Raw genomic sequence first — 55979 nt, 5'->3', positions numbered from 1 at the left:
CGTCAAAACGGGCCACAACACGCCGTCCACAGGAGGCTGGAAACTCATACGCGCCTGCGCTACACTCTGTCTGCATCGGGTTCGTTTATTGCTTATGAAAAATTCTTTTGTACAAAACAGACTTTTTCATAATCTAACCCGATGTACAACCCTTCTGTGAGATTTCCGCGTCGATGTCTACGCCAGCTACTTCGTCAACAAACACCTGAACATCACCGCCGCCTACGTCTCGCTCGGCACCATCGCCACCTTCCGCAACCAGACCGGCGCCTACGTCTCACTCCAGACCGGCTTCTGACAAACCGGGACAAAGGGACCACGTCTCTTTGCCGGACCCGGGCGAGGCACGGCGCCCCGCTCAGACATCCGGGCGCCGCCCGGACCCGGCAGAGACCGCAGGCCCCCTGCACCCCGGTTTATTTATGAGGCTGCGTCCCGCGCGACAGGAGGCGCCACCTCCCCCGAATCCAGCTCCCGCAACTGCCGCGCCACAGACCGCGTCCGCCGCCGCGCATCCTCGATCGAAGTCGACATCGCCAGCGCATTGCGCGACAGCTTCTCCAGCACCTCGTCCATCTTCAGCATCTCCTGTCGCGTCGCCCCCAGCAGACGCGCAATCGTGTCCGTCCGCTCCTCCAGCGACAGCGTCACATACCCAAGATGAATCGTCCGCAGCAGCGCCGGCATCAGAGACGGCCCCATGATCAGAACCCGGCAGGTCCGCCCGATCTCGTCAATCAGACCCGGACTGCGCGCAATCTCCGCATAAAGCCCGTCCGTCGGCAGATACAGAACCGCAAACTCAACCGTCTCCGGCGGCACAATATATTTCGAGGCAATCTTGCGCGCCTCGAACCGCAACGCATTGTCCAGCGCCTTGCGCGCATTGCGCTCCCCGTCCCGGTCATTCCGCGCGCAGGCATCCAGCAACCGCTCATAAGCCTCGGTCGGAAACTTGCTGTCGATCGCCAGAACCGGCGGCACCGTGCTGCGAACCGGCATCTTCACCGCAAACTCGACAACCTCCCGCCCCGGCCCCAGCCGACGATTCGTCTCATACGTTCCCGGCGGCAGCACATCGTCCAGAATGGTGCGTAACTGCGCCTCCCCCCAGCCACCCCGCGTCTTCACATTGCCGAAAAGCCGCTTCAGATCCCCGATCTGCGCCGTCATCGCGGACACCTCGCCCATCGCCTTCTGCATCGCGGAAAACTGCTCCAGCACGCGCTGAAACGACGTCTGCATCTGCTTCTCAACCGCCGCGTGAAGCTGCTCCGTCACCGCCCCCCGGATCGCCGCAAGCTGCTGCGCGCTCGCCTCCGCCATCGTCCGCAACGCCTCGGACTGCGCCGCCCGCGCCTCCGCCTGCTCCTTCCCGATCCCGCCCGCCAGATGCCCCAGCCGCTCCGCCAGCTCCGCCCGCATCTGCTCAACCCGCGCCACAAGCGCCCGTTCGATCTCCGTCAGCCGCAGCCGCTGCTGCTCCGTCTCGGCATGACGCAGACTGACCTCCCGCTCAACCATCACATACAGGCGCGCCAGCAGATCGGAATCCGCCATTCCGCCCCCTGAAGCCCGCCGGCTGCGAAGAAAGGCAACACCCCCCAGAACAGCGAGCAGAACGGAAACGAGAAGAACCGGCAGACCGGAAAGATCGAATGTCATCACACCCGCATCTTCCGACATTTCCCGGCTTTATTACAGAGGGCGCGGACCCCGCCCGCAGCTGACCCGAGCAGACCAGGATCTAAAGGGGCCGCGCACCTTTGCGGGCTCCAGGACAGAGCCCCAAGCCGCCACCCCGCACAAAGCAACCCCAGCAACACACTGATTTATAATGAAAAACCTGAGTTAATTACGCTCATGAATTGGCATCCCCCCGGCAGGGTGCTATCGACGCAAAGGCGGACAAAACAGTCCCGTCGTATCAGGAACAATAAGACGCCGTCAGGCGCGTAACGGTAAAAAGAGTCATGCACGGCACCCTCACGGCCCCTCCGGCAAAACGGAAACTCTGGAAAAGCCTCTATTTCCAGGTCGTCGTCGCCGTCACGCTCGGAATCCTGATCGGCCATTTCGCCCCGAATCTCGGCACCGCCATGCGCCCCCTCGGTGACGGCTTCATCAAACTCGTCAAAATGGTCATCGCCCCCGTCATCTTCCTGACCGTCTCAACCGGCATCGCCGGAATGGGCAATCTCGGCAAAGCCGGCCGCATCGGCGCCAAGGCCATGGCCTACTTCCTGTTCTTCTCCACCCTCGCCCTCATCGTCGGCATGATCGTCGCCAACGTCGTGCGCCCCGGCGGCGGCATGAACGTCGATGTCCGCTCGCTCGATGCCGCCTCCGTCAGCGGCTATGTCGAGCGCGCCAGAGAACACACCTTCTCCGACTTCCTGCTCCAGATCATCCCGAACACAACCGCCAGCGCTTTCACCTCCGGCGAAATCCTCCAGGTCCTGTTCGTCGCCATCGTCTTCGGCATCAGCCTCTCCCAGATGGGCAAACGCGGCGAACCCATCCTCGCCTTCTTTCGCCAGCTCACCGAACTCGTCTTCGGCGTGGTCCGCCTCGTCATGCTCGCCGCCCCCGTCGGCGCGTTCGGCGCCATGGCCTTCACCATCGGACGCTTCGGCATCGGCTCCGTCACCAGCCTCATCTGGCTCGTCGGCACCTTCTACCTCACCTCCATCCTGTTTATCGTCGGCGTGCTCGGCCTCGTCACCCGCGTCATGGGATTCTCCATCTTCAGACTCCTGCGCTACCTGCGGGAAGAACTGCTGATCGTCCTCGGCACCAGCTCGTCGGAATCCGCCCTGCCAACCCTGATGTCCAAGCTGGAAAACGCCGGCTGCGACCGCCCCATCGTCGGCCTCGTCGTGCCGATGGGCTACTCCTTCAATCTCGACGGCACCAACATCTACATGACCATCGCCGCCCTGTTCGTCGCCCAGGCCACCAACGTGCACCTGAGCTTCGGCGAACAGACCGCCCTGCTGCTCGTCGCCATGGTCAGTTCCAAAGGCGCCGCCGGCGTCACAGGCGCGGGCTTCGTGACACTTGCCGCCACCCTCTCCGTCGTTCCCACCATCCCCGTCTCCGGCATGGCCCTCATCCTCGGTGTCGACAAATTCATGTCCGAATGTCGCTCCCTGACCAATATCATCGGCAACGCCGTCGCAACCATCGTCATCGCCCGATGGGAAGGACAGCTCGACAGGACACGCCTGGAAGACGCCCTGGCCGGACGCCTCCCGCCACCACAGGCCGGCGATCCCCTCGCGGAAGAAGACGTCACCCCCACCCCGGTCGCGCACAGCTTTCACTGATCGGCAAACCGGCTTCCGGAGGCGCTGCTCTCATTAAGTGTGACCGCGTTTCTCAGGGCTATGCCCTGACACCCGCCAAAAGCCGATGGCCTCTGGAAACCTGCTTATTCGGGTTACGGCGGCCGTCGTGCATGGCACGCCCTCGCGTGACGCTCCCTGCCGGATGCGGGCAGAGGCCCGGAGCGGGGCTAACCTGTGGGGAAATCACACATCAACACCTGACGACAACAGAGCCTCTCCGGAGGCCGCCGCCCTTTAGCCGGTTTCAGGGCAAAGCCCTGAGAAAACCAGCAACACTTAAAAAGAACCGAACAACGATCGCCCCGGCGCAAAAGCGTTGCAGATCCGTCACGCAGAGCATGGATTTCGTCGCTCACCCGACATCCCCACATGACGCATCATGACCTTTTTCGTTATCTGACATACACCGGCCGCAAAGGCCGGCACCGGGCAAAAAGACCCGGGATAAAAGAACAGGAAAGACAGCACCCGCTATATGAACGCCCCTTCTGTGACCCCGACCCCCGGGGTGCGTCATCCAAACCGGTTCACAACCTGCTTTATCTCACCAACAATTCTCGGAAGTATCGCGTTCGTCCTCTCCGTGCCGGCCCACGCCGAAACCGCGCCCGGAACCCAGGTCAACAGCCACGCGCAAATCCCCGACGCGCACCGCTACAAAGCCCATACCAACCTGTCGCCACGCGTCATGCAGCCGGCGGTCGCCCCGGTCGAAGTGATCCCGACCGCCTCCGTCGTCAGCCGCACGAACACAAGCCAGACGAACCAGACCGGAACAAACCTGACCAGCACAAAAGGTTTCTGGGATAATACGCTCCTGCCCCCGCTCGAATCCCGCCCGGAAGCCTACGCCCAGCCACAATCCCTGGAACTGCCGCACGAACCGGCCTCCTTGCTCCATCAGGGGCCCTGGGGCATCTTCAATTCCAACACCGGCGCCGCCTCCGGCTTCGGAACCGTCGGCTACTACGCCGCCTCGCGCTGGGCGGAAGACTGGTCGAGCCTGCGCGACAGGCGCAACCGCATCGACATCATGGACCCGCTCAAATACATCCCGCTGAACGAAAGCGGCTCAATCTACCTGACACTGAGCGGCAATTTCCGGCATCACGGCTTCTACGACGAAAAACCCGTGCTCGGAACCGTAAGCAAAAGCCCCGCTTACCGGTCCGGCCTCCGCTGGAACGCCGGAGCGGATCTGCATCTCGGCGAACATGTCCGGCTCTACGGCGAACTGATGAGCGGCCAGGCGGGCGGCATAAATTACTGGGGTTACGGCAACGGCCGCTGGCGTAACAAACTCGACGCCCAGCAGGCCTTCGTCGAAGTGCGCGGCCATCTGCTCAACGCCACCATGGGCGCCATGGCCGGCCGCATGACCTTCCTCGATGCCCCGCCCTACGTCACCGCCGGCAGCGTCTATCCGACAATCCCTTATTCCTGGAACGGGATTCGCGGATACTCCTTCTGGAAAAACTTCCGCGTCGACGTGTTCGACCTGACCCTGACAAACTGGGATACCCACAACGTCCCGTTCCACAACCAGGTCGGCTACCGCACCCGCTGGTTCGGCGCCTACACCTCCTGGGCCGTGCCCGCTTTCAGATTCATGGATGTCAAAAGCCGGATTTTCGTCGATACGTTCTATTATGGTTATCTGCTGGCCAGCGCCCCCATCGCAGGAAAAACCGGCACCATCGCCGGCTCAACCCACCGCGATACCCCCGGCATGCGCGTCTGGGGCAACGCCGGCCCCATCGAATTCTCGCTCGGCGCCATGTGGCAGGGCGGATCGTTCAACGCCGCCAAAGACGGCCCGTCACGCCCCGTCAGCGCCTACTCTTTCAACACACAGATCTCCTACCGTCTCGCAAAACTATGGGGACGCCCCGCCATCGGCCTCCAGGCCGACGACATCTCCGGCGGCGACACCAGAAAAAGCCAGACCAGCACATGGGGCGGATTCCTGTCGCCCTTCGTCCCCAGCGCCTATTATCTCGATATAAGCTGCTATTTCGGCAACCAGAACCTGATCGACGTCGGCCCGATCGCAACCCTCGCACCCACCGGCAACACCACCCTGCTCCTCAAAGCTCCCGTCATGTGGCGCAACAGCGTCAACGACGCCATCTATCAGAACCCGACAGCCGCCTACACTTTCCGCCCCCACGGCGGCTATGTGGGAACCATCCCCCAGGCCAGCTTCACCTGGCGTGCAACACGTCACATCACTTTGAGTATAGACGGCGAATACATCTTCGCGGGAAAAGCACTCATCCAGAACGGTGCCTCCTCCGGCGCCTACGTCCAGAGCAACCTCGAACTGACATTCTGAACCCTTTTTCAATACGGACCCCATGACACAGAGATCTCCGGCCGACCTGACAAACTTCGAGCGCATCCGCGGAATTTTTGCAGGATCGGCCGGAAACTTTCTCGAGTATTTCGACTGGTACGTCTACTCAGCCTTCGCCCTCTACTTCGCCCACAGCTTCTTCCCCCACGGCGATCCCACAGCGGAACTCCTCCAGTCCGCCGCCGTCTTCGCTGTCGGATTCCTCATGCGCCCTGTCGGCGGATGGCTCATGGGCCTCGTCGCCGACCGTTACGGTCGCAGAAAAGCCCTCACCCTCTCCGTCGGCGCCATGTGCGGCGGTTCCCTCGCCATCGCCGCCTGCCCCGGATACGAACAGATCGGCCTCGCAGCCCCCGTCATCCTCGTCCTCGCACGCCTCGTCCAGGGCCTCAGCCTCGGCGGCGAATACGGCGCCTCCGCAACCTACATCGCCGAAATCTCAAAACCCGAAAGCCGCGGCTTCTGGTCCGGCTTCCTCTACGTCACCCTCGTCATGGGACAACTCGCCGCCATGGCCGTGCTGCTCCTCATGCAGTTCGTCTTCCTCACTCCCGCACAAATCACCGCCTGGGGCTGGCGTATCCCCTTCCTCCTCGGTGCCATCGGCGCCGTCCTCATCTTCTGGCTCCGCCGGAACATGGAAGAAAGCAGCTCTTTCAAAAAAGCCGCCAGCGAAAACAAGGAAGGCGGACTCCGCGTCATGCTCCGCCACCGCCGCGCCGTGCTCACCGTCGTCGGACTCACCGTCGGCGGAACCGTCGCCTTCTACACATACACCATCTATATGCAGAAATTCCTTGCCAATTCCCTCGGTTTTGACAAGGAACAGGCTACCCTCATCTCCGCCGCATCCCTCGCCATCTTCGCCCTGGTCCAGCCCCTCTTCGGCGCCCTCTCCGACCGCATCGGCCGTAAACCCCTGCTCATCACCTTCGGAATCCTCGGCACACTCGGCACCGTCCCCCTCATGAGCGTCCTCTCCACAACCCGCTCCGCCTGGGGGGCCTTCAGCCTCATCACCCTCGCCCTCATGATGGCCTCCGGTTACACCTCCATCAACGCCATCGTAAAAGCCGAGCTTTTCCCAACAAGAATCAGAGCCCTTGGCGTCGCTTTCCCCTACGCCGTCACCGTCTCCCTCTTCGGCGGAACCGCCGAATACATCGCCCTCTGGTGCCGTCACGCCGGACACGAAAACTACTTCGCCTGGTATGTCTCCGCCTGTGCTCTCTGCACCCTCCTCACCGCCCTCACCCTCCCCAAAGGCGACGCCAAACTCCCCGACGAGGCCTGAGTCTCAGGGCTCCGCCCCGAGCCCCGGCAGGAACCAAAGCCCCCCTGCGTCCTGATCGGTTAGATAATTCCGTCCGCTGTCGCCCTCATCGCAGTCGTTGGGTAAGTCGCGAAGAGTCAGAAAGTATGGGCTCAGGAGCCGACAGTCATTCAGAATGTTTGCAGACGGGCGCTTAATAACCCACAGCCGCGCCATCCTTGCGATGGTCGGACGCACCACGATATACGCCAGACCGGGGATCAATCATGATCGCCTGATACCCGCCCATAATCAGTCCGTTGCCTTCGATCACCTTATGCCCCATCGCTTTCAAAGATGATCCAACAGCTTGATAAAGTTCGGATTCCAATACTACGTTATTGGTTTCCTCCGAATGTGAAAAACGCGCCGCATCGGAAGCTGCCTGTGGGTTGGCCCCGAGATCGAGCATGTTCTCCAGCACCTGTAACTGCCCCTGCGCCTGCTGATCGCCGTACATCACTCCCAGACTGAGAAACGGTTTGTTATCTTTCAGGACAAATCCGGGAATAATCGTATAGAATGGCCGTTTTCCAGGGGCTATGACGTTGGGACTTTTGTCATCAAGGCTGAACTGGGCACCACGGTTATTGAGCAGAAAGCCATAGCCAGGCACGGTTATTCCCGAGCCAAACTCGTCATAAACGCTGAATATAAGCGAGACAACATTGCCAGAGCGATCGGCTGTCGTGAGGTAGACCGTGCCTCCAACCGGATCTCGATCAGCATCAATGGCAGCCGCGTGACGCGGGTTGATCTTGGCGCATTGCGAAGCTGCGTAGGCTTTACTTGTCAGTTTTGCTGTTGGCACTGAAACAAAATCAGGATCGCCGACATAGTGCCGCAAGTCCGCATAAGCGACCTTCTTCGCTTCGATCAGAAGATGCCAGTAAAGCGGGGACCGTGGTCCCTCCCTGCGTGGATCGATACCAACCTTCGGTCCACATTGCTCGACAAGATTCAAGGCTTCCAGCACGGCAACTCCCTGTGTGCTGGGCGGCATCTCATAAATATCGTATCCGCGATAGGATGTGGTCAGTGGCGTGACCCACTGAGGTTTGATTTTTTCAAAGTCCGATGGCGTGAATGTGCCGCCCAGAGCACGGGATTTCTTCACTATAGCTTCCGATACCGGACCTTTGTAGAAGACATCCACACCGCCCTGTTCAAGCAACCGGAATGTTTTGGCAAGATCCGGATTACGGAAGATACCGTAGAGAGCCGGCGGCTTGCCCTGAGGAAGATAAACCGAAGCCGTATCCGGATCTTTTCCAAGCAAGCCGGCATATTCCTGCCACTCGCCTTCAACGCGCTCTGTCACGCCAAAGCCTTCTTCCGCCAGGCGGGCCGCCGGCTCCAGCGTCTCTTTAAATGTCATGGTTCCGTAGCGGTTCTGAATGGCATCCCAGCCAGCCACAGTGCCAGGAACAACGACCGACTGAATACCTGTATAGGGCACCTGATTTAACTTATGAGCCCGAAAATACTCAGGCGTGGCACCTGATGGCGCACGCCCGGCAGAATCCAGCGCGACCAGCCGATGCTCCTTCGCCACCCAGGCGATCATGAAGAGATCGCCTCCCATGCCAGCGGACTCCGGTTCGACAACGTTGATTGCAGCCGCAGTGGCAATCGCAGCATCGAAGGCATTGCCACCATGCCTGAGAATATCAAGCCCAATGCCGGCCGCGAGAGGTTGACTGGTTGCCACCAGCCCATGTGTGCCAATGACTTCAGAACGGGTCTGTCCCGTCCATCCATACCCCCGATCTCCCCGGAAGGGATTAAAGGGCATTGCGGATGCATTCATCTCCGAACGCGGTGCGGCCTGAAGCTGTCCCGGCAACAATATCGTAAAAGCGCTCAATATTAAAAAAGCGTTTGATGGAATTCTCATGCCCGCAGCCCTGCTGAATGCTGTGTGAAACCGACCAGGTTATTCTGTGGAAAACAGAAACCATGCCATGCAGATACTGGCATTCCTTCCTCCTCGCGCTCATATAATATTCAGATAATGTAACGATCGTCTGGAAGGCTGGTGGAATATGGCGAGACCAGACATTGCCCCGGACAACTTATTGCCACTAAAGAACGAAAAAACCTCGCTTTCGTTCGAATTGCACGAAACTTCACTTGTGCATAAACTCAAGTATATGCCTGTTTTCGCCTGAGTACCGGAGGCAGGGCAGGAGGCTGTAACCGACCAGGAAAATCGTTGCCTTTTGCGACAGTCCATTAGCCTCTTTTGAATATTCATCGTCTCTGTGACGGGCAAGAAAATTTTGTCGGTCTGGCTTTTCCCTGGCAATCAGGCCACTCTCGCGCCCCCTGATGCCAAAGGAGCCCCGAGCCCATGAAAAAGCACGAACGTATCGCTCTCGACAGCCTCCTCTCCCGTTCCTCAACAGATGACCTCACCACCCCCGCGCCAAAAGGTGAGGAACTGGAAACCATCCTCTCCGCCGTCATGCGCGCGCCCGACCATGGCAAACTCCGCCCCTGGCGCCTCGCCCTCGTCCACGGCGAAGCCCGCGCGAAACTCGCCGACCGCGTCGTCGCCAGCATGAAACGCATCGACCCGAACGCACCCGAAAAGAAAATCGAAAAGCGCCATCACCGCTTCTCAAACATGCCCCTGACCATCGTGCTCGGCATGCACCTCCGCCCTGACGACAAAATCCCCCTGCTCGAACAGCAGCTCGCCGTCGGCGCCGCCGGCATGAACCTGCTCAACGCCCTCCACGCCGCAGGCTACGGCGCCGTGTGGGTCTCCGGTGACATCGCCTACGACCCCGTCTTCGCCACCGAACTCGGCTTCCCCGCCCCGCACGCCCTCGCTGGCTTCTTCTTCGTCGGAACCCCGAAAGACAGCGACCACGATGCAAAGCGCCGCCCCGTCACCCCTTATGTCGCCGAATGGAAAGGCGAGCCGGTCAGCTTTGGCGCCGACAAGGACTAACAGGGAAAGACCTCAGGGCTCTGCCCTGAAACCCGGCAACGGTCACAGACCTCTGCAAACCAGTCCGGTCAGATAAACCGGGCTGCCGGGGGGCTGTGGTCACTGCCGTAGCCGGACAGAGACCGGCCTCCCACACCCGCCAGAGCATATGAACCCTGCAACCTTTCCCACATGCCAAAGCCAGCGACCTCTGCTATAAATCGTCCCTATGACGAACACGCCCGAATACGATGTCGCGATTATCGGCGGCGGCCCCGTCGGCCTCGCCGCCGCCCTCTGCCTCGATGACGCCGGGCTGTCCGTCACCGTGCTCGAACGCGCCGACGCAGCCTCCTGGGCCGAACCCGCCTTCGACGGCCGCGAAATCGCCCTCACCTGGCACGCCCGCGCCCTGCTCGAACGCCTCGGCGCCTGGCAGCATATCCCCGAAAGCATCATCTGCCCCCTTCGTGAAGCCCGTGTCGAAACCGGCCGCGCAAATCACCCCCTGATCTTCGATGCTGACGCCTCACACACCACCCCGGGCGAACCCCTCGGCTGGCTCGTCGCCAACAACATGATCCGCCGTGCCCTGCACGCCGAAGCCGCAACCCGCCCCGGCATCACCCTGGCCCCCGACATCGCCGTCAGCACCATGCGGCAGGACGGCGACACCACCGTCATCCACCACTCTGGCGGTAAAACCCGGGCACGCCTCACCATCGGCGCCGACGGCCGCTTCTCCGCCACCCGCCGCCGCGCCGGAATCGGCGCCGTCATCCATGATTTCGAAAAAGTCATGATGGTCTGCCGCATGGCCCACGAAGCCCCGCACCACAACGTCGCCCTGCAATGGTTCGATGAAGGCCAGACCATCGCTCTCCTGCCCGTCAACGGCGGCGCCTCCTCCCTCGTCCTCACCCTCCCGGCAAACGACATCGACCGTCTGATGCACGCCGGCCAGGACGACTTCAACGCCGAAATCATGCAGCGCGTCGGCAACCGCATGGGCACAATGCGCCTCGTCAACTCCCGCCACGCCTACCCGCTCAAAGCCGTCTACGCCCACCGCTTCACCGCCCGCCGCCTCGCCCTCATCGGAGATGCCGCCGTCGGCATGCACCCCATCACCGCGCACGGTTTCAACCTCGGCCTCCGCGGCGCCGAAACCCTCGCCACCGAAGTCGGAAAAGCCTTCACCCAGGGCCAGGATTTCGCAAGCCCCGTCACCCTCCGCCGCTACGAACACCAGCACCGCGCCGCAACCGCCCCCATGTTCGCCGCCACAAATGGCATCGCCACCCTCTACACCCGCGATACCGCCCCCTTCCGCGCCCTCCGCGCCCTCGGCCTCCGCGCCGCCAGCGCCCTGCCTCCCTTCAGATCCGCCGTCACCGCCATGCTCATGGACCGCAACGCGAAAAACCCCTCCCACTAAAAGAAATTTCCGTTTCATGAAGCACCATCCGGGCTCTGCCCGGACCCGGCATAAGGTGCAGCCTCCTGCACCTCGTCTTCTTTCAGAGCATATACTCAGCAGCCCATTACAAATAAAAATCCTGAGTAACTATTTCAATACAGCGATGATTACTCTGACTCGCCATTAAGATAAGCTTCTCATATGCCTGTAATGCCAGATAATTATGTTCAGTCGGGGCGCACATTCCGCGAACTCAAAAAAGATAAACCGGTAAGCGATCTCCCTTATTTTAATCTGCCTTTCTCCACCGGCGCCTCTTTAAGCCGGGACGACCTGCTGCAAGGCCACAGAACTGTCATTCTGTCCGAAGCCGGAGTTGCCAAGCCATCGGCCAACCCACCTCACCAAAGAAACAAATTTTCCGGAACGCCCGCCTTAATTCTCCACCCGGAACATATTGTCCTCACTGGCCAGATGCCGCAGACTCCGGCCAGAACACTGACCGGGACAGGACATAAACAATGACATCCGTGAAACGTCGGACACTGCTGAACGGCATGGCAGCCGGTGCAACACTGCTGACCCTGCCCGCCATCACGCTTGCAGACACGCTGCCCGGTCCTCTGCCAGGAAAAACAACGCCCATCACAACCTCCGAGCGGGAAGCGCGCATCGAACAGGCCAGACGCCTGATGCGCGCACGAGGTATCCGGGCGCTGATCGTGGAACCGGGATCTTCGCTGATTTACTTTACAGGCATACAATGGTGGCGCAGCGAACGTGTGACAGCGGCCGTTATTCCGCTCGAAGGCGATGTCGTCATCGTCACACCGTTTTTCGAAGCTCCGTCAATCCGTCAGACGCTGAACATTCCAGCGGAAATCCGGACATGGAACGAAGACGAAAACCCGCTGGCACTTATAGCCGGCGCGCTCCGGGAGCGTGGCGCGGCCTCCGGCCCTGTGGCCATCGAAGAAACAGTCCGTTATTTTATCGTGGACGGATTGAAAAAAGCCCTCCCTTCGGTGTCGATCCTGTCCGGCGCACCAGTTGTCCGGGGATGCCGGATGCATAAATCAGCCACCGAAATCGCCCTGATGAAACGGGCAACCGACATCACCATCGCCTCGTATCGTTACGTCATCCCCCATGTAAAACCAGGAATGACACCAAAACAGATTGGCGAGATGATGGACGCCGCCACAATCGCTCTGGGCGGCAGTCCTGAATTTACCCTGATCCTGACAGGAGAAGCCGCCGCCTACCCGCACGGCTCACGCGCCCCGCAGATAGTGCGGGAAAATGACATTGTTCTGATGGATTGCGGCTGCACCGTAGAAGGCTATCAGTCCGACGTTTCGCGAACATTCGTTCCTGGCAAAGCAACCGATCGTCAGAGACAGGTGTGGAATCAGGTCCGTCAGGGACAGCAGGTCGCCTTCACCGCGGCAAAAAACGGAGCACCGGCCGGAAGCGTGGATGACGCCGTCAGGCGATATTACGAAAGCCTCGGTTACGGACCCGGATACAGGCTGCCCGGCCTTTCCCACCGCACCGGCCACGGAATCGGTCTGGACGGCCACGAACCCGTCAATCTCGTCCACGGTGAGATGACAAAGCTTGAGCCAGGCATGTGTTTTTCAGATGAACCCGGTATTTATATCCCCGGCGAATTCGGCGTGCGCCTGGAAGACTGCTTCCACATGACAGATGCAGGCCCGGCATGGTTCAGCGAGCCACCGGACTCCATCGACCATCCCGCCTGATGTTTTCGGGCATTTTCCTCATGAAAGACGCGCAGGCGCCGCGCGAAAATACCATCCGTCCGGATTATCACCTGTTCCCGGCCTCCTTCCACACCATGCACCGCCGGTAAAATGCTTCGATCCGCGCTGCCCGCCCCGCCGGATCGAACGCCGACAGATCCCACTCCCGCAGCGAAGCCCCCCGCAACCGCCGCAGCCCCGCCGCCATCGCGTCCACATCATCCGGCGGCACCATGCAGTCCGGGTACGCCCCGAGAATATCCGGCACGCCCCCGGCCTCTGTCGCCAGCACCGGCAGCCCCGCCGCCATCGCCTCCAGCAGCACCAGCCCGAACGGCTCCCGGCGCGACGGCAGAACAAACGCATCCAGCCCCGCCAGATCCAGTGGCAGAGACGTCCGGAATCCCGGAAAGAACACCCGCGCCCCGGCCCGCGCCTGCAACGCCGCACGCTCCGGCCCGTCTCCGAACAGCACCAGCGCCGTATCCGGCAGACCAGCCCGCGCAAATGCCTCCAGCAACACATCGAAGCCCTTTTCGGGAATCATCCGCCCCGCCGCCCCGATCAGAAACGTCCCGGCCCCGAGTCCCAGTTCCGCCCGCAAACGCGCCCCGGCGCCTTCCGCCGGCCTCCCCGCCCCGGTCCAGTTGGCAATCACCTCGACCGGCCCGTGAAACCCCGCCGGAATCCCCGAGCGCTGCCAGTTCGCAATACAGATCAGTCCGTCATGCCCCCCATACGCCCGCTGTGAAAAACCCCGATGCAGCGTCGCCACCACAGGCGGCCCGCCACCGCCCGGCAGCATCCGGCGCAACCGGTTCAGAAGTCCCGCCCGAAAACTCGCCGCCCCGACATGCGTGTGAATGACATCCGGTCGCCAGCGCCACTCCAGCGCGGCCAGGGCCGGCAGATAACCGGCCCGCCCCACGCGACACACCCGCACCGACGAAGCAAGATGGGGCACCAGATCCCCTCCGGTCAGCGAGTCGCGGGTATGACGGGCAACAAGCACGGCAACCTCGTGAGACTCCGCCTGCATCTGCGCCAGTTCACTGAGATGCCGCTCCGTCCCGGCAAATTCGTGGGTCAGAATGCAGTGGAGAATACGCAACGAACCCAAACCTTTCCTGAGTTCTTTGCCCCGAACGGAACTAAAGCAACCCTTTATCAATCTTTGAACGGCAGTTTGCTTCCCGGAAGGGAGCGCTCGCCGAATGGACAATACGACCTATATCGCGCTGTCACGCATGGATACCCAGATGCGCGCCATGAGCGTTCTGGCCAATAACCTCTCTAACGCGGATACGGCCGGCTACAAGGCCAGTCATGTTCTGTTTTCCGACTATCTCGTCAAACAGAAAGACGGTCACGCCGCAGACGGCACAGCGACCGAAGCCTATACCCAGGACCGGTCAACCTACCGCGATTTCGGCCAGGGGACCCTACAGCAGACCGGCAATCCGCTCGACATCGCCATCACCGGCGAAGGCTTTTTCTCCGTGATGACCGCTCAGGGCGTACGCCTGACCCGGAACGGCCGCTTCCAGCGCCTTGCGGACGGACGTATCACGGACGGCGCGGGCAATGTCCTTCTCGACCGGACAGGGCAGCCGGTGCAGCTCCGGCCACAGGACCGCACAATCAGCCTCGCCGCCGACGGTACACTCTCTACGGAAAGCGGTGTGGCCGCGGAAGTCGGGCTCGTGACTGTCGATAACGCCTATACTCTGGTCGGAGAAGGCAATCAGATCTTTCGCGCAACCACGCAGACCCGGCAGCTGAATAATAAAGAACTGCGTCAGGGCATGCTCGAAGGCAGCAATGTCAACTCCATGACGGAGACAACGCAGCTCGTGCAGTTACAGCGAGACTTCGAAATTACCTCCAATCTTGTCGAGAGCGAGGAAACACGTGAGAAAAACGCTATCGACAAGATCATACAGACCCAGTCCTGAACTGATACAGACGGAAATTCACTCATATGATGCGTTCTCTCGATATCGCCGGCACCGGCATGCAGGCCCAGCAGACGAATGTTGAGGTTATTTCGAATAATATTGCAAATATGACCACAACAGGCTTCAAACGCCGCGTTCCCGAATTTCAGGACCTGATGTATCAGGATATGCGCCGCGTCGGCACCATGAGTTCCGATAGCGGCACACTTGTTCCCGCCGGCGCTCAGGTCGGCCTGGGTGTGCGAACAGCCGGCATCTACCGCATCAATGAGCAGGGTACACTGGAGCAGACAAGCAACAGTCTTGATCTTGCCATTGAAGGCGCGGGCTATTTTCAGGTGACGCTGCCTTCCGGCGAATACGCCTATACCCGCGATGGCACATTCTCCCTGTCGGATACAGGACAGATCGTCACGGCTGACGGATATCCGGTGAGCCCCGGCATTACCGTTCCGAACAATGCAGAAACCGTCACGATCGATCAGACGGGTCAGGTACAGGTCACCATCTCCGGCCAGACAACCTCCACTGTCGTCGGGCAGTTGCAAATGGCAACATTTCAGAATGAAAATGGTCTCGCTGCAATGGGGCAGAACCTGTTTACCGAAACTCAGTCCTCCGGCAATGCGATCACCGGCACAGGCCAGAGCGTCGGCTTCGGCAGCGTTCGTCAGGGCTATGTGGAAGAATCCAACGTCAACGTCGTGACCGAAATCACCAATCTCATCACGGCCCAGCGGGCCTACGAGATGAACAGTAAGGTGATTACCGCATCCGATGAGATGTTGCAGACTCTGACCGCCTTGAAATGATCCGCCAGGCGCACCGTCTCCTTCCGGCTATCGCCATCGGCCTTTGCCTTACGGCAACGGTTTCGGACGCGGCCACGCTACGCCGGGCAACTGTCCTGCATCGGGCTCAGGTGCGCCTTTCCGATCTTTTTGCCAGCCTTGATCCCGGCCAGGACTGCGATATAGGCGCGGCTCCGGAGGCCGGACAAAGCCAGATCATCGACGGTGCGCAGCTTGAGGCAATCGCCACTCAGTTCGGTGTTGACTGGCCGGACGCATCGGTAACATCCCGAACAACACTGACCAGAGCTGCACGAACGATTTCACGTGATGACATCACACCCCTCATTACCACTGAACTGAAAAAACGTGGTGTTCCCGACAACGCCGCCATTGATATTCCCGATTTTTCGGGTCCGACAGTAGCGGACGAACCATCGATAATCCCGCAACTGGCAAATGTGGTCTATGACACATCCCATGGGCGATTTTCGGCATATTTCACGATTCCGGCCGATAGCGGCACCTCCCGGTCCTTTCGTGCGGACGGGACAGTCAGTGCCCGCATCAATGCCGTAACAACAATCCATGAACTGGCCGCCGGTCAGACGATCAGCCGTGACGATATCGATGTGCTCAGCGGAGATTCCCGCACATTGCCCGTAAAGGTGATCGGTGATCCCAACGCCGTCGTCGGACAGACCGCACGTCACGATATCGCCGCCGGCACACCGCTGACATCCGATCAGATTATTCACATTGATCTTGTCGAAAAAGGCGCGCCAGTCATTCTCGATGTCTCATCAACAGGACTTCACCTGACAGCCTCCGGCATCGCCGTCGATTCAGGAGCACTGGGAGAGCGTATCCATGTTCTCAATCCTACATCACGCATGATCGTCATCGGTCAGGTTGTCGACCGCTCACACGTGGAAGTTCTCCCCGGCAGCACGCCGCTTCCGGCAGATCAGCGGGTCCTGCGCGGGGCAGGCGTCAGATCTCAGCAAAACATCTGAATTTATACTTTCGGACGTCATAGAAGTTAATGAAGAAATATTTTATTGTTTTCAGCACACTTTTTTTATCCGGATGCAATGGCTTCGGTAGCCTGACCGAGATCGGCAGTCCGCCGAGCCTCACCCGCACACAGGATCCAACGCGCGACACCAGCTATCGTCCGGTGACGATGCCGATGCCGCCCCTTCAACCACCACCATCTGAAGCCGCCAGCCTGTGGCGCCCCGGAAGCAGAGCATTCTTTAAAGATCAGAGAGCCTCTCAGGTCGGAGACCTTATAACCGTCATTGTCGATATCACTGACAATGCAACAATCGTTGATAATACAAGCGCAACCGGTTCCGGTACTGAAGCAATGGGAATGCCCAGCCTTTTTGGTTTCCAGAGCAAAGCTATTTCACACCTGACCAGTTCAAGCGCATTATCAACGTCCAGCAGTAGCGGCAATACAGCCACAGGCCGGATAGGCCGGAGTGAAACCGTAACCATCCGCCTTGCGGGAACAATCACACAGGTCCTGCCAAATGGTAATTTTGTCGTCGTTGCAAGACAGGAAGTCCGGATTAACAGCGAACTGCGTGAACTTCTGGTAACGGGCGTCGCGCGTCCGCAGGACATCACGGCGGATAACACCGTAACGCACGATCGCCTTGCCGAAGCCAGAATTTCCTATGGCGGACGAGGACAACTCAGCATTCTTCAGACTCCACGTTATGGTCAGCAACTCCTGAATGCCGTTGCTCCGTTCTGAAGACCGGACCTCTCATCGTAAAGAAAACTGACTGCGGAATTTCAGCCAGGCCCAGCCATTGTGAATGACACAGGAGGAATCCTAAAGAGTATTATGTACTTTCCGGCATGATTTGTGCAGTAAAGATGATGATTACTGCAAGAAAACCCTATCCGTCTGATATCAGTGACGAAAAATGGTCTCTGATTATTCCCTGCCTTCTTCTGATGAAAGAGGATGCCGGACAACGTCATCATGATCTGCGGAAACTGTTTAACGGCCTTCGGTATGTGATCCGTTATGATATTGCGTGGTGTGCGATGCCGAACGACCTGCCGTCATGGTCTGCGGTTTATCAGCAGCCCCGGCGCTGGATGGAAGCGGGGTGTTTCGAGGCTCTCGTCCATGATCTGCAGACCGTGCTGCGTATTGCGGCCGGTTCGGGGACTGGAAGAATGTTCACAGACGACTGCGCCACTGGTGCGAAACCGGTGTGATCGAACGGATTTTCCGGCATCTGGCTGCCGATCGCGACAATGAATACATAATGATCGACAAATCGTCCGCGCGCACCGGCATAGCACGGTGCTCGTAAAGAGGCGCGGATCAGACCATTGACCAATCCCGTAGTGGACTGACCACGAAAATCCACGCCTGTGTCGATGCCGCAGGAAAGGCTGTGTCCCTTTCCCTGACACCCGGACAAAGGGCCGCTACCACAGAGGCTGTGGCATTGCCTGATGAAATCGATCCCGCTGCTTTTATCTCCCGCAAGTCATATGACACTGATCCGCTCATTAATGCGCCCGGAAAATGGCAGATTACTCCGGTCATTCCATCAAAAAAACCGTCGCACTTCACGGAAGATCAGCTTCTCTCTGTATAAAAACAGAACATCACCGAACGCTTCTTCGCCAGACTGAAGCCGTTCAGAGGCATCGCAACACGCTACGATAAGCTGAAATCAACCTTCCTCAGTGTCGTGCAATTTGTCTCCGCTCTCATCGGAATCAAATGACGACACGCCCTGAAAAAGCCCTCCCGGCCTTTCGAGCCTCAGGGCAAAATCCCTGAAAGCAATATCCTCCGCTCAGCACCTGTGTTTAAAAAAAACACGTATCTTCACCCTCCCCGCGGGTTTCCGAAGAACAGCCATGCCCCCGCACGCCCTTCCCGCCCGACAGCCTTTTTTGCATGGTGCTACCCGGCCGGAAAACCCGCGTGTCCCGGCCACGCCATCAAAAGGACCGTGACCCCTGCTTCACCACCTGGATAACCTCCTCCAGCATTACGGCTACGGCGTCATCACCCTGATCGTCATGGCCGAAAGCATGGGTCTCCCTGTCCCCGCCGAAGCGTGCATCATCACGGCGTCCCTCTACACGCTGAAAACGCATCACCTGGAAATCCAGTGGGTCGCCGTGGCGGCCATCGCCGGCGCCGTGATCGGCGATAATTTCGGCTACCTGATCGGACGCAAGGTCGGCCTGCCCCTGCTGGAGAAACACGGCGCAAAAATAGGCCTGACACCCAACCGCCTGATCCTCGGCCAGTATCTCTTCCACCACCACGGCAGCGCCATCGTCTTCTTCGGCCGCTTCGTTTCCGTCATGCGTGTCTTCGTGGCCCTGCTCGCCGGCGCGTGCCGGATGCACTGGCCCCGCTTCATGCTGTTCAACGCCCTGGGCGGCTCCTGCTGGGCCGGCGGCTACGCCTTCGGCGTCTACATGCTCGGTCGCAAAATCTCACAGGTCTCCGGCCCCGCCGGAATCGCCATCGGCATCGCCGCCGCCGCCTGCATGGTCGGCACCGGCCTGTTTCTGAAAAAGAACGAAAAACAACTGACCGAAAAAGCCCTCGCGGAAGCAAAAAGCGGCCAGCTCTCCGCCTCATGAAACACCCGGAACGGGCTGCCTGGCACAACATCCCCATGTGCCCTCGCCCGGCAGGCCCGGCAAAACGTCCGTCAGCCCGCACGGCTCTCCCGCCAGAAACTCATCGCGGCAATCCGCCACCAATCCGATAACCGACAGAGACCGCAACCCGGCCCGGGCAAGCGACAATCCCGATCCCGACACCACGGAAAGCACAGCCCTTTCCGGTAACAGCCGCGCCTGACCCGCCAGTTCGCCGGAGCACGGTACAGATCACAAAAAACGTAGTTTACCCGCGCCTCAAACCCGGCGGTTGCACTGGCACGCCCCGCCCTGTTCCCCCCACGAAACCCAGGCCACGCTCCGCATCATAACGCCCCGCCTCGCCGGTGCGCACACCCGTCCGACCCGCCAACAGGATAAGCCCCGCATGACCTCCACGCCGGCGCCCGCAACATCCGCCCCCGGGCGCCCCCGCTTCGGCATCTTCCGGCAGGTCTGCATCGCCACGGTCCTCGGCCTGATCCTCGGCCTCGCCGACCCCACCCTCGCCGCCGAAACCCGATGGGCCACGGATCTCTTCCTGCACCTCATCATCATGGCCGTCGGACCGCTGCTGTTCTGCATCATCGTCACCGGCATCACCGGCGCCGGCTCCCTCAGAACAGTCGGCCGCCTCGGCGTCCGCGCCCTGATCTGGTTCGAGACCATGACCACGCTGGTCCTGCTCCTCGCCGTCGGAGCCGCCCTGCTCATCCGCCCCGGCGCCGGCATGACCTTCACCGCAACAGCCGCCGACTCCCAGGCCGTCGCCTCCTATGCCGGCAACGCCCACCTCCTCCACAGCCAGGGCGCCACCGGCTTCCTGCTCGCCCTGATCCCACATTCACCCGCCTCCGCCTTCGCGGAAGGCAACGTGCTGCAAATCCTCTTCTTCGCCATCCTGTTCGGATGCTGTCTCAACCGGATCGGCCCGGCCGGCGCCCCGGTCACACGCCTCATCGAAAGCCTGTCCACCCTGTTTTCACAGATGATGAACTACATCATCGCCATCGCCCCCCTGGGCGTGTTCGGCGCCGTCGCCACCACCACCGCCCGATACGGCCTCGACGCCATCATCCGCCTCGGCGCGTTCACCCTGCTCTATTTCGCGGCGGTCGCCGTTTTCATCTTCGTCATCCTCGGAAGCTGCCTCATCGCCTGCGGCATCAGACCCCTGAAATTCCTGCGCTACTTCCGCGAAGACATTCTCATCGTCTCCGCCACCACCAGCTCGGACGCCGTCCTGCCCGCCATCATGACCAAACTCGAAACCCTCGGCGTCCCGCGAGACATCGTCGGCCTCGTCGTCCCTGCGGGATACTCCTTCAATCTCGACGCCCTTTCGATCTATCTCGGATTCGCCGTCGTCTTCCTGGCTCAGGTCACCGGAACCCACCTGACCTGGACACAGATGCTGACCATGCTGGCCACCGCCCTTATCACCTCCAAAGGCGCCCACGGCGTGCCCGGCATCGCCATCGTCGTGCTCGCCGCCACCCTGGCCGCCATCCCCTCGATTCCGGTCGCCAGCCTCGTCCTCCTGCTCGCCGTGGACTGGTTCGTCGGCATCGCCCGCTCCGTCGGCAACCTCGCGGGAAACTGCGTCGCCCCCGTCGTCGTTGCTGCGTGGGAAGGCCGGCTCGACCGCGACCGCGCGGCGGAAGTCCTCGGATACGCCCCACAACACAAGGATCAGACCGCATGAGCGAACCCGCCCGCTTCCCGGAAGCCCTCCTCCGCGAACGCTGCGAAACCCTGCTGACCCGGGCCGGCGCCAGCCCCGCCGACGCCAGCGCCATCACCCGCGCCCTCCTGCACGCCTCCCTCGTCGGCGTGGACAGCCACGGCGTCCGGCTCATCCCGCATTACACGGACATGCTGCGCTCCGGAGCCTTCAATCCCACCCCGAACCGCACGCTCCGGCAAACAGCCCCCGCCGCCGCCATGCTGGACGCCGATAACGGCCCCGGCCACCCCGCCTCTTACGAAGCCATGACCGAAGCCGTCAGACTGGCCACGAAAACCGGCATCGGTGCCGTCGGCGTCTTCCGCTCCTCGCATTTCGGAGCCGCGGGCGCCTACGCCCTCGCCGCCGCCGAACAGGGCCTGATCGGCATCGTCACCACCAATTCCGATTCCGCCGTCTGCCTGTTCGGGGGCGCCGTCCCCTTCCACGGCACCAACCCCATCGCCATGGCCGCCCCGGTCGCCGGCGCAAACCCCTGGGTGCTGGACATGGCCACCTCGTCCATCCCGTTCAACCGCGTGAAACTCTTCCGCTCACTGGGCAAACCCCTGCCCCCGGGCGTCGCCGTGGACACCGGCGGACACCCGACGCAGGACCCGGAGAAGGCCGCCTTCCTCCAGCCCCTCGGCGGCGAGGAATACGGATTCAAAGGCGCCGCCCTGGCCGGCGTGGTCGCCATCCTCTCCGCCGTGCTGACAGGCGCCGCCATCGACCCCGAAATGGCCCCGACCGACGCCGGAACAGCCCAGAACGTCGGACATTTCTTCATCGCCATCGACCCGGAGCATTTCGTCGGACGCGCCGGATACGACGCCGCCATGACCCGCTACCTCACCCGCCTGCGCGGCTCCACGCCCGTCGATCCGAACCATCCGGTCATGGCGCCGGGCGACCGCGAATGGAAAGAAGCCGCCGACCGCACGGAACACGGCATCCCGGTCGATCCCGATACCATGCGGGCACTCGGTCTCTCATCGCATTAAGTGTGGCTGCTTAACTCAGGGCTCTGCCCTGAAACCCGCCAGAGGTCGCAGACCTTTGGAAACCTTTTTATCAACAGATCGGGGTGCAGGGGCCTGCGGCCTCTGCCGGGTCCGGGCAGAGGCCGGCAATGAAGGCGCCCCCCCTCCCGCTCAGTCCCTGACCGGCTTTCGTCCGAACAGCTTCGACCGCACCAGCCCGATCTGCTCGGACGGACAGCACAGATAAGACCCCGGCTCATCCGTCAGCGGCCAGTTCACCAGCCCCATATCCGCGTAAATCGACAGAAACGTGTCGCCGGCACGCCAGAAAACCGGCTGAAGCCCTTCCTGAAACGCCAGATCCCGCAAACGCCAGATCACCGAAGCGCAGTCCCTGTCCTCACCCGCCGGATCGCCCAGCCCGACGACAAAACTGCCCCGCCTGCGAAAGGGAATCGCGGCATTGCCCCCCTCTCCCGTCAGCAGACCATCAGGCACCACACCCGGAATCACCGGCAGAGCATGATCGAGCCCATGATACCAGGCCGCCGCCTTCTCATCCCATGGCCGCACCGCAACACGCCCCGGCCGCGCCAGACGCGCAATCACGACCAGTGCCAGCACAACCGCAATCATCACAATCCACCGGGCATCATTGTCCTCGGGGACAAACAGCTCCCACCAGCCCTCGGCCCCCTCCTGATGCGTCGCGATCACCACCGCACACCCGATCAGCAGCAGCAGGGACAACAGCGTGGAAAAGGATAACGGCTCGCTCAGCAGTCGCGCATGACGATAATAACACCGCCGGAACGGCGCGATCAGAAAGGCCGACATCGCCAGCGCCAGAGGCACCAGCGGCATATTACCACGCAGAAACGTCGTGACAGCCGACAGAACCAGCAGACCAAGCGTCGCGCCCCAGGCCAGTGTCACACGCTGCGACAGACCAATCGCCAGCGCGATCAGACTGCCCCCCACGACCGTCAGCACATAATCGCCCACAACCGTCGACAGAAACGCAATGACCTTCGATGACCCGTGCGCATGAACCGGATTCACCAGCGGCAGAATCAGCAGCAGAACCCCGCAGAACGAAACCGTCCCCGTCGAAACCCCGACGGAAAAATCCGCCTCGCTCTCCCGCACAACCTGACTGGGCCGGATACGGCGCGGCTCTTCCGCCCCGGCCTGAGACGCCTTGCGCGAAAGCAGAAGCGCATCCCCGCGCAGAAACAGCTCATGCGCCGCGAACATGCCCCCCGCCAGAAACAGCGGAACGATGTAGTAAAACAGCCTGAAGACAAGAATCGTCCCCAGAATCTGCGGCGCCGGCAGATAAGGCCCCAGAGCCAGCAGCATCGCGCCGTCGAACACACCCAGACCACCCGGCACGCTCGCCACCAGCCCCGCCGTGTAAGACGCAATGTAAATGGCCAGAAACGAGCCGTAATCCAGCGTCCCCGGCGGCAGCAGCACATAGGCAATCGCCGCCGTCGCCGCCACATCCGCCGCCGCGACAACCGTCTGCGCCACAGCCATCGGCGCCGACGGCAGCTCGATCTGCCGCCCCCGGATCGTCAGCTCCCGCCATTTCAGCGTCGCGCCGATATAGGCCAGAACCCCGAGCCACAGCAGAACACCCGCCGCCCGCAGCACCGGAACCGGCACCCGGTCGCCAATCACCGGAACCACCGCCGGCTCGATCAGCAGCACACTGCCGATCAGAACCGCCGCGCCCAGCAGATAGGTCGCCGAACAGAACGCAATGATCTGCGCAATGGCAAACGGCGGCAAACCCCAGTTCCGGTAAAGCCGGAACCGTACCGCCGCGCCCGACACCGCCGAAAACCCGAGATTATGAGACAGCACATAGGAGCAGAACGCCGCAAAGGCCGTCCGGAAAAACGAAATCTGCTTATGCCCGACCTGAATCACGGCCAGACGATCGTAAAACGACAGAATGAAATAGGAGAGGAACGTACACCCCACCCCGGCCATCATCGCCCGCCCGGAAATCCCGCGCAGCGCCGTCCGGATATCCGCCATGCTGAGCGTATGAAGCTCACGCCGCACCACCAGGATCGCGGCAATCATCAGCACCAGACCCAGAACATGCGGCGCATGGCGCAGCCAGCGCTTCCAGCCGGTCCGATGACCATGATCCCGGACAGAGTCCTCCCCCGTCCCGTCACGGCCCGGCGGCGGCCCGGAAGCCCCCGTGTCAGACGCCCCGGTCACGCACGCATCCTCCGACGATCCGCGACCGGACAGATGAACATCATCGGCCATGGCCAGACCCTCAGGCCTCGGCGCTCCGGACCAGCGCCGCCTCGATCAGCGCAACCGTGCCCCGGATACCATATAATGCAACAAATCCGCCGAAACGCGGCCCCTCGCTCTGCCCCAGCAATACCTCGTAAAGGCAGGTAAACCACGACCGCAGCGGCTCGAACTGATGGCGTTTGCCTATCTCGAAAACCAGGTTCTGAAGCACCTCCGCCGAGACCTCCTCGCCCTCATACATCTTCAGCGACTCCGCCAGATCGGCCAGCGCCCGCTGCTCGCGCTCATCCGGCAGACGATAGCTCTTCGCCGGCCGCACGAAATCCGCATAAAATACGATCGCCCGGTCCACAAGCGTCGCCAGCATCGGATGCGTCTCCGGCGACACCGCCGCGTCATAGCGCCGCAGAAACCCCCACAGCACGTCCGGCGTCTCCGCGTTCGCCACACTGGCCAGATTCAGCAGCATGCTGAACGAAACCGGGCTCCCCGCATGATCCGGAATATGCCCCGCATGAATGAACCAGGCCGGATTCGCGGCCAGCGTCACCCGGTCCGCCTCAGCCTCGGCAGGCAGCACGTCCGCGCAACGCGCCTGAAGCGCCGAAGCCTTGTCCACATGCGCCAGATACTCATCCGTCGCCTTCGGAATCACATCGAAAAACAGCCGCTTGGCCCGCTCCGGATGATTGAACATGAACTGCCCGAGACTCTCCGGCGGCGCATAACGCAGCCATTCCTCCACCGAAAGACCATTGCCCTTCGACTTGGAAATCTTCTGCCCGGTCTCATCCAGAAACAGCTCATAGGTCAGACCCGCCGGCGGCGGCGCGCCCAGAATCCTGCAGATCTTCCCCGACAGACGCACGCTGTCGATCAGATCCTTGCCCGACATTTCATAATCGACGCCCAGCGCGTACCAGCGCATCGCCCAGTCGGCCTTCCACTGCATCTTCGCAGCGCCACCCGTCACCGGCGTCTCAAACCGCTCGCCATCCTCATCGGTCCAGAACACCGTGCCCGCAACCGGGTCCACCCGGTCCATGCGAACCTGCATCACCTGCCCGGTCCTCGGATGCAGCGGCAGAACCGGCGAATAGGTCTCCCGCCGCTCCGCCCCCAGCGTGGGCCGGATCACCGCGACAATCTCGTCATGAACCTCAAGAACCCGGCGCAGCGCCGCATCGAACCGCCCGGACGTGTAATACTCCGTCGAGGACGCAAAATCATATTCAAACCCGAACCCATCGAGAAACGACCGCAGCCGCGCATTGTTATGCGCCGCGAAGGAATCGAACGTCCCGAACGGATCGGGCACCTTCGTCAGCGGCATCCCGATGAACCGCGTCAGCATCTCCCGGTTCGGCACATTGTCCGGAACCTTCCGCAGCGCGTCCATGTCGTCGGAAAACGCCAGCAGCCGCGTCGGACGACCCGTGATCGCCGTATAGGCCTGACGCACCCAGCTCGTCCGCGCCACCTCGCCAAACGTGCCGATATGCGGCAGCCCGGACGGACCGTAGCCGGTCTCCAGCAACGCCGGCCCCTCATTGCCTTTCGAGGCAACATGCTCCGCAAGTTTTCGCGCCTCTTCAAACGGCCACGCCTTAGGCATGGCACCGGAGGAAAGAAGAGGGCGGCGATCCGCCGAAGATGCGCTGTGCTCGGACATGGGGGCGGAAGCTAGAAACTGACCGCCCTCCGGTCAATCCAAATCGTGCACCGCAAAATCTCACAGCCTGACCGCTCCGGACTGTGCGACAGGGATTCACTGGTCTAATGTCACCGATCTTCCGCTGGTTCAGATAATAAAGAGCACCGCCTTTCATGCGCCTCCCAGGCTTCCAGGCTCCCCGTTCCGTCCTCGCCCTCACCCTCGGCGTCACCAGCGCGCTCTGGATCACAGCACCGTTCCGGGTCGCACCCGGCCTGATACCGGAAGCCCGCGCGGCGCAGGACACGCCCCCCGCCATCGCCACCGGCGCACACGGCGTCCCCGACAGCTTCGCGGACCTCGCCGACCGCCTGCTCCCCGCCGTGGTCAACGTCTCAACCACCCAGACACTCAAAGCCAGCTCCGACGACGAGGACGGCGAGGAAGAACAGGGACCGCAGATCCCCGATTTCCCGCGTGGCTCCCCGTTCGAAAAATTCTTCCACGATTTCATGAACCGGCAGAACGCGCCCAACTCGCCACCCCGGAAAATGCAGGCGCTCGGCTCCGGCTTCATCGTCTCGGCGGACGGCTACATCGTCACCAACAACCACGTCATCCGTCACGCGGACAAAATCACCGTCACCCTCCAGGACAACACAACCCTGCCGGCAAAACTCATCGGTCACGATGACCGCACCGATCTCGCCCTCCTGAAAGTCGCCGCCCCGCAGCCCCTGCCCTTCGTCACTTTCGGCGACAGCGACACCGCCCGCGTCGGCAACTGGGTGCTCGCCATCGGCAACCCGTTCGGCCTGTCCGGCACCGTCACCGCCGGTATTGTCTCCTCCCGCAGCCGCAATATCGACCAGGGCCCGTACGACGATTTCATCCAGACCGACGCCTCCATCAACAAAGGCAACTCCGGCGGCCCGCTCTTCGACATGCACGGCGCCGTCATCGGCGTGAACACCGCCATCTATTCCCCCTCCGGCGGCTCCGTCGGCATCGGATTCTCAATCCCGTCCAACGAAGCAAAAGGCATCATCGAACAGCTCCGTAAAACCGGAAAAGTCTCCCGGGGCTGGATCGGCGTCCGCATCCAGGACGTCACCCAGGAAATCGCCGACGGCCTCAACCTGAAACCGGCCAGGGGCGCCCTCCTCGCCGGCGTGGAACCCAAAGGCCCGGCGGCAAAAGCACAGCTCGCCACCGGCGACGTCATCCAGCAACTCAACGGCAAAACCATCGAAGGCCGCGCCCTGCCCCGCCTGATCGCCGATCTGCCCGTCGGCTCCCAGGCGCATCTGACCGTCTGGCGCAAAGGCAAAACCATCGACGTGCCCGTCACCATCGGCACCCTCCCGGAAACGGACACCGATTCCGGGTCCGATGAAAAACCGAAAAAACCCGGCGCACCGAAACAGGACAAAACACTCGACCTCGGCGCGCTCGGCTTCAGCGCCGGCGCCATCACCGAAGACACCCGGAAGCAATACCAGCTCTCCGACAGCCAGAAAGGCGTCGTCGTCACCGGCGTCACCGATGGCGGCCCCGCTTCCGAACGCGGCCTCAAACCCGGAGACGTCGTCACCGAAGTGCAGCAGACAGCCGTGAACAGTCCGGCGGAACTGCGAAAAGGCATCGAAGCCGCGCAGAAGGAAAAACGCCGCTCCGTCCTGCTGCTCGTGCACGATTCCGACGGCCTCCGCTGGGTGCCCTTCCCGCTCGACGGCAACGCCCGCTAACCCCGCATGCCCGTCCCCGCAGACCACCGGCCAGCCCCCGGCGAAAGCCGGGACAAAACCTCCGCATGACAGCAACCTCCTGAATGCCCGTCAGCATCCCCGAACGGTCCACCAGCACCATCGTCCGCCAGGCCATCCGCGTGCTGGTCGCCATCGGTGCATCGGAACTGCTCAGCAACCTCATGCACCTGCAGGATCCCGCCTGGGCGCTCATCACCGCCGCCGTCGTCACACAGACCACCATCGGAGAAACCGTCTCCAATGGCCAGAGCCAGCTCCTCGGCGCCCTCATAGGCGGCGGCGCCAGCATGATCGCCATCAGCCTGCACGAACTCGGCCTGCCGCAGGAAGCCGCCCTCTGGTCAGCCCTCATCCCCCTTGCCGCCCTCGCCGCCTGGCGCCCGCAAACCCGGCTCGGCCTCGTCACCGTGCTGATCGCCATGCTGTTCCCGTCCGATAACTCCCCGTTCTTCGTGCCGATCCAGCGCGTCATCTGCGTGCTCGCCGGCGTCCTCGTCTCCATGGTCGTCTCCTTCGCCGTCCTGCACGACCAGACCCGCCGCGACGCCTTCCGCCTCGCCGCCGCCATGGTCAGAGGCATCGGCGCCATCCTCGACGGCGCCGCCCATCACGATATCGGCTGGCATGACATCCAGTCCCTCGACGACACCTGCGCCACCTGCCTGCGCCGCATCAGCGCCAATGTCGCCGAAGCCCGGAGAGAACGGTTCCGAAGCCTCGAAAAACGCGACCCCATGCTGGCCGCCCTCCCCCAGGCCCTCCAGCAGCTCCAGACCGACGCCATGGTGTTCGCCCGCGCCGCCCTCGCCAGCCCGGTGCACGACGCAAAAGACGCGCAGACCCTGGTGCGCGGCCTCGTCTCCTCGCTGGAACAGATCGCCAGAGGCTGCGACGAGCAGGCCCACGGCCGCTCCCCCGGAGACGAACATACCCGCAACGCCCTCGCCGCCATCCCGCACGATGACATCACCGAGGCGCCGGAATGGCGCTTCATCCTCCGCATCCTCCGCGCGGACATGACCTCCTTCATCGGGTTTCTGTCCAACCCGGAAAACAGCAGCCCGAAAACCGGGAACGACCGGAAAACCACCCCCGAAAAATCCGGCCGGTCATGAAAAAGAAGCGCCCGGAACGCAATTCTCTCTCGACAGCCGGCCACCCGCCGCATAGCACGACCCCCGCGACATGTGACGACAGAGGCTGATACCGGATGACGCCAGCGCTACGCCTGACCCTGCGGATCGACGTGAACGGTCACCCGACCCTCGGCCACGGCAAGATCAGACTCCTGGAACACGTCGCGGCCACCGGCTCCATCTCCGCCGCCGGCCGCGCCATGGGCATGTCCTACCGCCGCGCATGGCTGCTGATCGACGCCCTGAACAACCAGTTCATCCATCCCCTCGTGGAAACAAAACCCGGCGGCGGCGGCGGCGCGAAACTGTCCGAAACCGGCCACGCCGTCGTGGACGGCTACCGCGCCGCCGAAAAAGAAGCCATGGCGGGCGCGAAATCCTCGCTGACAGCCCTCGCCGGCCTCGTGAAGCGCCCTGAAAAAGCCGCAGCCTCGTAACACAGTCACATCAGAAATATGTCGATCGACAGATTCGGGAGAACAGGAAGCGTGTCATCATCAGTTCTGCGGCGGGATCTTCTGCGCACAGCCAGCGGCGCAGCCATGGCCGTCCTCGCGTCCGACCTGCTCATCCCGTCCGCAAAAGCCGCCGACGCGCCAGCCGATGCCCCGCCCACGCCGTTCGATAACGGCACCGTGGCGCAAATCGCCCGCAAACTCGCGGCCAGCCCTTACAAAGCCCCCGATCAGTCCCTCCCGAAAGCCATCGAAAAACTTACCTTCGACCAGTTCCGCTCCATCGAATTCCGACCCGACCAGGCCCTCTGGCATGGCCAGAACCTCGCTTTCGATGTCGAGTTCTTCCCGCGCGGCTTCCTCTACCCGCCCCGCATCGAAATCTTCGAGGTCACGAACGGCACATCCGCCCCCGTCCCCTATAACCCCGACCTGTTCACCTACGGCGACCCCATGCTCCGCGTCACCGACAATCTCGGTTTCGCCGGCCTGCGCCTCCGCTACGCCATCAACACCCCCGGCGTGATGGAAGAATGTGCCGTCTTCCTCGGCGCCTCCTACTTCCGCGCCGTCGCGAAAAACCAGAATTACGGCCTCTCCGCCCGCGGCTTCGCCGACGGCACCGGCGACCCGAAAGGCGAGGAATTCGCCCTGTTCCGCTCCTTCTGGCTGGAAAAACCCCAGCCCGGCGTGGACTCCGTTGTCATCCACGCCCTGCTCGACAGCCCCTCCGTCGCCGGCGCGTTCCGCTTCACCATCCGCCCGGGTGAAACCACCGTCTTCGATGTCCAGTCCACCTTCTTCCCCCGCGTAAAAATCGAGGAATCCGGCATCGCCCCGCTGACCGGCATGTTCTATTTCGATTCCAACGACCGCAATCACATCGACGACTGGCGCCCCGCCGCCCATGACAGCGAAGCCCTGCAGATCTGGACCGGCTCCGACCAGGAACTCTACCGCCCGCTCCGCAACCCGCTCGATCTCCAGCTCTCCGCTTTCACCGATGTCTCGCCACGCGGCTTCGGCCTGATGCAGCGCCGCCGCGCCTTCCACGATTTCGAGGATCTGGCCCTCAACTACGAAAAACGCCCCTCCCTCTGGATCGAGCCGATCGGCGACTGGGGCACCGGCGCCGTCGATCTCGTCGAAATCCCGACCCCCAACGAGGTCAACGACAACATCGTTTCCTTCTGGCGCCCGAAAGATCCGCTCGAAGCCGGCCACGAATACAGCTTCACCTACCGGATGTACTGGGGCTGGGACACGCCGTTCCCGACGAAACTCGCCCGCGTCGGCGCCACCCGCGTCGGCGCCGTGACCGACCATAAGGAAGACCGCTTCTTCGCCATCGACTTCGCCGGCGGCCCCGTCGCCAACGCCGGCCCAGGCGCGAAATTCCACCTGATCCCGCAGGCCTCCGCCGGCACGATCCGCAACGTCGTCGTCGAGCCGAATCCAAATATTAACGGATGGCGCACAACATTCGAATTCGCGCCCGGCGGCGCAAAACTGGCCGAGCTGAGCGCCGTTCTCTCCAGCGACCAGGGACCCGTTTCGGAACGGTGGGTATACAGGTGGACCCCGTAACAGCAGCCTCCGGCAACAGCCCGGCTTACACAGGAGCAGAGACCACGGGACCGGACACCACGCCCCCCGCCACCACGCTCGCCCGCTTCCCGGCCCTGCCACCGGAAGCGCCGCTGCGGATGGAGCCGCAGGATCTCAGCGCCCCGCCCGACCTCCACGGCCGCGACCGGCACGCGGAAACAGAGCCGCGCCTGATCGCGCTCCGACGCCTCGCCGTGATCGGGTCCGCCCTCGCCCTGACCGGCTGGGGCACATATCAGATGCACCTGGTGCTCGACGCCAGCGGCACCTCCGTCCTCGGCGTCATCATGCAGGTGCTGTTCGTCGCCCTGTTCCTCTGGATCGCCCTCGCCTTCACCTCGTCCATCGCGGGCTTCTTCTCGATGCTCACACGCGGCGGCCTCGGCCTCGGCATCACCGCCGACGGCCCCCTGCCGCCCCTGCGCACACGCATCGCCCTGCTGATGCCCACCTATAACGAAGACCCGCACCGCGTCATGGCCGGCCTCCGCGCCATCCACGCCAGCCTGAAGGAAACCGGACAGGCCGCCGCGTTCGACCTGTTCATCCTGTCCGACACCACAAACCCGGATGTCTGGATCGCCGAAGAAGCCGCCTTCCTCGATTTCCGCCAGGAAACCGGCGACGAACGCCACATCTTCTACCGCCGCCGCAGCAAAAACACCGAGCGCAAGGCCGGCAATATCGGCGAATGGGTCCGCCGCTTCGGCCGCGCCTATCCGCTGATGGTCACGCTGGACGCCGATTCCGTCATGGACGGTCGCACCCTCGTACGCATCGCCGCCGCCATGGAACGCAATCCGGAAGTCGGCCTGATCCAGACCCTCCCCGTCATCGCCGGCGGCACCACCCTCTTCGCCCGCATGCAGCAGTTCGCCGGCCGCGTGTACGGCCCGCTGATCGCCCACGGCATCGCCTGGTGGCACGGCGCCGCCAGCAATTACTGGGGCCACAACGCCGTCATCCGCACCGCCGCCTTCGCCGAACAGGCCGGCCTGCCACACCTGCCGGGCCGTAAGCCCTTCGGCGGCCACATCCTCAGCCACGATTTCGTCGAGGCCGCCCTCATGCGCCGTGGCGGCTGGGCCATCCACATGGTCCCCGCCCTCTTCGGCTCCTACGAGGAAAGCCCGCCCTCGCTCACCGATGTCGCCATCCGCGACCGCCGCTGGTGCCAGGGCAACCTCCAGCACTACAAAGTGGTGCCGACAAAAGGCCTGCACTGGCTCAGCCGCCTGCACATGCTCATGGGCATCGGCTCCTACGTCACCTCGCCGCTCTGGCTGATCTTCCTGCTGGTCGGCATCCTCATCTCGCTCCAGGCCCGCTTCGTGCGGCCGGAATATTTCGGCGACACCAAAACCCTCTACCCGCACTGGCCCCAGGTCGATCCCGTCCAGGCGAAGTTCATGTTCATCGCCACGATGGGCATCCTCCTCGCCCCCAAGCTGTTCGCATACATCGCCCTGCTCTTCGACAGAACAACCCTCAGAGCCTGCGGCGGCCCGTTCCGCACCGCCATCTCCATCCTGGCCGAAACCCTGGTCGGCGGCCTCATCGCCCCCATCGCCATGCTGATCCAGACCAGCGGCGTCATCTCCATCTTCAGCGGCCAGGATTCCGGCTGGAACACCCAGCGCCGCGACGACGGCCGCATCCCGCTCAGCATCATCGCCCGGGGCTACTGGCGCTTCACCGTGTTCGGCCTCATCCTCGGCGCCTGCGCCTGGACCGTCTCCCTGTCCCTGTTCCTCTGGATGACCCCCGTTCTCCTCGGCCTCGTCCTCGCCATCCCGCTGGCCGCCCTCACCGCCAGCCGCGACGCAGGCCTGGCTCTCCGCCGCGCCGGTCTCCTGCTCGTCCCGGAAGAAACATCGCCCCCCGACGTGCTCGTCAAAGCCGCGCACGCCCTCGCCCTGCCGGAACCGCCCCGCCCGCAGGACGCCCTGCTCGCCCTGCGCGCCGACCCCATCCTGCTGGCCAGCCACTGCGCCATGCTGCCGCCCCCGCGCAAACCCGGCGATCCCATCGACGCCGACTGCGTCGTGGGCCTGCTCAAACTCCAGGAAGCCCGCTCGCTGTCCGACGCCGAAATCCACCTGACACCAAAAGAAAAAGCCGCCGCTCTCACGGATGTCCGCGCCGTGGAACGCCTGCTCGCCCTGCCGGGCTGATACCGCCAGCCGGATCATAAAGCCGTCACCCGCCATTTTCATGCCAGCCGGGCAGCGGTTTTTATGGCGCTCTCCCTGTTAAGTATTGCTGGTTTTCTCACGGCTTTGCCCTGAAACCCACCAAAGGTCGCAGATCTCCGGAAACCTTTTTATCAACAAATCGGGGTGCAGGGGCCGTCGTGCATGGCACGCCTTCGCGTGACGCTCCCTGCGGGTCCGGGAAGAGCCCGGTCTGACACCCGTCTGTGGACTGCAGATTAAGCCGAACAGCGCCTCCCCCCGACCGCCGCCCCGGAACCCCGGAACCCCGGCCCGGGCCTGCCGTTGTGAAATCAGACCCGCAGCAGATCGCGAAACGTAAACTCCCATAATTTCGCAGGATCTCTCGAAAATTCGCCCGATATCAGGGAGTACCCACATCTTGAGACTGAACCGTGAAACCTTATCCCGCGTGCCCGGCGCCGTTTATAAGCCCCGCTTCGACCCGGCCCTGCTGAAACCCGGGATCGTCCATCTCGGATGCGGCAATTTTCACCGCGCCCACCAGGCCACCGCCACCCAGGCCGCCATCGGCGCCGAAGGCCAGGACGGTCTGAACTGGGGCATCGTCTCCGCCACAATGCGCCACCCCGAACTGGCCATCCGCCTCCGCGAACAGGATAACCTCTACACCCTGCTCACACGAGAGCCAGGCGGCACGGTCGCGTCCATCATCGGCGCCCTCACCGAAACCGTCTTCGCCGGCGACGAACACGCCGCCCTGACCGAACGGATCGCGGACCCGCAAACCCGGATCGTCACGCTGACCGTCACCGCCACCGGCTATTACCTGACCGCGGCCGACCGGCTCGACCCCGCCGCCCCGGCCATCCGGGACGATCTCGCCGCGGACATCCCCCGCACCGCCCCCGGCATCCTCGCCACCGCCCTCGCCCTGATCCGCAAACGACGCGGCACACCCCCCGTTATCCTCTGCTGCGATAACGTCAGCCATAACGGCCAGACCCTGCGACAGGCCGTCATGGATTTCGCCGCCCTGCGCGGTGCCGACGCCCTCGCCGGCTGGATCGGTTCCACCGTCCAGTTCCCGGATACGATGGTGGACAGAATCGTCCCCGTCAGCACCGCCGACGATCCCGACGACGCCCGCCTCCTGCTCGGCGGCCTCGAAGATCAGGCGCCGATCTCGGCCGAACCCTGGTTCCAGTGGATCATCGGCCCCTTCGACGGCCCCCGCCCGCGCTGGGAAGCCCATCCCGGCACCCGGTTCGTCAGCGATGTCGGCGTCTTCGAACGCGCCAAGCTGCAAATGCTCAACGGCACGCATATGCTGCTCGCCTATACCGGCGCCCTGGCCGGCCTCGGCACCATCTCCGAAGCCGTTTGCGATCTCGCCCTGGGCCACATCGCCGCCCGCTTCATGCGCGACGAACAAACGGCGGATGTCGATCTCCCCGCAAAAATACTCGACAGCTACACACAGGATCTCATCGTCCGCTTCCGCAATCCCGGCATCGTTCACGAAGCCGACCGCGTCGGCCGCAACGGCTCCGCCAAAATGGCCACCCGGATCATCCGTCCCATGCGCAGCAATATCGAAGCCGGACGCCCCGTCCCCGGCGCCACACTCCTCATCGCCAGCTGGATACGCTGGTTCGCCCTGCACGAGCAGGAAGCCCTGGAAATCTCCCTCTCCGACCCCCGCGCCGATACCCTGCGGCAGATCTGCGCCTCCGCCCGCAACGATCATCGCGCCCAGGCCGAAGCCTTTCTCGCCATGGAAGATATCTTCGGCCCGCCCCTCCCCGATCACGACCGGCAGGTCACCGGCATCGCCCGCCTGCTGCGCGCCCTGACCGAAAAACCCGTTCCGGCGGTCCTGCGGGAACTTTCGGATCTGTAAATCTGTTTTTCACAACAGGACAAGCGGATTTCGTCAAGTGTTGCTGCCGGACTCAGGGCTCTGCCCTGAAACCCGCCAAAGATCACAGACCTTTGGAAACCTTTTTATCAACAAATCGGGGGGGCAGAAGCCGGGCGTCTGACCTGTGGACCACAAATTTAAGGCGATCAGCGCCTTCCCAAACCAGTCCCGCCCGGCCTCACAGAGCCGCAGCGTGCTCGATATAAGTCCTCACAATCGTCAGATCCTCCACCACAGCCAGCGCCTTCCCGCGAATTTCGTCGGTCGCATCAAGAAGATCCGGAACCACAATCACCCGGATACCCGCCGCATGAGCCGCCCGCGCCCCGGAATGCGAATCTTCCAGCGCCAGACAATAATCCGGCGGTATCCCGATCCTGGCCGCCGCCGTCAGATAAGGTTCCGGATCGGGCTTCCCTGCCGTCACATCATCCCGGGTCACAATCGCGTCAAAACGGTCGAACAACCCGACAAGCTTCAGATGATGGTCCGTCCGCAACCGGCTCGACGAAGTCGCAATCGCCCGCGGCAGCTCCAGCCTGTCCAGCAGATCCAGCAACGGCTCCACCCCCTTCTTCAGAGCAAGCCGCCCCGTATCGACCAGATGCCGCAGATGCACCTCCTGCAACGCGAAAAAACGATCGATCGGAAAATCCCCGCCCCAGGCCTCACGCACCAGACGACGGCACCCGTCCGCCGGCACACCGATCATCATGCGGCAGAAACTCATCGACACGTCATGGCCAAGATCAGCGCCCGCCAGAACAAGCGCCTCCATCGCCAGCGTCTCACTGTCGAGCAACAGACCATCCATGTCGAAAATCACGCCGCGAACCGGCTCCTGTCCGCTCGGAAACAGAGCGTCAGGCGATAAACATTCCGTCATCGGGGCGTCCTTCTGTCATTAAGTCTCGCAGACTCATATGAACGGGACAGCCAGAAGTTGCATAAGCAGCCCCCGTTTTCGCTGACAGACAAACCGGTTTCCAGAGACCCCCGACCTTTGGCCGGGTTCAGGGCAACCCTCCGGGAACAGCAACAATACTCAGCAGAAACAGAACCATAACAGTATTACAGCGTCAGTTCTTACAGGCCATGCTGAAGACTGATCCGCTTCCATACTGTCACTTGCGAATGCAAGTCAGTTCCTCTATTACCTTGATAAATATGCATTTTTTTAATTGCGCCCGCCGACAAAGCCGGTGTAAACGCATGGCATTCCCCATCCATACTTCCGAGGACATGGCACCATGCCGATCAAAGACCCGAAAATTATCGAACATCTCAATACGCAGCTCACCAACGAGCTGACCGCCATCAATCAGTATTTCCTCCACGCCCGCACGCTGCGCCACTGGGGCGTGACCCTGCTCGGCAAGAAAGAATACGAAGAATCAATCGAGGAAATGCGTCACGCAGATCTCCTTATCGAACGCATCCTCTACCTGGGCGGCCTGCCGAATGTACAGCGGCTGAACACCATCCTGATAGGCCAGGACGTCAAGGAAATCCTCGAATGTGATCTCAAGCTCGAGGAAAAGGCGATCGGCGACCTGCGTGAAGGCATCGCATACTGCGAAAGCGTGCGTGACTACGTATCGCGCGATCTTTTCGTAAAGATCCTTGAAAATGAAGAAGAACATGAGGATTTCCTCGACCGTCAGTTCGACCTCATCAAACAGGTCGGAATCGAACGCTACATCCACCTGAACTCCGCTCCCGCCCCGGAACAGGGCTGAAACTTTCAGGCCGGAACACCCCCCGGCTGCGGCTCCCTGTGCGGCCAGAGAACCTGGGTCAGACCCATGTCCTGATTCCGCCACCGCGCAAGCGTGCCCAGGGACGCCGCGGCAACCGGCGCCTCCTCATGCGCGCCGGCCGGTGACGCAACAGCGGCGTCCCACTGCTCCCTGAACGCCTCGAAATGCGTCACGGCCATCGGTGGCCGCTCCGCCTCCACACTCTCCCCGCTCCGCCGCAGCCAGTAGCCGGACGCCGCGAGACAGGCCCCGAGCTGAGTGACCGCCGCCGCAAACGGCGCGAGAACATGATGATGCGAAAATACCGGACGCAAAGCTGAACGAACCGCGGACTCGTCGCCCTTCTGCGCCGCCGCCGTCGCCTCCAGAAGCTGATGCTCCGTGCTGCTCACCTCGCGGCACCCGCGCATCCGCACATCCAGCGGCGTCATCCCAAGCCCCGAAAGCCGGTCCAGAGCGTTCCGGAACGCCGAACCCAGCGAATCCAGATCTTTCCTGAAACACGAATCGGCCAGCGCCCCCGACCCCAGCCGGCACACAGGGCGCCCCGGCCCGACAAAATAGCGCAGCATCCACACGGCCATCCGCTCGTCGCCGGAAAGAGTCGTCAGAATATCCGAAATTGCGATCATGGCACCATCGGGCGTCCGCCCGTCCCCTGTCGTGATGCCTCACCTTAATTGCAAACAATTCTCATTTGCAAATTAAAACTGACCTCCGTCGACATTCTTTCCTCCCCGCCCCATCCGCCGCCTCGCGGCAGACGCAGACATCCGCTTCCCAACCTGACAGACCAGCCGGAACCAGCGCCCGCCCCCACAAAAGCACCTGAAAAGATATAACAAAACAAAGTATTACAAAATAAAACGAACTTTACCTGACACTTATTCCCGGAAAAATATACGAAATATAAATATTGTTACACGATCCTGAACGCTGCCATTACAGAACAGGATCGTCCCGGATTCATTTATGACCAGCTCCAGCGTGCAGTCAGGAAGTTCCTTTTCGGGAACAGTCGCGGCTGGTGATGAAATCGATATCTCCGGCGGCGCGATCATCAGCGCAGCGACCCTCGCCTCCGGCACAACCGGAAGCAGCGGCGGCATCGCCATCATCGAGGCGCTGGGCTCCGCCAGCACGATCACCGTCCAGTCCGCCGCAAGCCTCACCGTCTCCTCCGGCGGCATCGCCAGCGCCGTCACACTCTCGTCCGGCGGCTCGGAAACCGTCATCGACGGCACCTCGGACGAAACCGCCATCCACGGCGGAACTCTCTCCATCGAAGGATCGACAGCCTCCGTCACCCTGACCTCCGCCAACTCCGGCGGCCTCGTCAACGTCACGGACAGCGCCACGCTGGCTAACGCCACCTTCAGCAGCGCCTCACTCAGACTGTGGGACGGCGGCTCAGCCAGCAACATCACGCTCGAATACACCGGCACCGCCACCGTTTCCTCCGGCGGAACACTCGTCAGCGCAACCCTCCGGTTAAACGGCTCGGCCGTCATTTCGTCCGGCGGCGCCGCAACCGACACACAGATCAACTCAGGCACCAACGAAACCGTCTTCTCAGGCGGCGTCACAGATAACGTGACGGTCAGCGATCAGGGCACGCTCTACATCAGCAAAGGCGGCTCCGGGAGCGGAATCGTCCTGGACAACGGCTGGGGCGCCGTCTTTGCCGGTGGTCTCGTCTCCGGCACAATCGTCAATTCCGGCAACCCGACCGGAACCCTCGGATATGACGGCTACCCGATCAGCCATGTCGGCCTGTACGTGCAGGGCACCGCCATCAGCACAACCGTCAATTCCGGTGGAATCGCCGGCGCTTTCGGCGGACTGCTCAGCGCCACAACCGTCTCGTCCGGCGGTATGCTGGCCGAAATCTACGCCGGCCGCTCCATCAGCGCGACCATCCTGAGCGGTGGCACGGAACTCGTCTCGTCCGGCGGCTACAGCACAGCCACCATCCTCAGCAGCGGCACCACACAAACCGTCACCCAGGGCGGAACAGCCGTCTCGGCCATCGTCTCCGGCGGCGCGACAGAATCCGTCAGCGGCGCCAGCGCCAGCGCAAAAGCCACCACCGTTCTCAGCGGCGGACAGATCAATGCCGGCTCCGGCGGCAGGATCAGCAACGCCACCGTCAGTTCCGGCGGCCTGCTCACCGTCTCGTCCGGCGGCATCGCCTCCGCCACGCAGCTCCTCTCCGGTGGAACCGAAATCATCGCTTCCGGCGGCCTCGAATCCGGCGGAACCGCAACATCCGCAACCCTCACCGTGCAGGCCGGCGGCTCCGCCGTCGATGTTGCTCTCAACGCCAGCGGCACACCCCCCGCCAGCCCGGATGACCCGTTCAACCCCATGCAGATCGCCGTCGGCGGCGTACTCAGCGATGCCACCATCGGCTTCGCGTCCGTCACTATCTCATCCGGCGGCCTCGCCTCGGACATCACCCTGCTGTCAAGCAATACCGCCGACGACAGCAATCTGACCTACGCCGCCGTCACTGTGGAATCCGGCGGCAACGCAACCGGCATCACGGTCTTAAACGACGACAACCTCACACTCTCATCCGGCGGCCAGGCCAGCGACAACACGATCGGCGGCGACGGTACCCAGTTCCAGGCCGTCGCCACGGGAGGGTGGCAGCCCTGCGCCGTGGAAACCGTCCTCACCGGCGCCATCACCTCCAGCGACCAGGTGCTCTCCGGCGGCATCATTGAGCTTGCCGGCGGAACAGCCACTGACACCACCGTCGCGTCCGACGGTTTTATCTACGGCGACGGCATCGTCTCCGGCGCGACCATCGACAGTTCCGGCTATGCAATATTTGCGGGCGGTACCGTGGACGACATCTCCGTCCATGCCGCCCTGTTCGAAATGCGGAATGGTACCATTGTCACCTCCGCCCTCATCGATTCCGCCAGCGTCGCCCGCGTCAGCCGCGCACAACTGACCAGCGCCACCCTCAACGACGGAACCCTCTCCGCCAGCAGCGGCGCGATACTCACCGATACCACCATCGGCTCAGCCGGCTCCGCCTTTCTCTCCTCGGGCGCCAGCTTCAGCACCGGCACCGCCCTCTCCGGCGGCACACTCAGCATCCTCTCGGGCGCCACCGCCACCAGTCTCACCCTCTCCGCCGACGGCACCGCCGGGATCTCCTCCGGCGGAACCCTCACCAGCGCCATCCTCTCCTCCGGCGGATCGGCCACAGTCTCCGCCGGCGGCACCATAAACAACGTCACCATTTCATCCGGCGGCACCGAAACCGTCATCGACGGCACCTCCGACGACACCACCATCGCCGGCGGCCTCCTCTCCCTCCAGGGCGCCAACGCCACAGCCACCATCACAGACGTCGACTCAGACGGCGAAATCACCCTCTCCGACAGCGCCACACTCAGCAACATCACCCTCGATAACGGCACCCTCAGCGCCTGGAACGGCGGTACGGCCAGCAACTTCACTCTCGGCTCCGCCGCCTCAGCCACACTTTCATCAGGTGGCACCCTCACCACCGCGACCATCTCATCCGGCGGCACACTCACCGTCTCATCAGGCGGCTTCGCGGACAGCGCCACCATCTCCGCGGGCGGCACCGAAACCGTCACCGACGGCACCTCCGACGACACAACCATCACCGGCGGCCTCCTCTCCCTCCAGGGCGCCAGCACCACGGCCACCATCACAGACGTCGATTCAGACGGCGAAGCCGACATCTCCGACAGCGCCACCGTCACCAGCCTCACCCTCGATGACGGCACCCTCAGCGCCTGGAACGGCGGCACCGTCAGCAACGCCACCCTCGGCTCGTCCGCCACAGCTCTCATTTCCTCCGGCGGACAACTCGACAACGCCACCGTCTCATCGGGAGGCACCTTCACCGTCGAAACCGGTGGAACAATCAGCAACGGCACCATCGAAGGCGGCGCGACCGGCACCGTGGCCGGCACAGCAAACGCCATCACCATCGAGGCAGGAGGCACCCTCAGCGCCGTCACCGGCGCCGTTGTCTCGGGAACACGCCTCACAGGCTCCCAGGTCGGAAATATCCCTTACGCCACCTTCATCGTCGAAAGCGGCGCCCGCACCTCGGCAACACAGGTGAGTATCAATGCCCGGGAAACCGTCTATGGCACCGCCACAGGCGACACCGTCGGCGGCGACAACTTCTACATTTCCACCCCCTCCACCGACGGGATCAAAGCTTACGACGGCGAGGAAGTCGCAGACGGCGGCATTTCCAGCGACGCCACCATCCTCGCTGACGGCTACCTTTGGATCGATGCCGGCGGGAACGCGATCGGCGCCACCGCCTGCTCCAGCTCCTACATCGAAATCGCCGCCCAGGGTGTCGATTCCGGCGCCACCGTCAGCGACGGCAGCCGCGAAGTCGTCAATGGCCTCTCATACAACGCAACCATCGACGCCGGCGCTTTCCAGGACCTCGAGGACAGCGGCTCCGCAATCTCCGCCACCATCAACGCTACCGGCGTGCAGTATCTGCACAGCGGCACGACAGCCATCGGCACCACAGTCAATTCCGGTGGTCAGGTCTATCTCTCGGGCGGCCTCATCAGCAGCGCCATCATCAATTCAGACGGCCTCCTCATCGTCTCCTCCGGCGGCATCGCCTCCGACACGCAAATCCTCACCGGCGGAACCGAAATCGTCTCCGCCGGCGCCCTCGAATCCGGCGGAACCGCCACAGCCGCCACCCTCACCCTCAATGGCGGCAGCGCCACCGGCATCACACTCTCCGCCGGCGGCAATGCGCAGGTCTCCTCCGGCGGAACCCTCACAGACGCCACCCTCTCCCATGGCGGAACCGCCACCATCTCATCCGGCGGCCTTCTCAGTGGCGGCATCATCTCCTCCGGCGGCCTTGCGGACATCTCCTCCGGCGGCACCGCCTCCGCCATCACAGTCTCCTCCGGCGGAACCACCATCATCGAAGCCGGCGCAACCACCGGCGGCGACATCATCTCCGCCTCCGGCTCGGAAACCGTCCTGGGCACCGCCAGCACCACAACTCTCAGCGCCGGCACCCAGATCATCGGCAACGGTGGCTCCGCCATCTCCGCAACCGTCGATCAGAACGGCACACAATCCGTAAACAACGGCGGAACAGCGCTCGACACCACCGTCTCCTCCGGTGGCACACTCACCGTCTCCTCCGGCGGCATCGCAAACAGCACCATCATCTCCTCGGGCGGCTCGGAAACCATCCTCAACGGCACCTCCGACGACACCACCCTCCGCGGCGGTCTCCTCTCCCTTCAGGGCGCCGAAGCCACCGCCACACTCACGGAGATCGGCTCAGACAGCGAAATCGACCTCTCCGACAGCGCAACACTCAGCAGCATCACCCTGAGCAACGGCGCCCTCAGCGCCTGGAACGACGGCACGGCCAGCAACGTCACCCTCAGCTCCGCCGCCTCCGCCACACTCTCATCAGGCGGCTCCGTCAGCACCGCCACCGTCTCTTCCGGCGGCCTCCTGACCATCCTCAGCAGCGGCGCCGCCTCCGCCGTCATAATCAGTGCCAGCGGCACCGCGGACGTGTCCTCCGGCGGCCAGATTAGTGACGCAACAGTGTCCTCCGGCGGCACCCTCACCATCGAAGCGGGCGGAACAGCCAGAGGCGGAACCATTTCCGACAGCGGCTCGGAAACCATCCTCGGAACGGGCATCACCCTTACAGTCCAGGCCGGAGGCACCCTGACAGCCTCCGCCGGGGCACAGGTCTCCGGCGCCACAGTCAGCAACTCCGGGCTGGAAACAATCGACGGAGGCACTTCGGAAGACACCACCATTCATGGCGGCATCCTGGAAGCTTCCACAGGCGCCGTTGTCACCAGCGTCCTGATCGACTCCGCAGGCACCGCAACCGTCAGCAACGCCCTGCTGGCCAGCGGCACCGTCAATGACGGCACTCTCAACGCAGAGGCTGGCGGAACCGTCACCGACACCACGCTGGGTTCGGACGGAACCGCCACCATCTCATCCGGCGGCAGCTTCAATGACGGCAGCGCCATCTCCGGCGGCACGCTCAGTATCCTCTCCGGCGGAACCGCCAGCGACGTCACGCTCGCCAGCAACGGCAACGCCCGGATCTCCGCCGGCGGCACGCTCAGCAACGCCACATTCACCGCCGGTGGCCTCGCGACAATCTCCTCTGGCGGCCTCATCACGGACGCCATCCTCTCCTCCGGAGGATCAGCCGAAATCGTCTCTGGCGGTCAGCTCAATACCGCCACCGTGTCCTCTGGGGGCGACATCACCATCGAAGCGGGAGGCATCGCCAGCGACATCACCCTCTCCGCCGGCGGCACCGAAACCGTCATCGACGGCACCTCCGACGACACCACCATCACCGGTGGCCTCCTCTCCCTTCAGGGTGCCGACACCACAGCCACCATCACAGACGTCAACGCAGCCGGCGAAGTCGACATCTCCGACAGCGCCACCGTCACCAGCCTCACCCTCAATGACGGCACCCTCAGCGCCTGGAACGGCGGTACGGCCAGCAACGTCACCCTCAGCTCCGCCGCCTCCGCCGTCATCTCATCAGGCGGAACCCTTACCACCGCCACCCTCTCCTCCGGCGGCAGCATGACCGTCGAAACCAGCGCCTCCGCCACCGGCATCACCGTCTCAGACTCCGGAACCCTGACCGTCTCGTCCGGCGGAACCGCAAGCGGCATCACCATCTCCTCCGGCGGCATCGCCCAGGTGTCCGGAGAAGTCACGGCCCGGTACTCCCTGCTCCGGATCGCCACTCTCATGGCCGTGGCAACCACATCCTCCGCCGTGGACTCCGGCAGCACCATCAGCAACGTCACGATTTCCTCCGGCGGGGAACTCCTCGTCAGCAGCAGCGGAACCGCAACCGGCGTCACCATCGAAAGCGCCGGCTCGGAAATCGTCGATGGCGGCTCGTCCTTCGACATCACCCTCCACGGCGGTCAGCTCACCGTCGAACAGCCAGCCGCCTCCGCCAGCACCATCACCGTCGATTCCAGCGGTTCCGTCATCGTCACAGACAGCGCCACCGTCAACGGCATCTCCCTCAGCAACGGCACCGTCAGCGTCACCTCCAGCGCGGAACTCATCAGTGTCACACTGGGCTCGCTCGGAAGCGCCACCGCCCTCTCAGGCGGCAGCATCACCAGCGCCACAATCCTGTCCGGCGGCGAACTGGATCTCGGACCGGGCGGAACCGCAACCGACGTCACCATTTCTTCCGGTGGTATCACCGAACTTTCATCCGGCGGCACACTAGCCGGAACCACCATCCTCTCAGGCGGCACACTCAGCATCCTCGCAGGCGGAACCGCCTCCGGCACGGATCTGACAAATGGCGGCGCCATCGACGTCTCCGACGGGGGCACCTTCAGCAACGGCACCCTGCTCGCCGACAGCCTGCTCGACATCCTGGCCAGCGGTAACGCCAGCGGGCTGACACTCTTCTCCGGTGCCGTCGCCACGGTTGAAAACAGCGGCAGCCTCACCTCCGGCACAATCCTCTCCGGCGGCGTGCTCGATGTCCTCTCCGGCGGCACCGCAAGCGACATCGCGCTGTCATCCGGCGGCACTCTGGATGTTCAGTCCGGCGCAACCCTGACAGCTCTCGACTTCCTCAGCGGCGGCAGCCTCGTTCTCGACGACGAAGCCTGGAACAGCGACGCGACAGTTTCCTGGGATTCCGCAACCAGCACGCTGACAGCAGATGAAAACGGCAACAGCTACACTTTCGATCTGACCGGAGACTACGAGAACGAAACCTTCGCGATCCTGGAAAACGATCAGGATCTCGCTCAGATCGAGATCGGCACCCCCTGCTTCTGCCGGGGCACGCTGCTCCTCACCACCAGCGGCGAACGCCTGGTCGAATCCCTCGCCATCGGCAACCGCGTCATCACCGCGTCAGGCCACCCGCGCCCGATCGTCTGGATCGGACGCCGCACCTTCTCCGGAACATTCGCTGCGGATAATCTCTCCGTCCAGCCAGTCCTTTTCCGAAAACACTCTCTCGGAAACGGCCTCCCGAAACGCGATCTGTGGGTCTCCCCCCTCCACGCCATGTATCTGGAGGGCAAACTTGTTCCCGCAAACGCTCTCGTCAACGGCCGCACCATCATTCAGGCCCGCCACTTCGACCTTGTCGATTATTTCCATATCGAACTCGAAACACACAACATCATCCTGTCTGAAGGCGCCGCATCCGAAACATTCGTGAACGACGGCAGCCGTCTCATGTTCCGGAATGCAGCCGAATTTGCAGAACTTTATCCGGATCACATCGAAAAACCCGCCCTGTACTGCGCCCCCCGCATCGAAGACGGTTTCGAACTCGAACTCATCCGCCGCAATCTGTCAGGTCACGCCAGCCTGAATGATAAAACTCCCTCCGGAACCACAGGTTATCTCAGAGAAGCCACAGGTGGCCATCTCCTCGGCTGGGTCCGGGCGGCAGATAAAAACGACGAATCTGTCGCCATTACGATCCTCGACAACAATATTCCTCTGAAAATCATCAAAGCAGAAAAGAAGCTTCCCGTATCGGATGCCCGAGCCGACCGCATTTTCAGCTTCGATGCCCATATCGGCGCGCTGCTCGATCCAGACCGTCCCCATCTCATCGAACTCCGCCGCACGGCCGATAACGCACCGCTGGCCGGCTCATCCGTTTACGTCGCTCCGGCGGAGCAGGACGCAGCCGTTCAGGCGCACCAGGAAGAAGGCCCCGTGACCAGGGAACACCCGCCACAAAAACCCGTCCAGGGCTATCTCGATAATGCAACCCGCAGAACAGCAACCGGATGGGCCTGGAACGGACCGGAACAAACCGACCCCGTCATTCTCGACGTTTTTTGCAACGACATCCGCATCTGCTCGGTCGTCGCAAACAGATACAGAGGCGATCTCGTCTCACATGCCATCGGTGATGGCCGGCATGGTTTTCACGTCGTGTTCCCCTGTGAACTCTCCCCCGCAGAGCGTCGCATCATCCGGGTCCGCCGCGCGGCGGACGGCGCGGAGCTGTACGGATCTCCCTTTACCATAGAAGCGGAAAACAGCTTCAGCACCGATCTGCAGGACGTCATCACCCGCGCCACACGCGCCGCCGCCGGCAGCGACGAACGCGCCCGGATCATCCACTTCCTGCGCAACCAGGCCGACAGCCTGGCCACCACGGAAGCCACCGACCGCTCCGGCAGATTTGAAACCGAACAGGCAGCCAGCGAAGCGCGACGCACGGGCACAGTTCCACTCTCCGGCGAAAAACGCGCCCTCGTCATCACCGCTGACCTCAGCGTCTGCCGCCCCGGCTCCCCGTCCGGCGGCCTCCGCCAGCACATGATCCTGATCAGTCAGGCCGGCTATAAAGTCACCGTCATCCCCGCCGGCTCTCACGCCGTCGTCCCAACGGTGCAAACCGATCTGGAAGCACTGGGAATCACTGTCTGCGGCATCCCCTTCGTCAGCAGTGTTGAAGATATGCTACGTCAGTATCACGATGTCTTCGACAGCGTTATCGTCGACAGCCCGGACCTGACCAGGCGCTATCAGGCCCTGATCCGCGACGAAATGCCGCACGCCCGCCTCATCATGATCGAAGGAAAAAACATCGCCCCGCCGGGACAGAAGACAAAAAACAACGCGCTCCCGGCAACACTCTTCGCGGATGCGATCCTGTCCTGCCACCCACAGGAAACTCTCCGCCTGCATCACCAGATGTCCGGAGCCAATGTCTTTACCCTGCCCGTGCCCGGTAATCTGACACCACAAACCGCGCTGTCCTTTGAAGAGATGTCAGGGTTTTTTCTTATCAGCAGCACAAACAAAGAGCGGCGCTGCGCCTGCGAAGACTATTTCCACAGCGCACTTCTGCCACCACTCCGGACCCTGTGCCCCGACCCGAACATCACGCATGATCCCGATCGCTGCCTCTCGGCCCGCGTCGGCCTCGTGCTCCCGGGCTCAGACAGCGGCATCACCGCACAGATCATGGATATGGCAGAAGCCGGAATCCCCATCGTCTTTGCCGGATTCACAAAGGATGAAACCGCACGGCTGCCCCTGCCACTCCACGCCCTCATCGCCCGGACACCCCGCGCCACCGCCGAAATCCTAGCGACACTTTACACAAACCCGGCTTTCCACCGCCTCATGTCGCGCGCCATGCAGAACTGGGCAACAAGAATACGGGACAAAGCCCAAACCACCTGGTTCGCTGTTCTCACAGACCCCAAACCCGCCACTACCCGCCGACGTGCCTGACATCACAGTGTTTTTCTCAGGGCTTTGCCCTGAAACCCACCAAAAGCCGGAGACCTTTGCAAACCGGTTTGTTTATCAACGGATCGGGGTGCAGGCAGAGCCCGGACCAGCGCTAACCTGTGACAAAATCACACACCAACAGTGAAACCGTCCCAAAGCCCCCGCCCTCTGGTTGAAAAGAACAAATCTATGAAAAAACAACAACACTTACAAAAAACACCCTCACTCCGCCTCCGCCATCGGCAGATTGGGCACCCCATGCCCCCCCGGCCTCATCACCCATAACCGCTCACCGGACCACGCTCTGTCCGAAACCACCCGAATCCCCCCCGCCTTCAGCCAGACAGCCTGCGCTCCCTCGCGCCAGACCGTAAACCGGTCCACCGTCCGCACCCCGGTACAGGACCGCCGCGCCGGACTCACCGTTACAAACAGATCCATACCCAAACAGAGTTTTTCCGGAAGAAGATCTTCCCCGTCCGAACGATCCTCAGCCCGAACGAGCACGGACCGCCCCGCCCGCGCCAGCACACAGACACCCGCCGTCCCGTCCTCCCCGCACGACAGATCACCATCCGCCGTCTCGCCGCCAGCAACAGGAAGATCCGACACCGGACGGGCAAACGCCTGCGCCAGCCCCTCCCTCTCAAACCACGCATCACGGGACCGCCCGGCCACCAGCAGCGCAGCCCCATCCCGGATCGCCACAACGCCGCCGTCCGGCGCCACCACCAGATCAGGCAGCGAAACCACAAAAGGCGAGATAAATCCGGCCAGCATCGGCACAATCCCCAGCAGCCGCCACCGGCGAGACCAGAGACAAAGCCAGCACAGACCCAGAAGAAATGTCGCCAGTCCCACACCCGGCGTCATCGGAACCGCAATCCGCGCCGCAGGCCAGGACGCCACCTCCCGCGCCGACCACACAATCGCATGAATGCCCCAGCCCATCGGAACAAACGCCAGCATATCAAGATGAAACGGAATCAGCATCACACCGGCCAGCCCCGCCGGCATCACCCACAACGCCGTCAGCGGCACGGCCACCAGATTGGCAACAACGAAAAACGGCTGAATCTCGCCAAAATGCGCCATCGAAACCGGTAACGTCGCCAGCCCGGCCAGCAAACTGGTCAGCGCCAGCGTCGCAACATGCACCATAAACCGCCGCGCCAGACCGCCATCCCCATGCAGCCGCATCAAAGGCCGGCGCAGCACTTCATAACCCGCGATCAGCGCCATCACCGCCGCAAACGACATCTGAAACGGCACATCCAGCAAAACCGAAGGCCCTGTCAGCAACAGTAACGCCGCCGCAACCGCCAGCCCCCGCATCGAAGCCGCCCGCCGCCCCGTCACCAGCGCCAGAACCACCAGAGCCGCCATCGCCAGACTGCGAAGCGCCGGAAGATGCAGCCCCGTCATCACCACATACACCGTGCCGCCCAGCAGCCCAGCCAGCGCCGCGATCTCCTTGCACGGCCACCGCAACGCAACCCACTCGACGGAAACCAGCCCGTACCGCGTCGCCGCCACAACAAGCCCGACAACAATGCCCAGATGCAGCCCCGCCACCGCCAGCAGATGAGAAAGCCCGGACGCCGCGAACGCATCCCGGTCGGAAGCCGGAATCGCGCTCGACTGCCCCACCAGCAACGTCGCGCCGATCGCCCCGTCCGTCCCCGGCAGCACCGCCATAATCCGCGCCGCAATCCGTTCGCGCAGCCATTCCAGAGACGTCCGGTGCGGTGCGGAACGCCCTGGACGCGCAGCCGCCTCATCACCCGCACCGTCCGGCTCCGCCGTGACCGGCCCGCCACCATCCGCCGCCGCAAACACAGCCGGCCCCAGCGCCCGCCCCGTGCCCGCCAGCCCGCCGAACCAGGCCTCCCGCTGCATATCCCGCGCCCCCGGCATCACCGGAAAAGCCGGCGCCGACAACAATGCCCGCACCTGCAACCTGTCACCCGGACCGAAAATAAGAGAGTCATCAGTCCGCAGACGAACTCTGAGAGACCGCCGCAAAGGCGCCATCCCCGCATCCAGCCACGTCTCAAACCGCACGCCCGCCAGCGTCACACGGCGACTGCCCGGCTCCCCCTCCACGCGGGACGGCAACTGATCGACAGACAGAACCCGGCCCGTCAGAATCACCGCATGCCGGGGCAGCTCCGGCATCGGCGCCGCACGATGCCCCTCGCTCCATGCCGCCAGAAACCCCAGCGAAACACACAGCAAAGCACAGCCGGCCAGCCGCGCGGATAAACGCCACCAGCCGGCAATCAGAACAGGACAGGAAAGAACAAGCCCCGCCAGGGCAAACCACGGCGACGGCTCATAGCGCGGCTGAAACCAGAGCAGAACGCCCGAAGCCAGCCCGACCGGCAGCCAGAGCGGCAGACGATGATGTTCCGAAAGCAGGAGACGCTGAAACCGGTCCGACAGCATCCCTCTCACCCGAACCCGCCCCCGTTCCCCGCATCAGAACGGACAGACACGCTGCCCGGAAACGAAGTTATCGTAAAAAGGTCGTTAAGCTGCCAGAGGACGACCTTCCGACGCGCCGAAAAACACATAATGAAGGAACAGATCGCCCTCATAGCCAAGAAGATCAGGGTTGGCCGCAATATAGGCCTTGCCGTCAAACAGCGCGTTAGGCTTGCGCCCCTCCTGATGGCCAACAGTCCGGTAATGGGTCGCCGCATCGATCCCGGCATCGGCCACATCGGGATAAGTCGTCAGATACCAGCCCGAATCGAAATACAGAGCATCCCGAACCGGCGGCACCCGGACGCGGACCGGCTCAACAACCTCGATAACCTCAACAATGTCTTCATCGACCGGCGCAATTTCTTTTCTCACCGCACGCTTTTTTGCTACGGCTGCCTTGGCAGCCCCCGCCGCGGCCCCGACCCGACGACCGGAAGTCTTTGCGGCCGGCTGCCGCGCACTGACATGGCTTGCTGCTGTTTTAGCCCTGGCTCGTGCCACGCGTTCTTCTCCCATAAGTCCCTGACGATCCATAAAAGATCAACGGGATGTAATGTTTATAGACACGACACGGAAAGACAATGTTTCGCTACGACAGATTCGCGTTAAAATAGTATTGTTTTCCACACATTGCCTCGCACACAGGAGAAACCGTCTTTTGGCAAAGCGCCCGATTCACCGATTTGTCTGTCAGTCCTGCGGCGCCGTCTATCCTAAGTGGAGCGGAAAATGCGAGGCCTGCGGCGAATGGAATACCATCGTCGAGGAAAGCATCGAACCCACCGCCTCCCGCACCAGCCGTTCAAAAACCCGCCTCGCCCTGACCGGCCTCGAAGGTCACGCCGCCCCGCCACCCAGAATCCACACCGATATCGCCGAACTCGACCGCGTCCTCGGCGGCGGCCTCGTCCCCGCCTCCGTCGTCCTCGTCGGCGGCGACCCCGGCATCGGCAAATCCACCCTGCTCCTGCAAACCGCCTGCCGCCTCGCCCGCACCGGACAGCACGTCATCTATATCTCCGGCGAGGAAGCCGTCGATCAGATCCGCATGCGCGCGCAAAGACTGGAACTCACCGCCCCCACCCTCCGGCTCGCCGCGACCATCAACGTCTCCGATATCGTCGCCACACTCGATACCGAAACAAACCCCGGCCTCGTCGTCATCGACTCCATCCAGACCATGTGGCTCGACAGCATCGACAGCGCCCCCGGCTCCGTCGCCCAGGTCCGCGCCTGCGCCTTCGAACTCATCCGCCTCGCCAAAAAACGCGGCTTCGCCCTTATCCTCGTCGGCCACGTCACCAAGGACGGCGCCCTCGCCGGTCCCCGCGTCATGGAACATATGGTCGATGCCGTAATGTATTTCGAAGGCGATCGCGGCCACCAGTTCCGCATCCTCCGCGCCGCCAAAAACCGCTTCGGTGCCACCGACGAAATCGGCGTCTTCGCCATGACCGATCACGGCCTCGTCGAAGTCCCCAACCCCTCCGCCCTCTTCCTCGCCGAACGCCGCGGCAATATCGCCGGCTCCGCCGTCTTCGCCGGCCTCGAAGGCACAAGACCCGTCCTGCTCGAAGTCCAGGCCCTCCTCTCCCCAAAAGCCGGAGACGGAAGCCCACGCCGCGCCGCCGTCGGATGGGATACCGGCCGCCTCAACATGCTGCTCGCCGTGCTCGAAACCCGATGCGGCCTCAAACTCTCCGGCATGGACGTCTGGCTCAACTTCGCCGGCGGCCTCCGCGTCAGCGAACCCGCCGCCGACCTCGCCGTCGCCGCCGCCCTCATCTCCGCCGCAACCGGCCAGCCCACCTCAGCCGGAACCGTCTATTTCGGAGAAATCGGCCTCTCCGGAGAACTCCGCCAGGTCTCCCAGGCCGACCTCCGCCTCCGCGAAGCCGCCAAACTCGGCTTCAGCACCGCCATCCTCCCCCGCCGCATCGCCCGCGCCACCAACGCCAGCCTCCGCCCCCCGCCCGGCTTAACCCTAAACGAACCCGGACACCTGTCCGACCTCGTCGCGGCAATGACAGAAAATACGGAAGAATGACTGCATCTGTTTGTTAAAAACGATGCTGACGGAACAAGAGATTTAAATCAGAAAATATATGCTTTCCGCATGATTTAACACACCCCTGCCACAGACTCATTCACGGCTGTCTGAACAACGGCCCGCATCTCCGTACGGATTTTCGTTCGACTATTTAAATACCATCGGTTTTCAGCGTCAGAAGGAATACATCCCCCCTCACACCGGCAGATCCCTCACCCGCCGCGCCGGCATCCCCACATACAGCCCGTCAGGCTCCGTGCTGCTCAGAACAACCGCGCCCACCGCAATCACACAGCCCCGCCGGATCGTCACCCCCGGCAGAATGGTCACCCGCGCCCCGATCCAGCAGCCATCCTCAATCACAACCTCCTTGTAAACAGCCTCCACCGTGCAGCGCTGCGAAGACGGACCAATCTCATGCGTCGCCGTAATCACAGACACAAACTGCCCTATCCGCACATTCTCACCCACGGTCAGACAGCGCGCCCCGTCAAAGAAAAAACCGACATTGATGAAGCTTTCCCGCCCCATCACAAGCAACGGCGAACGGATAACGCAGCCGGACCAGATGCACGCACTCGGATGCATCCGGGCGCCAAGCGCATTCAGCGCCCGTGTTCTTAAAAACGCCGGGACCGCTTCGCTTCCCAGCCATGAAAAGGCAATCCGGCGCAAATGTCGTATGATAAAATTTTCTCTGACATCCATATAAAACCGTTCCGTGCGAAGAGACCGTCTCCCCGATAAAATAAAAGACGATAAATGTGTGAAAAATAAGGGGTTAATGGAAAAATAATTATTCCTGCAGAGAAATCAATACCTTCCCCCGCAAAGCCCCGTCCTCGCCACCCTCCCGCAAACATGCTCAACTCCTCCACGTAACACACCACCACACGAGGACCGCATGACCACAGCGCCGTACGCCATCCATGCACGGCCCTCCCGGGGCAGGCTCTTTCCGGAAGCCGAATCCCCGACCCGCTCCCCCTGGCAGCGCGACCGCGACCGCGTCATCCACTCCTCCGGCTTCCGGCGCCTCCAGTACAAAACCCAGGTCTTCATCAATCACGAAGGCGATTTCTTCCGAACCCGCCTCACCCACTCGCTCGAAGTCGCCCAGATCGCCCGCTCCATGGCACGACACCTCAACGTCGACGAGGACATTACCGAAGCCATCGCTCTCGCCCATGATCTCGGTCACACCCCCTTCGGCCACGCCGGAGAAGACGCCCTCTCCCTCGCCATGGAAACCTGGGGCGGCTTCGATCACAATACGCAGGCCCTCCGCCAGGTCACCATCCTCGAACGCAGATACCTCCAGTTCGATGGCCTCAACCTCACCTGGGAAACCCTCGAAGGCCTCGCCAAACACAACGGCCCCGTCGATTACCCCTCCGGCTGGCTTCGCGATTACGACGCCGCCCACCCCCTCGACCTGCACACCTTCGCATCCGTCGAAGCCCAGCTCGCCGCCCTCGCCGACGACATCGCCTATCACGGCCACGACCTCGACGACGGCGTGAAATCCGGCCTCCTCGCCCTGGACGACCTCGCCAACGTCCCCATCGTCGGCCCCGCCCTGAAAGAAGCCCGCGAACTGGCCCGCAACCTCCCGCCCCGCGCGGACCCGCGCTACGGCGCCGGCGAAACCGGCGAGCCCCCCGCCGAAGGCTCCGTCGCCATTCCCGCCATGGAACAGCGCCTCCGCCACGAAACCGTCCGCCGCACCATCAATATCCTGGCCACCGATGTCCTCAACCGGACCAAACTCAACCTCGCGAAACTCGACCCGCGATCCGCCGACGACATCCGCCACGCCGATCACCAGGTCGTCGCCTTCAGCCCGGAAATCGCCGACGCCAACGCCGCTATCCGCGAATTCCTCTTCGCGAAACTCTACCGGCACTGGAAGGTCAACCGCATGACCCACAAAGCCAGACACGTCGTCGCCGAACTCTTCGCCACCCTCGGCGCCTCGCCCGGCCTCCTCCCCGACGGCTGGCGCGACCAAGCCCTCGCCGCCACGGACGAACCCGCCAGACGCCGCGTCGTCGCCGATTATCTCGCCTCCATGACAGACCGCTTTGCCATGGAAGAACACAGACGCCTGACCGATCTCTCCGTCCCCGGATAAAATGCGCCTTGAGTGTTGCTGCGTTTCTCAGGGCTTTGCCCTGAAACCCACCAAAGGCCGGAGGCCTTTGGAAACCTTTTTGTTTGTCAACAATCGGGGTGCAGGGGCCAGCGGCCCCTGCCGGGCGCGGGCAGAGCCCGGCAGGAACTAACCCGTGAGGAAACTCACACCTCAACAGGTAAGGCGAACAGACCCTTTTCAATCCATGCTATTTAATAAACAGGACCGGCAGGACAACGCGCTCTTTGCCGGAAGTCAGGATAATACCCTGAAAACACCTCGGGAAATCAACCACCGGAGCCTTCGGTTCATGCCTCTCGCCTTCCCCGTATCCGACCACTGCGACGGCGAGCACTTCGCCAACCCACCCCTTCCCTCCACCTGGCAACCCGCCTTGCGCCCGCCCGCCTGGCCCGACGAACCCGCCGCCGGCAGTACTCCCGCCCCCCGGCGCAAACGCGGAATCCGGCCCGTCATGATGCTGCGCTGGATGATCTCCATGGCGCGGGAACAGCGCAAACAGATCATCGACCCTACCCCCGCGGGCGACCCACACGCTCCCCTCGACCCCGGCACCGTCAGCGTCACCATGATCGGTCACTGCACCTTCCTGCTCCGCCTCCGCCAGACAGACGGAAGCGTGCTGACCATCCTCACCGACCCCATCTTCTCGGAACGCTGCTCCCCGTTCTCCTTCTTCGGCCCGAAACGCCTCCGCGCACCCGGTCGCCTCTGGAAAGACCTCCCGAAAGTCGACCTCCTCCTGATCTCACACTGCCATTACGACCACCTCGACCTCCCCTCCCTGCGCGCCATCGCCCGCCGCGATAACCCCGTCGTCGTCACCCCCCTGAACAACGCCGATATCCTCCGCAAAGCCGGCCTCACCCGCGTCGCCGAAGCCGACTGGTGGCAGCCCACCCGCATGGGCAACACCGAAATCATCTGCACCCCCGCCCGCCACTTCGCCCAGCGCACGCCATGGGATGCCTCAAAACGCCTCTGGGGCGGCTTCATGATCCGCGTCCCGCAGCCTGGTAACGCACCGCCTCTCTCCGTCTTCTTCGCCGGCGACAGCGCCCACGGCCCGCACTGGCAGACCATTCACGACCGCCTCGGACCGCCCGACCTCGCCATGCTCCCCATCGGCGCCTACGCCCCGCGCAGCTTTCTCAAAGCCGTCCACGCCGACCCCGTCGAAGCCGTCGCCGCCTTCCAGGCCCTCAACGCCCGCCGCGCCCTCCCCATGCATTACGGCGTCTTCCCACTGTCCGGCGAACCTCCCGGCGAACCCGAACGCTGCCTCGCCGAAACCGCCGCCTGGGCAGGTCTCGCCCCGGACGCCTTCGCACCCATGGCGTTCGGAGAAACACGAAATATCGTTTTCGGATAAGGCGGGATTTCCTCGGGGCTTTGCCCTGAAACCCACAAAGGGGCACAGCCTCTTTGATCCCTTTTTTATTGGTGTATTCTACTGATCTGTTACGCTTACCAGACCGGCGACCAGGACCGGGATAGTGGAAAGTCCGGTTCGAAGAAATGTAGCTTAATAAACCGCCATTATAGCTTCCATCTGCCTGCTTCTTATTTTTTGTGCTAATGTTGCGCCGATATCTATTAAGCTTTCATCTATCTTTAGTTTTCGTGGATACATATATCAAAGTGGCATTGAGTGTATTCGTCTCGCCGCCAAAAGCGGACAAGATAGTCTCCGGAAAACAATTTCTCTCAAACAGGATCAACTGAAACAATATCTCCCGGATAATATTTTTATTGGAGAACATGATGAAAATGGAAATATACCGTGGGAACAGAGCGCTATTCTCAGCTTAGACATTGAACGTCTTAGAGCCTGAATCAGAAAGCGGCTTGATTGATTTTTCGCAGAACTCTGCGGATATGGGCAATCATCAACCATGCGCAGGATGACGAGATTGTTGTCTCGACATCCTTCGTGAGGCGACGGCAACGTCCGAGCCA

The 55979-nt window shown here is 62.6% G+C and carries 37 protein-coding genes and 2 pseudogenes; 27 read left to right on the top strand and 12 right to left on the bottom strand.

Features of this window, described 5'->3' with window-relative positions; genetic code table 11:
• Positions 1–181: 181 nt before the first annotated feature.
• Positions 182–298 (top strand): annotated as a pseudogene (locus tag GOB90_RS14320) (DUF3034 family protein); the annotation flags it as partial.
• Positions 299–420: 122 nt separating this feature from the next.
• On the opposite strand, the gene GOB90_RS14315 reads toward GOB90_RS14320, so the two are convergent.
• A complete protein-coding gene (locus GOB90_RS14315) occupies positions 421–1686 on the bottom strand; it encodes a DNA recombination protein RmuC (RefSeq protein ID WP_242012053.1) in 1266 nt (421 codons plus the stop codon).
• Positions 1687–1973: 287 nt separating this feature from the next.
• On the opposite strand from GOB90_RS14315, the gene GOB90_RS14310 reads away from it, so the two are divergent.
• The 3 genes from GOB90_RS14310 to GOB90_RS14300 all read left to right on the top strand — a co-directional run bounded on the left by GOB90_RS14310 (position 1974) and on the right by GOB90_RS14300 (position 7000).
• Positions 1974–3329, top strand: a complete 1356-nt coding sequence (locus tag GOB90_RS14310) for a dicarboxylate/amino acid:cation symporter (protein WP_146889936.1) — start codon at positions 1974–1976, stop codon at positions 3327–3329.
• Positions 3330–3825: 496 nt separating this feature from the next.
• Positions 3826–5685 carry an alginate export family protein gene (locus GOB90_RS14305; protein ID WP_146889934.1) on the top strand — a complete coding sequence of 620 codons (1860 nt, stop codon included), beginning with the start codon at positions 3826–3828 and terminating at the stop codon, positions 5683–5685.
• Positions 5686–5707: 22 nt separating this feature from the next.
• The gene (locus GOB90_RS14300; protein ID WP_373322054.1) at positions 5708–7000 is read left to right on the top strand and encodes an MFS transporter; all 1293 of its coding nucleotides are present in this window, start codon (positions 5708–5710) and stop codon (positions 6998–7000) included.
• A gap of 172 nt (positions 7001–7172) precedes the next feature.
• Here the strand turns inward: GOB90_RS14300 and ggt are convergent, their stop codons facing one another.
• Positions 7173–8813: a gamma-glutamyltransferase gene (ggt, locus tag GOB90_RS14295; RefSeq protein ID WP_242012052.1), complete on the bottom strand. Its 1641-nt coding sequence runs from the start codon at positions 8811–8813 to the stop codon at positions 7173–7175.
• Between the two features lie 558 nt (positions 8814–9371).
• On the opposite strand from ggt, the gene GOB90_RS14290 reads away from it, so the two are divergent.
• The 4 genes from GOB90_RS14290 (at position 9372) to GOB90_RS14275 (ending at position 13142) form a co-directional block, all read left to right on the top strand.
• Positions 9372–9977, top strand: coding sequence for a nitroreductase family protein (locus tag GOB90_RS14290; protein ID WP_146889929.1), 606 nt, complete (start codon positions 9372–9374; stop codon positions 9975–9977).
• A 208-nt stretch (positions 9978–10185) separates the two neighbouring features.
• Positions 10186–11394, top strand: a complete 1209-nt coding sequence (gene ubiM / locus GOB90_RS14285; RefSeq protein ID WP_146889925.1) for a 5-demethoxyubiquinol-8 5-hydroxylase UbiM — start codon at positions 10186–10188, stop codon at positions 11392–11394.
• Between the two features lie 192 nt (positions 11395–11586).
• Positions 11587–11901 carry a hypothetical protein gene (locus tag GOB90_RS14280; RefSeq protein ID WP_206752481.1) on the top strand — a complete coding sequence of 105 codons (315 nt, stop codon included), beginning with the start codon at positions 11587–11589 and terminating at the stop codon, positions 11899–11901.
• On the top strand, positions 11898–13142 hold the full coding sequence (locus GOB90_RS14275) for a M24 family metallopeptidase (RefSeq protein WP_242012051.1): 1245 nt from the start codon (positions 11898–11900) through the stop codon (positions 13140–13142). The genes GOB90_RS14280 and GOB90_RS14275 overlap by 4 nt, the downstream gene beginning before the upstream one ends.
• Positions 13143–13209: 67 nt before the next feature.
• Here GOB90_RS14275 and GOB90_RS14270 read toward each other — a convergent pair whose 3' ends face one another.
• Positions 13210–14253, bottom strand: a complete 1044-nt coding sequence (locus GOB90_RS14270) for a glycosyltransferase (RefSeq protein WP_146889918.1) — start codon at positions 14251–14253, stop codon at positions 13210–13212.
• Positions 14254–14356: 103 nt separating this feature from the next.
• Between GOB90_RS14270 and flgF the strand changes: the two genes are divergently transcribed.
• The 6 genes from flgF (at position 14357) to GOB90_RS14230 (ending at position 19533) form a co-directional block, all read left to right on the top strand.
• Positions 14357–15097, top strand: coding sequence for a flagellar basal-body rod protein FlgF (gene flgF, locus GOB90_RS14265; protein ID WP_146889915.1), 741 nt, complete (start codon positions 14357–14359; stop codon positions 15095–15097).
• A 29-nt stretch (positions 15098–15126) separates the two neighbouring features.
• Positions 15127–15912, top strand: coding sequence for a flagellar basal-body rod protein FlgG (flgG, locus tag GOB90_RS14260; protein ID WP_173572111.1), 786 nt, complete (start codon positions 15127–15129; stop codon positions 15910–15912).
• Entirely contained in the window at positions 15909–16907 is a 999-nt protein-coding gene (flgA, locus tag GOB90_RS14255) for a flagellar basal body P-ring formation chaperone FlgA (protein WP_146889909.1), read from the top strand. Before flgG ends, flgA begins: the two co-directional genes overlap by 4 nt.
• Before the next feature lie 29 nt (positions 16908–16936).
• The gene (gene flgH / locus GOB90_RS14250) at positions 16937–17659 is read left to right on the top strand and encodes a flagellar basal body L-ring protein FlgH (protein WP_146889906.1); all 723 of its coding nucleotides are present in this window, start codon (positions 16937–16939) and stop codon (positions 17657–17659) included.
• Between the two features lie 125 nt (positions 17660–17784).
• Positions 17785–18135 (top strand): transposase, encoded by a 351-nt coding sequence (locus tag GOB90_RS14245; protein WP_242012050.1) that lies wholly within the window; start codon positions 17785–17787, stop codon positions 18133–18135.
• A gap of 822 nt (positions 18136–18957) precedes the next feature.
• Entirely contained in the window at positions 18958–19533 is a 576-nt protein-coding gene (locus GOB90_RS14230) for a DedA family protein (protein ID WP_146889902.1), read from the top strand.
• Here GOB90_RS14230 and GOB90_RS14225 read toward each other — a convergent pair.
• Complete coding sequence (locus tag GOB90_RS14225) at positions 19528–19728, bottom strand: hypothetical protein (RefSeq protein ID WP_146889898.1); 201 nt, start codon at positions 19726–19728, stop codon at positions 19528–19530. The two genes, GOB90_RS14230 and GOB90_RS14225, sit on opposite strands and share 6 nt — an antisense overlap.
• Positions 19729–19942: 214 nt before the next feature.
• Here GOB90_RS14225 and GOB90_RS14220 point away from each other — a divergent pair, with 214 nt between their 5' ends.
• Both GOB90_RS14220 and GOB90_RS14215 read left to right on the top strand, forming a co-directional pair.
• On the top strand, positions 19943–21259 hold the full coding sequence (locus GOB90_RS14220; protein WP_146889945.1) for a cation:dicarboxylate symporter family transporter: 1317 nt from the start codon (positions 19943–19945) through the stop codon (positions 21257–21259).
• A complete protein-coding gene (locus GOB90_RS14215) occupies positions 21256–22284 on the top strand; it encodes an Ldh family oxidoreductase (protein ID WP_146889895.1) in 1029 nt (342 codons plus the stop codon). Before GOB90_RS14220 ends, GOB90_RS14215 begins: the two co-directional genes overlap by 4 nt.
• Before the next feature lie 150 nt (positions 22285–22434).
• Here the strand turns inward: GOB90_RS14215 and GOB90_RS14210 are convergent, their stop codons facing one another.
• Both GOB90_RS14210 and GOB90_RS14205 read right to left on the bottom strand, forming a co-directional pair.
• Positions 22435–24360, bottom strand: coding sequence for a phosphatidylglycerol lysyltransferase domain-containing protein (locus tag GOB90_RS14210; RefSeq protein ID WP_306309431.1), 1926 nt, complete (start codon positions 24358–24360; stop codon positions 22435–22437).
• Positions 24361–24565: 205 nt separating this feature from the next.
• Entirely contained in the window at positions 24566–26221 is a 1656-nt protein-coding gene (locus GOB90_RS14205) for a lysine--tRNA ligase (RefSeq protein ID WP_146889888.1), read from the bottom strand.
• Positions 26222–26376: 155 nt separating this feature from the next.
• On the opposite strand from GOB90_RS14205, the gene GOB90_RS14200 reads away from it, so the two are divergent.
• From GOB90_RS14200 to GOB90_RS14175, 6 genes are all read left to right on the top strand, one after another.
• Positions 26377–27951, top strand: a complete 1575-nt coding sequence (locus tag GOB90_RS14200) for a DegQ family serine endoprotease (protein WP_146889885.1) — start codon at positions 26377–26379, stop codon at positions 27949–27951.
• A gap of 83 nt (positions 27952–28034) precedes the next feature.
• Positions 28035–29087: an FUSC family protein gene (locus GOB90_RS14195; RefSeq protein WP_146889882.1), complete on the top strand. Its 1053-nt coding sequence runs from the start codon at positions 28035–28037 to the stop codon at positions 29085–29087.
• Between the two features lie 95 nt (positions 29088–29182).
• Positions 29183–29545 carry a winged helix-turn-helix domain-containing protein gene (locus GOB90_RS14190; RefSeq protein ID WP_146889879.1) on the top strand — a complete coding sequence of 121 codons (363 nt, stop codon included), beginning with the start codon at positions 29183–29185 and terminating at the stop codon, positions 29543–29545.
• A gap of 105 nt (positions 29546–29650) precedes the next feature.
• Positions 29651–31150, top strand: a complete 1500-nt coding sequence (locus GOB90_RS14185; protein ID WP_373322055.1) for a glucan biosynthesis protein — start codon at positions 29651–29653, stop codon at positions 31148–31150.
• Positions 31138–33345, top strand: a complete 2208-nt coding sequence (gene mdoH, locus GOB90_RS14180; protein ID WP_146889873.1) for a glucans biosynthesis glucosyltransferase MdoH — start codon at positions 31138–31140, stop codon at positions 33343–33345. The genes GOB90_RS14185 and mdoH overlap by 13 nt, the downstream gene beginning before the upstream one ends.
• Before the next feature lie 421 nt (positions 33346–33766).
• Positions 33767–35248, top strand: a complete 1482-nt coding sequence (locus tag GOB90_RS14175) for a mannitol dehydrogenase family protein (protein WP_146889870.1) — start codon at positions 33767–33769, stop codon at positions 35246–35248.
• A gap of 199 nt (positions 35249–35447) precedes the next feature.
• Here GOB90_RS14175 and GOB90_RS14170 read toward each other — a convergent pair whose 3' ends face one another.
• Complete coding sequence (locus GOB90_RS14170; RefSeq protein WP_146889867.1) at positions 35448–36155, bottom strand: HAD family hydrolase; 708 nt, start codon at positions 36153–36155, stop codon at positions 35448–35450.
• Positions 36156–36519: 364 nt separating this feature from the next.
• On the opposite strand from GOB90_RS14170, the gene bfr reads away from it, so the two are divergent.
• Positions 36520–37008, top strand: a complete 489-nt coding sequence (gene bfr, locus GOB90_RS14165; protein WP_146889864.1) for a bacterioferritin — start codon at positions 36520–36522, stop codon at positions 37006–37008.
• A 5-nt stretch (positions 37009–37013) separates the two neighbouring features.
• On the opposite strand, the gene GOB90_RS14160 is transcribed toward bfr, so the two are convergent.
• Positions 37014–37661 (bottom strand): hypothetical protein, encoded by a 648-nt coding sequence (locus GOB90_RS14160; protein WP_146889861.1) that lies wholly within the window; start codon positions 37659–37661, stop codon positions 37014–37016.
• A gap of 340 nt (positions 37662–38001) precedes the next feature.
• Here GOB90_RS14160 and GOB90_RS14155 point away from each other — a divergent pair, with 340 nt between their 5' ends.
• Positions 38002–47325: an AIDA repeat-containing protein gene (locus GOB90_RS14155; RefSeq protein WP_146889858.1), complete on the top strand. Its 9324-nt coding sequence runs from the start codon at positions 38002–38004 to the stop codon at positions 47323–47325.
• A 222-nt stretch (positions 47326–47547) separates the two neighbouring features.
• Here the strand turns inward: GOB90_RS14155 and GOB90_RS14150 are convergent, their stop codons facing one another.
• The gene (locus GOB90_RS14150; protein WP_173572109.1) at positions 47548–49773 is read right to left on the bottom strand and encodes a ComEC/Rec2 family competence protein; all 2226 of its coding nucleotides are present in this window, start codon (positions 49771–49773) and stop codon (positions 47548–47550) included.
• Positions 49774–49857: 84 nt separating this feature from the next.
• Complete coding sequence (locus GOB90_RS19270) at positions 49858–50349, bottom strand: hypothetical protein (protein WP_242012048.1); 492 nt, start codon at positions 50347–50349, stop codon at positions 49858–49860.
• 124 nt (positions 50350–50473) lie between these two features.
• Between GOB90_RS19270 and radA the strand changes: the two genes are divergently transcribed.
• Positions 50474–51862, top strand: a complete 1389-nt coding sequence (gene radA / locus GOB90_RS14140) for a DNA repair protein RadA (protein ID WP_146889846.1) — start codon at positions 50474–50476, stop codon at positions 51860–51862.
• A 198-nt stretch (positions 51863–52060) separates the two neighbouring features.
• Here radA and GOB90_RS14135 read toward each other — a convergent pair whose 3' ends face one another.
• Positions 52061–52573: an acyltransferase gene (locus tag GOB90_RS14135; RefSeq protein ID WP_146889843.1), complete on the bottom strand. Its 513-nt coding sequence runs from the start codon at positions 52571–52573 to the stop codon at positions 52061–52063.
• A gap of 196 nt (positions 52574–52769) precedes the next feature.
• Here GOB90_RS14135 and dgt point away from each other — a divergent pair, with 196 nt between their 5' ends.
• Both dgt and GOB90_RS14125 read left to right on the top strand, forming a co-directional pair.
• Positions 52770–53999, top strand: a complete 1230-nt coding sequence (gene dgt, locus GOB90_RS14130) for a dGTP triphosphohydrolase (RefSeq protein ID WP_146889840.1) — start codon at positions 52770–52772, stop codon at positions 53997–53999.
• Between the two features lie 310 nt (positions 54000–54309).
• Positions 54310–55392 carry an MBL fold metallo-hydrolase gene (locus tag GOB90_RS14125; protein ID WP_146889836.1) on the top strand — a complete coding sequence of 361 codons (1083 nt, stop codon included), beginning with the start codon at positions 54310–54312 and terminating at the stop codon, positions 55390–55392.
• 464 nt (positions 55393–55856) lie between these two features.
• Here the strand turns inward: GOB90_RS14125 and GOB90_RS14120 are convergent.
• A pseudogene (locus tag GOB90_RS14120) lies at positions 55857–55979 on the bottom strand (IS5/IS1182 family transposase); the annotation flags it as partial.

Origin of the sequence: Acetobacter oeni (assembly GCF_011516825.1) — a bacterium.
In the GTDB taxonomy this organism is placed as follows: Bacteria; Pseudomonadota; Alphaproteobacteria; order Acetobacterales; family Acetobacteraceae; genus Acetobacter; species Acetobacter oeni.
The sequence above is the reverse complement of the archived record's forward strand: the minus strand, read 5'-3'. Positions and strand labels throughout refer to the sequence as shown.

Bases quoted from the DNA above. Each gene is read 5' to 3' on its own strand.
- GOB90_RS14315 (WP_242012053.1), bottom strand. From the start codon at position 1,686: ATGTCGGAAGATGCGGGTGTGATGACATTCGATCTTTCCGGTCTGCCG.
- GOB90_RS14310 (WP_146889936.1), top strand. From the start codon at position 1,974: ATGCACGGCACCCTCACGGCCCCTCCGGCAAAACGGAAACTCTGGAAA.
- GOB90_RS14305 (WP_146889934.1), top strand. From the start codon at position 3,826: ATGAACGCCCCTTCTGTGACCCCGACCCCCGGGGTGCGTCATCCAAAC.
- GOB90_RS14300 (WP_373322054.1), top strand. From the start codon at position 5,708: ATGACACAGAGATCTCCGGCCGACCTGACAAACTTCGAGCGCATCCGC.
- ggt (WP_242012052.1), bottom strand. From the start codon at position 8,813: ATGCCCTTTAATCCCTTCCGGGGAGATCGGGGGTATGGATGGACGGGA.
- GOB90_RS14290 (WP_146889929.1), top strand. From the start codon at position 9,372: ATGAAAAAGCACGAACGTATCGCTCTCGACAGCCTCCTCTCCCGTTCC.
- ubiM (WP_146889925.1), top strand. From the start codon at position 10,186: ATGACGAACACGCCCGAATACGATGTCGCGATTATCGGCGGCGGCCCC.
- GOB90_RS14280 (WP_206752481.1), top strand. From the start codon at position 11,587: ATGCCAGATAATTATGTTCAGTCGGGGCGCACATTCCGCGAACTCAAA.
- GOB90_RS14275 (WP_242012051.1), top strand. From the start codon at position 11,898: ATGACATCCGTGAAACGTCGGACACTGCTGAACGGCATGGCAGCCGGT.
- flgF (WP_146889915.1), top strand. From the start codon at position 14,357: ATGGACAATACGACCTATATCGCGCTGTCACGCATGGATACCCAGATG.
- flgG (WP_173572111.1), top strand. From the start codon at position 15,127: ATGCGTTCTCTCGATATCGCCGGCACCGGCATGCAGGCCCAGCAGACG.
- flgA (WP_146889909.1), top strand. From the start codon at position 15,909: ATGATCCGCCAGGCGCACCGTCTCCTTCCGGCTATCGCCATCGGCCTT.
- flgH (WP_146889906.1), top strand. From the start codon at position 16,937: ATGAAGAAATATTTTATTGTTTTCAGCACACTTTTTTTATCCGGATGC.
- GOB90_RS14245 (WP_242012050.1), top strand. From the start codon at position 17,785: ATGATGATTACTGCAAGAAAACCCTATCCGTCTGATATCAGTGACGAA.
- GOB90_RS14230 (WP_146889902.1), top strand. From the start codon at position 18,958: ATGGCCGAAAGCATGGGTCTCCCTGTCCCCGCCGAAGCGTGCATCATC.
- GOB90_RS14220 (WP_146889945.1), top strand. From the start codon at position 19,943: ATGACCTCCACGCCGGCGCCCGCAACATCCGCCCCCGGGCGCCCCCGC.
- GOB90_RS14215 (WP_146889895.1), top strand. From the start codon at position 21,256: ATGAGCGAACCCGCCCGCTTCCCGGAAGCCCTCCTCCGCGAACGCTGC.
- GOB90_RS14210 (WP_306309431.1), bottom strand. From the start codon at position 24,360: ATGATTGCCGCGATCCTGGTGGTGCGGCGTGAGCTTCATACGCTCAGC.
- GOB90_RS14205 (WP_146889888.1), bottom strand. From the start codon at position 26,221: ATGTCCGAGCACAGCGCATCTTCGGCGGATCGCCGCCCTCTTCTTTCC.
- GOB90_RS14200 (WP_146889885.1), top strand. From the start codon at position 26,377: ATGCGCCTCCCAGGCTTCCAGGCTCCCCGTTCCGTCCTCGCCCTCACC.
- GOB90_RS14195 (WP_146889882.1), top strand. From the start codon at position 28,035: ATGCCCGTCAGCATCCCCGAACGGTCCACCAGCACCATCGTCCGCCAG.
- GOB90_RS14190 (WP_146889879.1), top strand. From the start codon at position 29,183: ATGACGCCAGCGCTACGCCTGACCCTGCGGATCGACGTGAACGGTCAC.
- GOB90_RS14185 (WP_373322055.1), top strand. From the start codon at position 29,651: ATGGCCGTCCTCGCGTCCGACCTGCTCATCCCGTCCGCAAAAGCCGCC.
- GOB90_RS14170 (WP_146889867.1), bottom strand. From the start codon at position 36,155: ATGACGGAATGTTTATCGCCTGACGCTCTGTTTCCGAGCGGACAGGAG.
- bfr (WP_146889864.1), top strand. From the start codon at position 36,520: ATGCCGATCAAAGACCCGAAAATTATCGAACATCTCAATACGCAGCTC.
- GOB90_RS14160 (WP_146889861.1), bottom strand. From the start codon at position 37,661: ATGATCGCAATTTCGGATATTCTGACGACTCTTTCCGGCGACGAGCGG.
- GOB90_RS14155 (WP_146889858.1), top strand. From the start codon at position 38,002: ATGACCAGCTCCAGCGTGCAGTCAGGAAGTTCCTTTTCGGGAACAGTC.
- GOB90_RS14150 (WP_173572109.1), bottom strand. From the start codon at position 49,773: ATGCTGTCGGACCGGTTTCAGCGTCTCCTGCTTTCGGAACATCATCGT.
- GOB90_RS19270 (WP_242012048.1), bottom strand. From the start codon at position 50,349: ATGGATCGTCAGGGACTTATGGGAGAAGAACGCGTGGCACGAGCCAGG.
- GOB90_RS14135 (WP_146889843.1), bottom strand. From the start codon at position 52,573: ATGGATGTCAGAGAAAATTTTATCATACGACATTTGCGCCGGATTGCC.
- dgt (WP_146889840.1), top strand. From the start codon at position 52,770: ATGACCACAGCGCCGTACGCCATCCATGCACGGCCCTCCCGGGGCAGG.
- GOB90_RS14125 (WP_146889836.1), top strand. From the start codon at position 54,310: ATGCCTCTCGCCTTCCCCGTATCCGACCACTGCGACGGCGAGCACTTC.